We start from the raw sequence: 55,362 nt of genomic DNA on the forward strand, positions 1-55,362 counted from the left end.
AAGGACTAGGCCTTGGCGTCTGCCGTGGCGTCCTCGGCGTCGACAACCTCCGCCTCGGCGGCTTCGGTCGCGTCAGCGTCGGCTGCCTCTGCAGCGGGGGCTTCCTCGCCGCCGGGGCGGACGAAGTCGCTGAGGTCAACGGTGTTGCCCTCGGTGTCGGTCACGGTGGCCTGGCCAAGGACGACAGCCAGTGCCTTGCGGCGGCGGACCTCGGAAACCATCATGGGGACCTGGCCGCTCTGGTCGATGATCTGGGCGAACTGGTTGGGATCCATGCCGTACTGGCTGGCGGTGGTGACGATGTAGTCGATCAGCTCGTTCTGGCTGACGTTGACTTCTTCCTTTTCCGCGATGGCGTCGAGGATGATCTCGTTCTGGAAGGCGCGGGCCGTGTTGGCGCGGACCTCTTCGCGGTGCTCCTCGGTGTCGTGCTCGCCTTCGCCGTGGCCGTTGCCCTCCTGGAAGTGGGCTTCGAGCTGCTCCTCGACCACCGAGTCAGGAACAGGAACCTCGACCATTTCGACGAGCTTGTCCAGGACCTTGTCGCGGGCTTCGACGCCCTGCTCAACGATCTTGGAGTCGGCAGCCTGCTTGGCCAGGTCTTCGCGGAGTTCGGCAAGGGTGTCGAATTCGGAGGCGAGCTGGGCGAAGTCGTCGTTCGCTTCCGGCAGTTCGCGTTCCTTGACGGCCTTCACCACAACCTTGACCTGGGCGGCTTCGCCGGCGTGGTCGCCGCCCACCAGGGTGGTGTCGAAGATGGCGTCCTCGTCAGCGCTGAGGCCGGTCACGGCCTCGTCCATGCCCTCAAGCATGGTGCCGGCGCCCACCTGGTAGGACAGGCCGGCGGCGGAGTCGACTTCCTCGCCGTCGATCGTGGCGGTGATGTCGATGGTGAGGAAGTCACCGTCGGCAGCCGGGCGGTCCACGGACTTCAGGGTGCCGAAGCGGCCGCGCAGTTCGTCCAGCGCCTTGTCCACATCAGCTTCGGAGGATTCCGCAGCCGCAACCTGGACCTCGATGCCGGAGTAGTCCGGGAGTTCGATCTCGGGGCGGACGTCAACCTCAGCGGCGAACTTCAGGCCGCCGTCGGTCGCGGAGGGATCGGGCACCTCGGTGATTTCCACCTCGGGACGGCTCAGGGGGCGGATGCCGGACTCCTGCACGGCAGCCTGGTACCAGCCGTTGAGGCCGTCGTTGATGGCCGTCTCCAGGACGTAGCCGCGGCCGACGCGCTGGTCGATGAGCTTGGCAGGAACCTTGCCCTTGCGGAACCCGGGAACCTGGATCTGGGACGCAACGGTCTTGTAGGCCGAGTCGATGCTGGGCTTCAGTTCCTCAAAGGGGACCTCAACATTGAGCTTGACCCGCGTGGGGGTGAGGTTCTCGACAGCGCTCTTCACGGTCTAAGTACTCCTGGGTTGTGGGATGGGTTTCTGCAAACGCAATGGATGTCCAGGCCTGACGGTCCTGGCCGCAGAGTCGGGGTGACAGGATTTGAACCTGCGACTTCCTGCTCCCAAAGCAGGCGCTCTAGCCAAGCTGAGCTACACCCCGTAAGTGCACAGGCAAGTCTACGGTGATACGCGTCGCGATTGCACATTTGACACGTAGGCCATGGATTAGGTTTAGTTGTATCCGGCTTGAACAGCCAGCCCGGAGTTTCCGCGAAAAACGGATCTTCCTTCGGGGACGTAGCTTAATGGTAAAGCCTCAGTCTTCCAAACTGATTACGCGGGTTCGATTCCCGTCGTCCCCTCCACAACACGAAGAAGGCCCCTCTCCGGAGGGGCCTTCTTCGTGTTTCGCCTTCCTACTCCCCCGGTTGCTGGCAGTAAGGGCACCAGTAGAGGTTCCGCCCGGCCAGGTCGGCGATGAGCACGATGGTGCGGCAGACGCGGCAGGGCAGGCCGTGCCGCTTGTAGACGAAGTGGGCATCGTCGCGGCCGGGAAAGTGGGCGCTCCTGGGCGGCACCGGCGCGCCGGCCGCGGCGGCTTTGGCGGCGGTGGTGCCGTCAAGCGCCCAGTACTTCGGCGGCGTGGTGATGATCCGCCCGTCCGTCACGCCGTCGCCCATGACGGCCACGATGTCGCGCCACAGCTTGCGGGCGTCGTTGTCCGGCAGGGCAGTGCCGGGCAGCCAGGGGTCCAGGCGGCGGCGGAACAGGACTTCCGCCCGGTAGACGTTCCCGACGCCGGCAATCACCTTCTGGTCCATGAGCAGGGCAGCCAGGGGCGTCTTCCGCGCCTGGACGTTGGCAGCAAAGCGCCCGGCATCGCCGCGGAGGTTCCGCAGTGGGTCAGGTCCCAGCCGTGCCAGCACGGCGCGGACTTCCGCCCCGGTGATGGTTTCGCAGGTGGTGGCACCCCGAAGGTCCGCCCAGCCATGGCTCCCGGCGAGCCGCACCCGCACGGCCCCGACGGGCGCCGGCGGACCGGCGTAAGGCGCGCCGCCGTCGTCGTCCCCGTCACCGAAGGCCTCCCGCTCCCCGACGCGCCGGGGGGCACCAATGCTGGAGGCGCCGGCGAAGGTGCGGTCCCCGCCGAAGCTCCAGGCCCCGTACAGTCCAAGGTGGACGTGCAGGACCAGGGCGTTGTCGAAGTGCAGGAACAGGTGTTTGCCGTGCGCCTCGGCGGCAAGCAGGGTATGCCCGTCCAGCAGCGCCGCACCTCCGCTGAACCTGCCCTGGGGACTGGAAACAGCCAGTGCCTCACCGGCGAAGACATCGCCGAACTGCCGGGCGAGCCTGCGGACGGAATGGCCCTCGGGCACTACTCGATGACCTCGCCTGTTGCCTCGTAGACCGCGATTTTTTCGATCCTGCGGACGTGGCGCTCATCATTGCTGAACGGCTCGGACAGGAACGCCTCGACCAGCGCGGTGGCTTCTTCGAACGTATGCTGCCGCCCGCCCAGGGCAACCACGTTGGCGTTGTTGTGCTCGCGGGCCAGGGTGGCGGTGGAGAGGTTCCATGCGAGGGCCGCGCGGATGCCCTTGACCTTGTTGGCGGCGATCTGCTCGCCGTTGCCGGAGCCGCCCAGCACGATGCCAAGGGCGTGGACGCCTGCCTGCTGGTCGGCAACGACGGCAAGGGCAGCGTTGATGCAGAAGGACGGGTAGTCGTCCTGGGCGTCGTAGACCTGGGGCCCGTGGTCCACCACCTCGTATCCCTTGCCGGTCAGGTGGGACACCAGGTGGGCGCTGAGCTCCATGCCTGCGTGGTCGGTGGCGATGTGGACCCGCGGGTAGGCAGGGGAAGTGGTCACGTGCAAAGTCCGTTCGGTTGTGGGGCTGGCGGGTCGCCGGTGGAGGCCGGAATGTCACCGATAAGGATACTAGGACTGCCCGCCCTCCGGGTGCTGGCCCCCGGCCGGCGGCCCTCCGCCGCGCCGGGCCCTCGCGGCCACGCGGGTGAGGACTTCGGCCAGCCGCGCCGCGGAGGCCTGGCTTCCGCCGCTGACGGCCAGGCGCTGGCCGTCAGTCTTGCTCACGACGACGGCGGGCCCGCTGCTGACCAGCATGGCTGCGGTTCCGCCGTGGTGCCGGTAGCCCCACCCGCCATAGTCGGCGGCTTTGACGTCCTCGGCGCTGGCATCGGAGATGGCGCCGGCCGGCACATTCATGACCGGCACCACCCCGGCCAGCAGGACCTTCAGCCCGCGCCGGTCCGCCCGGATGCGGGCAAAGAGGAACGCGGCGCCCACGAGGGCCAGGACAACGAGCAGGATGCCCAGCCACGGCACCACCACGGCGATAAGGGCTGCCGGGAACAGGGAGGCGATGGCGATCATGACAAAGACCGAACTCCTGGCGTGGACCCATAGCCGGACGGTGTCCAGGGCAAGGTCGGGGTCCAGTTCCCTGGTGATGGCGGCCTGCAGCGCACGGTCGTCATCGGGCGACCATTGCCGGTCGGCTTTGTACACCATGGCCATGGCGACGCCGAGCGACACTGCCGCACCGCTGCCGAGGGCAAGGACGGTCATGTCCACCCGCGACTGCCGGGCGTCGGCCAGCCCGGTTTGGCCGATGAGCCCCGCGGCCAGGGCGGAGGTGATGAAGAGGCTGAGGAACAGCCCGGCCCCCATCATGATCCTGCGCATCATCACCGGCCTGCTGAGGGGCACCGCCTGCAGCAGGACCAGCCATCCGGCGATGACGATGATCGCCGCGCCCACGCCCACGTAGGCGGCGAAAGGCGCAAAGGCGGCACCGCCGTCGTCCGTCCACCGGACGGCGACCGGCTCCGGAAGGTCCGGGCGCAGCAGCGACGCGCAGTAGGCGAAGGCAGCGGCCAGGACGACCGGGAACCCCACGGCGAACCTGAGTGCCTTGGTATCCACCGAATCCAGCAGCTTTCCCATGCAATTAACGCTACCCCTGCGGCCGCCCGGCCAACCGCCCAGGCGGCAACGGCCGGCCGCTGTGAGCTGCGCAACTTGCCAAGGATCCCAAGGATGGAAGAATGCAACACAGTGCCGGACCCGGGACCACCGGCCGGCAGCCGAAAACTTCTCTGGAGGACCTCCTTTGCCAGGCATGAACCTGACGCGCGCCGAAGCCCGTGAGCGCGCCGAACTGATCACCGTCGAGTCCTACGATGTCAGCCTGGACCTGACGCGCGGCGGAGAGGTCTTTGGCAGCACTACCACCGTGAAGTTCACGGCGTCGCCGGGATCGTCCAGCTTCATTGATGCGGTCACCCGCACCGTGCACAGCGTGACCCTGAACGGCCGCAGCCTTGACCCCGCCACCGTGTCCGACGGCGTCCGGATCCAGCTGCCGGACCTGCAGGAGCACAACGAACTGACCGTCGTGGCCGACCTGCCGTACATGAACACGGGTGAGGGCCTGCACCGGTTCGTGGACCCGGTGGACAGCGAGGTCTACCTGTACACGCAGTTCGAGGTTCCGGACTCGCGCAGGATGTTCGCCGTCTTCGAACAGCCGGACCTGAAGGCAACCTTCGCCTTCACCGTCACGGCGCCGTCCCACTGGGACGTTGTCTCCAACTCCCCCACCCCCCACCCCGTGGAGGCGCCTCCCGCGGAAGACGGCACGGCCAGGTCCGTATGGGCGTTCGCGCCCACGCCGCGCCTGTCCTCCTACGTCACGGCCCTGATCGCGGGCCCTTACCAGTCCGTCCGCAGCGAGGTCACCAGCTCGGACGGCCGCATCATCCCCCTTGGTGTCTTCGCCCGGAAGTCGCTGATGCAGTACCTGGATGCGGACAACATCTTCGAACTGACGCGGCAGGGCTTCGGGTTCTTTGAGGCGCAGTTCGGCTGCCCGTACCCGTTCGAGAAATACGACCAGCTGTTCGTTCCGGAGTTCAACGCCGGTGCCATGGAGAATGCCGGTGCCGTGACCATCCTGGAAGGCTACGTCTTCCGCAGCAAGGTCACCGGGGCCCAGATCGAGCGGCGCGCCATCACGGTCCTCCATGAACTCGCCCACATGTGGTTCGGTGACCTGGTGACCATGCGCTGGTGGAACGACCTGTGGCTCAACGAGTCCTTCGCGGAGTACATGTCGCACCTGGCGGCGGTGGAGGCCACGTCCTTCACCAGCGCCTGGACCACGTTCGCGTCCGTGGAGAAATCGTGGGCGTACCGGCAGGACCAGCTGCCCACCACGCACCCGATCTTCGCCGAGATCAACGACCTCCAGGACGTGGAGGTCAACTTCGACGGCATCACCTATGCCAAGGGCGCCTCGGTGCTGCGGCAGCTGGTGGCCTGGGTTGGCCCCGACCAGTTCATGGCCGGTGTCCGGGAGTATTTCGCCAAGCACTCCTGGCAGAACACTGAACTCCGCGACCTGCTGGTGGAGCTCGAAAAGGCCAGCGGCCGCGACCTGGATGACTGGGGCCGGCAGTGGCTGGAGACCGCAGGCGTCAACACACTGAGCCCGGAGCTGGACGTGGATGCCGACGGGAAGCTGCGTTCCTTCGCCATCCTGCAGTCCGCGGTCCCGGAATGGCCCACTATCCGCCCGCACCGCCTGGCCGTGGGCTTCTACAACCTGGACAGCGCCGGAAAGCTCGAGCGGGTGCACCGCGAAGAGCTGGATGTGGACGGTGACCGCACAGAGGTGCCGGGAGTGGCCGGCATGGACCAGCCGGACCTGATCCTTATCAATGACGACGACCTGGCGTATGCCAAGGTACGGCTGGATCCCAAGTCGCTGGCCACCGCCACCGCCCACCTCAAGGATTTTGGCGGCAGCCTGCCCCGGACCCTGGTCTGGAATTCTGCATGGGACGCTGCCCGTGACGGCGAAACGCCGGCCCGGAAGTACGTGGAGCTGATCCTGTCCAACGTCGCGGCGGAAACGGACTCCTCCGTGATCCTGGTCCAGCTCCGCCAGCTGGCCATCACCCTCAATTTCTATGTGGCCGAGGAACACCGCGAAGCCACAGCGGTTGCGGCGGTGGACCGGCTGTGGGACCTGGCCTCGGACGTCCCGGGCGGCTCCGATGCGCAGCTGCAGTTCATCAAGTCCTTTGCCCTCCTGGCCCGCAGTGCGTCCCAGCTGGACCGGGTGGCCGGCCTCCTGGACGGGTCGGTTGTCCTGGACGGGCTGGCGGTGGACCAGGACCTGCGCTGGGAGCTCGTGGAGTCCCTGGTGGCCGGAGGCCGGATGGGACAGGAAGGCATCGACGCCGAGCTGGAGCGGGACAACACCTCCAGCGGACAGAATGCTGCGGCCCTGGCCAAGGCCGCCATCCCCACCCCGGAGGCGAAGGCCGCGGCCTGGGAATCGATCGTGGTCAAGGGGGAGCTGTCCAATGCGCTGCAGGGATCGGCCGTAACGGGCTTCATGCGCGTGCTGGACCGTTCGCTGCTGGAACCGTACGCCGAAAAGTACTTCGCGGCTGTGCCGGGCATCGTGGCCACCCGGACCCACGCACTCGCCCAGCAGATCGTCGTCGGCCTCTACCCGGCGCTGCTGACCACGCAGGCCACCATTGACCGGACGGACGCATTCCTGGCGTCGCTGCCGGCGGAAAGCGCCGCGCTGCGGCGGATGATGCTGGAGAACCGCGACGGCGTTGCCCGCGCCCTGCGTGCCCGCGCCGCCGACGTGCTTCCGGACGGCAGTCCCCAGTGAGTCTTGATGAACACCGGTATTCACTGGCAGTCCAGTGGACCGGCAACCGGGGGGACGGCACCTCGTCCTACCGGGGCTACTCACGGGACCACGACGTGCTCATCCCCGGCCTGCCGGTCCTCAAAGGCTCGGCGGATCCGACGTTCCATGGGGACCGCGGGCGCTACAACCCCGAGCAGCTCCTGCTGGCCGCGCTGGCGCAGTGCCACATGCTGTCCTACCTGCACGTGGCGGTGAAGAACGGGGTGGTGGTCACGGACTACCGGGACGAGGCCACCGGGCTGATGCGGCTCAACAGGGACGGCAGCGGGCAGTTCGAGCGGGTGGTCCTGCACCCGCGCGTGACGGTGGCCGACGCCGGACAGGCCGAACTGGCGGCCGGCCTCCACCACGAGGCGAACCGGCTCTGCTTCATTGCCCGCAGCGTGAATTTTCCGGTGGAGCACCAGCCGGTGACGGTGGCGGGTTAGGCCCTGCCGGATCCGCGTCAGGCCCGGCTTTCGCCCTGGAGCATCGCCACCAGGCGCTGTTCCGTTGCCGGTGAGAGGCCTGCTTTCCGCTGCCGGTCCAGTCCGCGGAGGCGTTCATCTGCCAACGTGGCGGCCAGCGTTTCCTGCCAGGGCCGCAGGACCATTCCCGCGGCCCTGGCAGCCTGGTTGCTGCGGGCCATGAAGCCGTCGTGGCCGGGCGGAAGCCAGAGCGGAAGGGAGTCCGGCCCGGACCAGTAGTTCACGCCCTGGTCCACCAGCCACTCCCCGCCGGCGGTAATCGTGGTGCTGCTGGAGGCGGACGCTTCGTGGCAGGCGCTGATGAGTTCCGCAAACGGCACCTGGTCACCAAGGGCGTTCAAGGTTCCGCTGATCCCCTTCCCCGCGGCGAGCAGGATCCAGGCCGCAAGGTCCCGGACATCCATGACCTGCGTGGGGTTCTCCCCGATGTCCGGAACCAGCACAGGTCCGGAGTTCCTGGCAATGCGGGCGGGCCAATAGCCGTAGCGGTCGGTGGGGTCGCCGGGGCCGCTGAGCAGGCCTGCCCGGCACAGGTGGGCCTTGCCGGCAGCGGCCTCCAGGGTCGCTTCTTCGATGGCCACCTTTGACTCGCCGTAGGTTTCCGGCGTGGACTGCACCCCCGGCGGCAGCGCCGGCAGCAGCGCCGCGTCTTCCGCCGCTCCCGGGACGGAATGGCCGGCGTAGGCCGAGCAGCTGGAAACAAAGGTCCAGTGCCCGGCCCTGCCGGCAAGGCCGGCGAGAGCCTGCCGGGCGGGCCCGGGGTCCCGGGCCACCTCGATCACGGCATCCCAGTCGCCCACCAGGCCCGAATATGCAGCCGGTCCCGTCGCGCGGTCCGCCCTGACCCAGTGGGCGCCCGGCGGCGGCTCACCCGATATTCCCCGCGCCAGGCACGTCACGTCATGCCCCGCGGCAACCGCCTGCCCGGCGATTTCCCTGGAGAGGAAGGCGGTTCCGCCGAGGATGAGAATGCGCATGGCCCCACGCTACGGGGGCTAGTGTTGAAAGAGAACCAAGCAATATCCCAAGGAGCTACTTCCACCCATGGTCAGCATGTTGTCCATCCTTCCCAACGCCACAACACAGCCCGATGGCGTGAGCGTCCCGGGCATCGTCATCAGCCTGGGCATCGGCGTCGCCGTCTGGCTCGTGGCCACGTTCGTCATTTCGCGCATCACCAAACGGGTGGCGGCGGGAAGCAACTTTTTCAAGAAGCCCACGTTTAGGTGGGCGGCCCCGGCCTTCCGGGCCCTGGACCACGAACGGCGCGTGCAGCGCGCGGAAACCATCGGCTCGCTGCTGAACAGCATTGTGGGCGTGCTGGTGGTGGTCATCACCGGCATGTACGTCCTGCAGAACCTGGACATCAACATCGCCCCGCTGCTCACCAGCGTGGGTATCCTGGGTGTGGCCATCGGCTTCGGCGCCCAGCAGCTGATCCGCGACTTCCTGGCCGGGATTTTCATTACCATTGAAGACCAGTACGGAATCGGTGACGTCATCGAAACCAGCGAAGTGGTGGGCGTAGTGGAGTCCATGGGTCTGCGGATCACCCGCGTCCGCTCCGACGACGGCGCCATTTGGTACCTGCGCAACGGTGAGATCCTCCGCGTGGGCAACCGCTCGCAGGGACGGTACGTTCCGCTGCACGAGTCCGACGACGGGACCACCGACCAGGGGTCGGCCCATGTTGAGACGAAGAAGACTGACCAGAAAGCCGGGGAATAGCATGTCGCTTCCGATTGAACCGCGCCCTGTTGAGCCCCAACCTGCCAAAGCAGGACCCGACCGGCAGCAGCGGCCCCAGTTGATGCAGAACGATCCCTTCAGCAAGCCGGCCTACACAGACAGCTTTTACGATGCGGTGGGCGGCCACGAGACCTTCGTTAAGCTCATCGATGTCTTTTACGACGGCGTTGCCACCGATCCGCTGCTGCGGCCCATGTACCCCGAGGAGGACCTTGCCCCGGCAAAACGCCGGTTCCTGATGTTCCTTGAGCAGTACTGGGGCGGGCCCACAACGTATGGCGAGGAGCGCGGCCACCCGCGCCTGCGCATGCGGCACATGCCGTTCAAGGTGACCCACGAGGCGAAGGACCGGTGGTTGTTCCACATGCGCACCGCCGTAGACGCCCTGGAACTGCCGCCGCTCTACGAAGGCACGCTGTGGGAGTACATGGAGCGGGCGGCGCTGTCCATGGTGAACAGCGCTTCCGAGGCCTGACGCCTGCCGACCGGAACCTGGAAGGGGCCCGGGCCGCCTTCAGCTACAGCAGGCCGCTGCCGGTCCGCGCCAGCACATGGCCGCGCGGACCGGTCAGCCGGAACCAGCGGCCGGCGCGGTAGAGCTTCTGGTCGCCGTCGGCGAGGAAGCCCAGGGCGAACGCTGCGAAGGCCGCTCCGGCGGGCAGGCCTGACGCGTCCAGTTCCCGTCCCCAGACAGCCGCCCGGGCGTTGTTGACAATCAGGGCACCCGGTTTGTCCGGCACGATGCCCGCCACCTCCGCCATGCCTGCTTCGGCCGCCGCCTTCAGGCCGGCGTCGCTGACAGCGCCCAGCAGCTCCCATCCGCCCCTTGGGGCGCCCACTCCTGTCCAGGATTCGGTGACGGTGCTGGGCGGAACCGGCAATTCGACGTCGTCCTCCCCTGCGCGTGCCAGCCGGTCCAGGACGGCGGACAGGGCAACAGTGACATCTGTTCCGGACGGTTCGGCGAGCGCCATGGTCCGCAGGCCCAGGATGGTGGGGGTGGCTTCGCCCAGGAGCCTGGGCCGCAGGACGCACACGTACGCGGCCAGGACGGAACCGGCTGCCTGCAGCCGGATGGCGCCGTCATCGATGGCTTTGGCCCTGGTGGCAAACGTCTTCAGGTCGGCGAGATCCCGGGGATCGGCGAAACGGAAGGACGAGGTGAGAAGTTCAGACACACCTAAACACTACCGGCTGCGCTCCGGTTGAGTGGCTCCCCGGGCGCCGTCTAGAGTCGGACCATGACTGAAGCCGAAGCCGGACTCCTGGCCCCGCCAAGCGGAGACCCCACCTCATCACTGATCGAACTGCTGGACCTCGGTGAACTTGAGGGCGCCCGGACGGACGAGGACATCTTCCTGGGGCCCTCACAGCGGCAGCCACACCACAGGGTGTTCGGCGGACAGGTGCTGGCGCAGTCACTCGTGGCGTCCATTCGAACGGTGGATCCTGAACGGTTTGTGCATTCCATGCACGGCTACTTCCTGCGGCCCGGTGACGCCAACAAGCCCATTACCTTTGGTGTGCAGCGGCTGCGTGACGGCCGGTCGTTTTCCGCCCGGCGCGTCCACGCCTACCAGGACGGTGTTCCCATCCTGTCCATGATTGCCTCTTTCCAGGGTGAGGACGAAGGGATCGAGCACGCGTCGGCGATGCCGGCGGGCATCCCGGACCCCGAATCGCTGCCCAGCACGGCGGACCTGCTGGGCAAGTTCGACCATCCTGTGGCCCGGCACTGGGCGTATGAGCGGCCTTTCGACATCCGGCACGTCGATCCGCCGCTGTACGTTACCGCGACCGGCCCGCGGGAGGCCCGCAACGCGGTCTGGATGAAGACGTTCGGGCCGATGCCCGACAACTCCAACCTGCACCGCGCCGCCCTGGCCTACGCCAGCGACTACACCCTGCTCGAATCCATCCTTCGGCGGCACGGCCTCAGCTGGATCACCCCGGGCATGAATGTTGCCAGCCTTGACCACGCGATGTGGTGGCACCGCCCGGCGCGCGTGGATGAATGGCTGCTCTACGTCCAGGAGTCCCCCAGCGCGCAGGGCGCACGCGGCCTGGCCACCGGCAAAATCTTCAACCGGGACGGCCAGCACGTGGCTTCCGTGGCGCAGGAGGGCATGGTGCGCGTTCCCGCCGAGGCGTCGCACACGTAGGATCCGCACACGTCTGCGATCCGGCGCTGGTGCGCCGGGCATGGGAAAGGCCGGCATCCGGGGAGCAATTCAGCCCGGGTGCCGGCCTTCCGTTTTCCTGCAAACGGGCCCGCAGGCGTCCTGTTGACGAGCCCTTGGGCCCGGCAGGTCAGTCGCGGGTCAGGCGCCGGTGGGTGACGCGGTGCGGCTTGGCCGCGTCGGGGCCCAGCCGCTGGACCTTGTTCTCCTCGTAGGATTCGAAGTTGCCCTCGAACCAGTACCACTTGGAGGGGTTCTCGTCGTCACCTTCGTAGGCAAGGATGTGCGTGGCCACGCGGTCCAGGAACCAGCGGTCGTGCGAGACCACCACGGCGCAGCCGGGGAACTCGAGCAGCGCGTTTTCCAGGCTGCTGAGGGTTTCGACATCGAGGTCGTTGGTGGGCTCGTCGAGGAGCAGCAGGTTTCCACCCTGCTTCAGGGTCAGTGCCAGGTTCAGGCGGTTCCGCTCACCACCTGACAGGACACCTGCCTTCTTCTGCTGGTCCGGGCCCTTGAAACCGAAAGCGGCCACATAGGCACGGGACGGCATCTCAACATTGCCCACCTGGATGAAGTCGAGTCCGTCGGAGACAACCTCCCACAGGGTCTTGTTGGGGTCGATGCCGCCGCGGCTCTGGTCAGCGTAGGAAATCTTGACCGAGTCACCGATCTTGAGCTCGCCGCCGTCCAGCGGTTCCAGGCCGACGATGGTCTTGAAGAGGGTGGACTTGCCCACACCGTTGGGGCCGATGACCCCCACGATGCCGTTGCGGGGCAGGGTGAAGGACAGCCCATCGATCAGGACACGCTCATCGAAGCCCTTCTGGAGGTTCCTGGCCTCCAGGACCAGGCCACCCAGGCGGGGTCCCGGCGGGATCTGGATTTCCTCGAAGTCAAGCTTGCGGGTGCGGTCGGCCTCGGCGGCCATTTCCTCGTAACGGGCCAGGCGGGCTTTGGACTTGGTCTGGCGGCCCTTGGCGTTGGACCGGACCCACTCGAGTTCCTCGGAGAGGCGCTTGGCCTGCTTGGCGTCCTTCTTGCCCTGGATCTCGAGGCGGGCGCGCTTCTTCTCCAGGTAGGTGGAGTAGTTGCCTTCGTACGGGTAGAGGTGGCCGCGGTCCACTTCCGCGATCCATTCCGCCACGTGGTCCAGGAAGTACCGGTCGTGGGTGACGGCGAGGACGGCGCCGGGGTAGCTGGAGAGGTGCTGCTCGAGCCAAAGCACGCTTTCGGCGTCCAGGTGGTTGGTGGGTTCGTCGAGGAGCAGCAGGTCGGGCTTCTGCAGGAGGAGCTTGCAGAGTGCCACGCGGCGCCGCTCACCGCCGGAAAGGTTGGTGACATCGGCATCGGCCGGCGGGCACCGGAGGGCGTCCATGGCCTGTTCCAGCTGGGAATCGAGGTCCCAGGCGTCGGCGGCGTCGATGGCCTCCTGCAGCTTGCCCATCTCTTCGAGGAGGGTGTCATAGTCAGCATCGGGGCTGGCCATTTCCTCGGAGATTTCGTTGAAGCGCTGGATCTTGCCGTAGATCTCGCCAACGCCTTCCTGGACGTTGCCCAGGACAGTCTTTTCTTCGTTAAGCGGCGGTTCCTGGAGCAGGATGCCCACGCTGTAGCCGGGGCTGAGCCTGGCCTCGCCGTTGGAGGGCGTGTCCAGCCCGGCCATGATTTTGAGGATGGTGGACTTACCGGCACCGTTTGGGCCCACAACACCAATCTTGGCGCCCGGGAAGAAGGACATGCTTACGTCATCAAGAATGAGTTTTTCGCCAACGGCCTTGCGGGCCTTGGTCATTGTGTAGATAAATTCCGCCATGGTCTCAAATCTAGTGGGTTGGCGGGCAGATCTCACATTTGCGGCGGACAGCTCAGCCGGATCAGGAGCCCACGAAGCATTTGCCGCTGGCAAGTACCGGAAGGACTGTGACGGTCACCGCACCTTCGCGAACCTGCCCGATGACGCAGTCCTTGCCCTGCAGCACGGCGGCTTCGATGGCGTCCGCCTCCAGCCCGGTGGGTGTGCGGCTTTGCGAGACCTGAAGCGCGGCCGGCGCGATGCCGGCCCCGGTCAGGGCGTCGCTGACCTGGGCAGTGGCAGGTTTCGGCGTTCCCGTGGCCAGTTTGGTCAGGGTATCCGTAACCGTCCGTTTCACCGTTTCGGTGGCGGCGGCGGCTGCGGCCGAAACCGCACCGCCGGACGTGTTGGCCAGCGGTTCCCCGCCGGCATTACTGCCCGGCGTCGCGGAGTCCGTGGCCTGGACCGGTTGTCCGTCCGCACCGGGACCGGCAGCCGGGGCCGCCGGTGAGGGCTGGTTGCCGCTGCCCCCGGCTGCGGATCCGGTTCCGGACGGAGCAACGGTGCACCCGGACAGGAGGCAGGCCAGCACTGCACATGCCAGGGCTGCGCCGGCGCGGTTGTTCTGCCGTTTACGGGGGGTGGGACGCATGGTGTCATTCTGCCATGGGCGACGGGACGGCCCGGCCCGGAAAACGGGCAGTGCACCAGAGCGCGCCTGGGACGCAGTGTCCGTCAAGGGCCTGCGGATGTGGGATGTTGGCGGGCGGACGGGTGTTGGCGGGCGGACGGAGGGCGGCCGGGGGTGCCGCCATTCCGTCCGCCCGGGACTGGATGGGCAACGCTGATACCTGATACGTGGTTCCTAGACTTCGGCGAGTTCCCCCGTTTCCAGGTCAAGGGAGGCGAGACCGCCGTCGCTGTCCTCAATGACGACGGCGGGGTGGCCGGGATCCCCGGGGTGTTCATCTTCGCGGTCCTCCGGCTCGTCCGGGTCCTGGTCCAGCCCGGGGACGTCATCGGGGGCCGGCGGCTGCTCCACGAGGGAGAGCGCCGGCCTGGAAGCGGTGCGGATAAAGTTTGCCGACCCAAAGGAGAGGTCGTGCCCCACGGCATCGGCGTCAATGATGGCGGAGTGGTACACCCGCCCGTCCTTTTCCCACGTGCGGATCTTCAGTTTGCCCACCACGATGACCGGCTGGCCCTTCCTGATGCTGCACCCCAGGGTTCCCGCCAGCTGGCGGTAGCCCTGCACGGTGAACCAGTTGGTGTGCCCGTCGCCCCAGGTCCTGGATTCGCGGTCGAAGCGGCGGGTGGTGGAACCGATGCGGAAGGAAGCTGTTGCCACTCCCCCTGGCGTGGTGGAACTGGTTATCTCGGTGGCCACGAAGCCCCGGATGGTGATGGTTTCGCTCATGTCTACGTCCTGTCTGGATGGTGGCGCCTTTAGCAGGCATGACCAGCATCGCGCCGGACCACGTCGGGCAGGAGGGACGGGTTTGCCTATGTGGACAACGTCCGGGGGAAAGGCCGGTGTGGAGGATGAGTGGCGGCTGGATGACACCGCCGGCAGCCGGGCAATGTAAACTTTTTGAGGCGCCGGCCTGCAGGCCGGAAGCCAACGCCTCAGTAGCTCAGGGGATAGAGCAGCGGCCTTCTAATCCGCCGGTCGGGGGTTCGATTCCCTCCTGGGGCACCGCAGTGGATGGCGCCCCGGTCTTCGGACCGGGGCGTTGTGCGTGGCGCTACGCGTGCAGCCGGTGCGGCGCTTCCATCAGGGAGCGGATCACGCTTCCGGCTGCCCCCAAAAGGGCGCCCGACTCGCCAACGGCGGACATCGTCACCTGGCTGGATGCATATTTCCCTGGCGCATATTTGTCCAGGCTCGCCAGCAACGGGGCACGCAGCCATGGTTCGAGGACCGCGAAGTGGCCCCCAAGGACCACGGATTCGATGTTGACCACCCGTGCCGTCGAGGCGAGTGCTATCCCCAGGCAGCGTGCCGCACGTTCGACGGCGGAAACAGCCCGGGGCTCCCCGGCCCGCAGCGCCTGCAGCAGGGCGGACATGTCCGCGGAGCGGGAACCCCGGTCCAGGGCCAGGCCGGCCGCGGCGAAAATGGCGTCCTGGCCGGCAACGGTCTCCAGGCAGCCTGTCCCGCCGCATGAACAGTGCCCGCCGTCGGGGTCAACCACAATGTGCCCCACCTCGCCCGCGTGGCCGTGCGGACCGGTGAATAGCTCTGATCCGATGACTATCCCGCCACCGACGCCCACCTCGCCGGAGACGAAGAGGAAGTCCGACGCCCCGTCCGGCCGGTGCCGCAGTTCGGCGAGGGCTGCGGCGTTGGCTTCATTGAACAGCGCCACTCCAAGGGGAGCTTCGGGCAGCAGCGCCTCCAGGTCCAGGTCCGCATTGACCCAGCCCAGGTTCGGAGCGGTGAGCACCCGCGCCAGGGCCGGGTCAACGAGCCCGGGCACGGCAAGTCCGCCACCCAGGACCTCGACGCCGTGCTCCCCCGCCGTGCTCCTGACCCGGGCGGCCAGGGCTGCGAGCGCGGACAGCACCGGCCCGTCCGGGCTGTTGCGGTTGTCGCGTTCCTCTTCCTCCCGGACGAGGACGGTTCCGGCGAGGTCCACCACTGCCGCGGAGATGTAGTCGACGTTGATTTCCATCCCCATGACCGCCCGGCTGGGGCTGAGTTCCAGACCCACGCCGGGACGGCCCCGCTCCTGCGGGTTGAGGCCGATTTCGCGGACGATCCCTGCGTCAAGGAGGTCCAGCACCAGGCTGGACACTGATGCCTTGGTCAGTCCGGTGGCTCCGGCCAGCTGGGCGCGGCTGGGATGGACGCCTGGCGGAAACTCGGCGATTGCGCCAAGGACCAGTGCCAGGTTGCTGCGCCGGACATCCGCCACGCTTCCGGGGGCTGCGCCTCCGGGTCCCGCCACTGCAGGCGCCGGCATCACCATCACAAACCTCCCCGTTCAAGTTCCGACAGATTTTCCGGCTGTTTTCCAGCCGGGACTCTTGACCCAACCCTACGACGGCTCATATAGTTCAGGCAATAAACTAAAGCTTCGCACCTCCGCGGAGCCCGATCGCAAGGACGCATCATGACTCTTACGCCCACCCCCGCCGACAAATTCACTTTTGGTCTCTGGACCGTCGGCTGGACCGGCGCCGATCCGTTCGGCGTCGCCACCCGTGCCGCGCTGGACCCGGTGGAGGCCGTGCACCGCCTGGCAGAACTGGGCGCGTACGGCATCACGTTCCACGACAACGACCTTGTCCCGTTTGATGCCTCCGCCTCGGAGCGGGACCTGATCCTGAAGAACTTCCGCGCGGCCCTGTCCGAGACCGGGCTGAAAGTTCCCATGGTGACCACCAACCTGTTCAGCCACCCGGTCTTCAAGGACGGCGGCTTCACCTCCAATGACCGCTCGATCCGCCGCTTCGCCCTCTCCAAGGTCCTGCGCAACATCGACCTCGCCGCCGAACTCGGCGCCGAAACCTTTGTCATGTGGGGCGGCCGGGAAGGCAGCGAATACGACGGCTCCAAGGACCTGGCCGCCGCCCTGGACCGGATGAAGGAAGGCGTGGACACCGCCGCCGGCTACATCAAGGACAAGGGCTACAACCTGCGGATCGCGCTTGAGCCCAAGCCCAACGAACCCCGCGGCGACATCTTCTTGCCCACCGTGGGCCACGGCCTGGCCTTCATCGCCCAGCTCGAGCACGGCGACATCGTGGGCTTGAACCCCGAAACCGGCCACGAGCAAATGGCCGGGCTGAACTTCACCCACGGCATCGCCCAGGCCCTGTGGGCCGGCAAGCTCTTCCACATCGACCTCAACGGCCAGCGCGGCATCAAGTACGACCAGGACCTCGTCTTCGGACACGGGGACCTGACCAGCGCCTTCTTCACCGTGGACCTGCTCGAGAACGGCTTCCCCGGCGGCGGCCCTACCTATGACGGCCCCCGGCACTTCGACTACAAGCCCTCCCGCACCGATGGCTACGACGGCGTGTGGGAGTCGGCCAAGGCCAACATGTCCATGTACCTGCTGCTGAAGGAACGCGCCCTGGCCTTCCGCGCCGACCCGCAGGTACAGGAAGCCCTCAAGACCTCCGGCGTCTTCGAACTCGGCGAACCCACCCTCAACGCCGGCGAAACCACCGCCGACCTGCTGGCCGACGCCGCAGCATTCCAGGACTTCGACGCCGACAAGGCAGCCGAACGCTCCTTTGCCTTCGTCCGCCTCAACCAGCTCGCCATCGAACACCTCCTCGGCGCCCACTAGGCCATGGTGCTCGTCGCAGGCATCGACAGCTCCACCCAGTCCTGCAAGGTGGTGATCCGCGACGCGGATTCCGGAGCACTCGTCCGCCAGGGCCGGGCCACGCACCCTGCCGGCAGCGAGGTTCATCCGGACCATTGGTGGACTGCCCTTCAAAAGGCGGCGGCCGACGCCGGCGGGCTGGATGACGTCAGCGCCGTCTCGGTGGGCGGGCAGCAGCACGGCATGGTCTGCCTGGACAGCGACGGTGCCGTCATCCGCCCGGCGCTGCTGTGGAACGACACCCGCAGCGCCGGCGCGGCCGTGGAGCTCATCAAGGATGCCGGCGGCGGCGATCCCGCCGCCGGCGCCGAGTATTGGGCCCGCACCACCGGAACTGTCCCCGTTGCTTCCCTCACGGTGACCAAGCTGCACTGGCTGGCGGAAAACGAACCGGAGAATGCGGCAAAGGTGGCCGCTGTCTGCCTTCCGCACGACTGGCTGACGTGGCGGCTCGCCGGCTTCGGCCCGGGCAGCGGCGCCGAAGGGCTTGCCGCCTTGGCCACAGACCGCTCCGACGCATCAGGCACGGGGTACTACTCGACGGCGGAGGACAACTACCTTCCGGACGTCCTGTCCGCGGCGCTCGGCCACGTTCCTGCCGTCCCCAGGGTTCTTGGCCCGTTGGAGGCGGCCGGGCGGACTCCCGCAGGAAGCGTCCTGGCAGCGGGTGCCGGGGACAACGCGGCCGCCGCGCTTGGCGCAGGGGCGGGGTTGGGCGACGTCGTGATGTCCCTGGGCACATCCGGCACCGTTTTCGCCGTCTCGGAAACACCGGCGGCAGATCCGTCCGGACTGGTGGCGGGGTTTGCCGACGCTGCCGGGCACTACCTGCCGCTGGTCTGCACCTTGAACGCCACCCGGGTCTTTGATGCCACGGCGGCGCTGCTGGGCGTGGACCTGCCGGAGTTCAACCGGCTGGCCCTGTCTGCCGGTTCCGGCGCCGGAGGGCTCACCCTGGTGCCCTACCTTGACGGGGAACGGACACCCAACCTGCCGGACGCCACGGGTACCCTGCACGGCATCACCCGTGCCAACTACACCCCGGCCAACCTGGCGCGCGCCGCCGTCGAAGGCGTGGTCTGCTCCCTGGCCGACGGCCTGGCGGCGCTGCACGCCCAGGGCGTGTCTGCCCGCCGGATCCTCCTGGTGGGCGGGGGCGCCCAATCCACCGCCGTGCAGGAAGTCGCAGCGGCCCTGCTGGGAACACCCGTCACAGTGCCGGAGCCGGGTGAGTATGTTGCCGACGGCGCGGCACGCCAGGCAGCGGCGGCCCTCACCGGACGTTTCCCTGCATGGGCTGCTGTCGCCGTCAACCTTCCACTGGGGAAGGACGACGGCGGCGTGCTGGCCCGGTACCGGCGGTTCGCCTCGCTGTATACCCAGGGCAGCAACAGGTAACAAAGAAACAAAGGGACCCGGACCCGCGGTGGGCATCCACCGCCGGTCCGGGTCCTTTCCATGTGGGGCGCAGGCTCCTGCCAGTCATGTTGGGAACGTGGCAGGAGCCCGCGGTCTTGGGTCAGGTCAGGCGTACGGGAGGACGAGCTCCGCGTAGCGCTCCTTTACCGTGGCCAGGACGGTATTGCCGTCCGTGTCCCAGATCTCCTGATTGAAGATTTCCACTTCGATGTCGCCGGTGTACCCGGCATCCCGCACCCAGGTGCCGATGGTGGCAAAGTCCACCACGCCGTCGCCCATGTAGCCTCGGGACAGCAGCGGATCGGCCGCGATGGGCATGTTGAAGTCGCACACCTGGTAGGAGGCGATGCGGCCCTCCCGGCCGGCCCGCTCGATCTGCGCCTTCAGTTCCGGGTCCCACCAGACGTGGAAGGTATCGACGGCGACCCCCACCGTTGAGGCGTCGAAGGGCGCTGCGAGGTCCAGCGCCTGGCCCAGGGTGGAGATGAGCGCGCGGTCAGCCGCATACATCGGGTGCAGCGGTTCCAGGACCAGGCGTACGCCGTTTTCCTGCGCAAACGGAACCAGGTCGGCGAGCCGGTCGGCGACGCGCTGGCGGGCTGCCACCACGTCCTTCTCCCCCGGGGCCAGGCCGCCGACCACCAGGAAGAGCTCCCTGGTGTCCAGTGCCACGGCTTCCAGGATGGCTGCCTTGTTGTCCGCGAGCGCGGCCGCCTGGCCCTCTGGATCGGGGGCGGTGAGGAATCCGCCGCGGCACAGCGAGGAGACACGCAGCCCGGCGTCCTTGATCAGTCGGGCGGCCTTGTCCAGGCCGGCCTCCTCCACCCGGTCCCGCCACGGTCCGATGGCGGGGATCCCGGCGTTGACGCAGCCCTCGACGACCTGGGCGAGCGTCCACTTCTTGGTGGTGGCACTGTTGATGGAGAGGCGGGAGAGGTCGCTCATACTCCCACCCCGTTGATCCGGAGGTAGTCCGACATCCGGAAGGCTGCCAGCGCCGGGTCCCTGAGCAGGCCGGCCTGGTCGGCGAGTTCGAAGGTCCTGGCCAGGTGGCATACCGAGCGGCCGGAGTGCAGGCCGCCCACCATCTGGAAGCCGGGCTGCTTGCCGTTGAGCCAGGACATGAACGCGATGCCGGTCTTGTAGTAGAACGTGGGGGCGCTGAAGATGTGCTTGCCCAGTTCGCGGGTGGAGTCCAGGATCTCCCGCGCCTTCGCCGGGTTGCCGGCGTCATAGTTCTGCAGGGCCACCGAGGCGGCGGGATAGATCGCCGCGAAGATGCCCAGCAGGGCGTCCGAGTGGTGGCTGCCGTCGCCGTCGATCAGTTCGGGGTAGTTGAAGTCGTCCCCGGTGTAGAGGCGGACGCCCTCGGGCAGTGCCGCCCGCAGGGCAACTTCGTGGCCGGCATCCAGCAGCGAGACCTTGACGCCGTCCACCTTGTCCGCGTGGTCCCTGATGAGGCCCAGGAAGGTTTCGGTGGCGGTTGCGACGTCGTCCGAGCCCCAGTAGCCGGCGAGCGCGGGATCGAACATGGTGCCCAGCCAGTGCAGGATGACCGGCTGGTCCACTTCCTGCAGCAGGGTGGAGTACACCCGCAGGTAGTCCTCCGGGCCGCCGGCGACCCTGGCCAGGGCCCGGGAGGCCATCAGGATGACCTTGGGTCCGGCCTCGGCAACCATGGCAATCTGCTCGCGGTAGGCCTCGAGCACCGCCTGGATGCCTGCTTCGCCGGTGGGCAGTGCAGCGGTGTCCAGCTGGTCGGTTCCGGCGCCGCAGGAGACGAGGTCACGGACGGACTTGCCGGCGGTGGCCGGGTTGTTGGCGGAAACCACGGATGCGGCTTCCACTCCCGTGCGCTTGATGAGCTGCTGCGTCGCTGCCCAGTCCAGGCCCATGCCGCGCTGGGCTGTGTCCATGGCATCGGCGACGCCCAGCCCGTAGGACCACAGTTCGTGGCGGTACGCCATGGTGGCGTCCCAGTCCAGGCGGGCCGGGGCACCGGGCGTATTGTCCGCCAGCACCTCGGGGATGACATGGGCGGCCGCATAGACGCGCCGTGCAGTCAGGGGCGCAGTGGGCCGGGCCCAGGCGGTGCCGCCCTGAAGGCGGTACTCCCTGGTTCCGCCGTCTTCGGAGGGAAGGATGAGGGACGTCATTAGAGGGTGATCTCCGGGATATCGATGGTGCGGCGTTCGCCGCTGGACTGCAGGCCAAGTTCGGCGAGCTGGACGCCGCGGGCGGCGGACAGCAGGCCGAAGCGGTGCTCGCGGCCGGCCACGACGTCGCGGAGGAACTCTTCCCACTGCAGTTTGAAGCCGTTGTCCAGGTCGGCGTTGGCGGGAACTTCCTGCCACTGGTCCCGGAAGGATTCGGTGACGGGCAGGTCCGGGTTCCATACGGGCTTGGGGGTGTGTGCGCGCTGCTGGGCGACACACTTATTCAGGCCGGCGACGGCGGAACCGTGCGTGCCGTCCACCTGGAATTCCACCAGTTCGTCGCGGTACACGCGCACTGCCCAGGAGGAGTTGATCTGGCCGATGACTTCGTCTCCGGCCGGAGTCTCGAGTTCGAAGATGCCGTAGGAGGCGTCGTCGGCGGTGGCCTTGTATTCCTTGCCGGCCTCGTCCCAGCGGGTGGGGATGTGGGTGGCCGTCTTGGCGTTGACGCTCTTGACCTTGCCGATGATGCCCTCGAGGACGTAGTTCCAGTGGCAGAACATGTCCGTGGTCATGCCACCGCCGTCCTCCTTGCGGTAGTTCCAGGACGGACGCTGGGCTGACTGGATGTCGCCTTCGAAGACCCAGTAACCGAATTCGCCGCGGATGGAAAGGATGCGGCCGAAGAAGCCTTCATCCACCAGGCGGCGGAGCTTGACCAGGCCGGGCAGGTACAGCTTGTCGTGGACAACACCGGCAGTGACGCCGGCTTCCTTGCCGACGCGCGCCAGTTCAATGGCCTCCTCCAGCGTTTCCGCCGTGGGCTTCTCCGTGAAGATGTGCTTGCCGGCCAGCATGGCCTTCTTCAGGGTGGCGGCGCGGAGGCTGGTCATCGAGGCGTCGAACACGACGTCGACAGTGGGGTCGCTGATCACGGCGTCCAGGTCGGTGGACCATTCGGAGACCTTGTGCTTTTCCGCCAGCTCGCGGATCTTGGCCTCGTTGCGGCCCACCAGGATGGGTTCAACCTGGACCCTGGTTCCGTCCTCGAGGGTGAAGCCGCCGGCATCGCGGATGGGCAGGATGGAGCGCAGCAGGTGCTGGCGGTAGCCCATCCGGCCGGTAATGCCGTTCATGGCGATGCGGATCGTTTTGGTTTCGTAGCCCATGTGTCCTCCACGGTGAGTGAGCAATGTACTGAAGGTGTCTGGGAAAGCGCGTTCCCGCTGCTTCAATAATGCACGGCGCGCTTTCCGTTGGCAAGCGCTTTCCGGAAGTAGTTTGAACTGTCATAATGTGCTTAGCCTTTGAGCCCGTACCGACCACCAGGAGATGCAGTGGCTGCAAGTACCCTTACCGAGGTGGCCCGCCTGGCCGGCGTCTCGCCCGCCACCGCTTCCCGCGTGCTGAATGGCTCGGCCCGTAAACCGGGCAAGGACATTGCCGACCGCGTCCGGCAGGCAGCTGAATCGCTGGGCTATATCCCCAACGCCCAGGCGCAGGGCCTGGCGAAATCCAGCTCCGGCCTGATCGGCCTGATTGTGCATGACATTGCCGACCCCTATTTCGCGGCCATCGCCAGGGGCGTGCAGGAAGCCGCCCGGGAACAACGCAAAATGGTGCTGCTCGCCACCACCGGAGGCGGCCCGGCCGAAGAGAAGGAAGCAGTGGCCGCCTTCGCGGCGCGGCGCGCGGACTCCATTGTGATCGCCGGTTCCCGTTCCTGCCGGGAAGAGGACCGGGAGGGCAACGCCGAACTGGCTGCCGAACTTGACCGCTACTGCCGCAACGGCGGCCGGGTTGCCGTGGTGGGACATCCCGTCGTGGGTGCAACCGCTCCGGAGGGGTACCACGTGGTGAAAGTCCCCAACCAGGAGCTGGCCGGGCAGCTCGCCGCCGGGCTTGCGGAAGGCTGGGACGGCGACTTCGTGATCATCGGCGGCCCTGAGGGCCTCCTGACGTCCGATGACCGTGTCCGCGGCTTCCAGGAAGGGTTGGAGCGCGCCGGGCGGCGGCCGGCAGAGGTGCTCCGCACGGCCTTCAACCGGTCCGGTGGATATGAGGCAGGACTTCAACTGGCCGCCAGGATCAAAGCAGCCCAGTCCGGGGACGGGGCCGCACCCAGGCTGTGTATTTTTGCGGTCAATGACGTCATGGCCATCGGCGCCGCAGCAGCCCTGCGGTCCGAGGGGCTGCGGATCCCCCGCGACGCAGCCATCGCCGGCTTTGACGACATTGAAACCCTCCGCGACTTCCGCCCCGCCCTGTCCACTGTCCGGCTGCCCCTGGAAGACATCGGGCGCCTTGCCACCAGGGCCACTGGCCGGAATCCGGCCGACGGCGACGGCGGCGAGGTGGAGGCCGCCGCTCCCGGCGGCATCACCGGAGAGGTAACCCTGCGGCGCAGCACGGAAGCGGCAGCCTGATGGCACCGCGGGGACTTACCGCGGTGGCCGCCCGTTCCGGCGCCGCGGGCCCGCGTCCTGCCATCCTGGTCCTGCCGGGCGGGGGCTATGCCCGCCAGGCAGACCACGAAGCCGAGCCGGTGGCAGAATGGCTTGCCGCACTGGGGATCCACGCCTTCGTCCTCCGCTACCGGGTGGCCCCGGAGCGGCACCCGGCCCCGCTGGAAGACGCCAAGGAAGCCATGCTCCACATCCGGAACGGGGAGCACGGGCTCCCCGTGGACGCGGAGCGCGTCGGCGTCCTGGGATTCTCCGCGGGCGGGCACCTGGCCGCCACCTTGTGCACGGCGGCTGCCACGGGGAAGCCGGACCTCGACAATCCCGCGGCGGTGCCGGATCTTTCGGTGCTGTGCTACCCCGTGGCGTCCCTGACCCACGAAGCCCACCAGGGCTCGGTGGCCAACCTCCTTGGCGACGCACCGCCGTCGGCCCTCCTCACGGCACTCTCGGCGGAGCTGAACGTCACGCCCCGCACACCGCCGGCATTCATTTGGCACACCGCCGACGACGAGGCCGTCCCGGTCAGCAACAGCCTGAACTATGCCAGGGCACTGATTGCTGCCGGCGTTCCGGCGGAACTGCATGTTTTCCCGGAAGGACGGCACGGGCTGGGACTCGCGGCCGGCGAACCAGGGCCCGGGCAATGGACGTCCCTGTGCGCGGCGTGGCTGCAGCGCGCCGGATGGGCCGGCTCCCCGGCCGGCACGGCAGCAGGAAACTGAGACCGGCCCTGCCGGTGGCCGGAAGGGCGGCCTGCTAGGGCAGCGCCCGGATGGTCCAGTCCGCGGAATGTGATGCGCCGGGCTGCAGGTGCACCAGGTCCATGCCGGAATGCAGTGCATCCGGAGGGCACGTCATGGGCTCAACGGCCAGGCCGAGCCGGTCCGGGCCGGCAGGCTTGTCCCCCGTATGCACCTGGACCCAGGGCCACTCCGCCCCCCATTCCAGTTCCACGCCGGTCCCCGACGGATCCAGCACCCGGACGCGTGCCAGGCCGGCGGCGTCCCGGGAGATGTCCGTGAAGGCGTGGTCGATCTTCACCTCTCCCAGCCGGCGGGGCGAGCGGAAGTCAAAGGCACCTGCGCCCACCTCCCGCATCCCCACGGGAAGCAGCCGGTCCGGCGTGACCTCCAGGTAGGCAGCGGCCGGAAGTTCCAGCGACCAGTCATCCAGCGGGGACGGCCCGGCCACCAGGTAGGGATGCGGGCACACCCCGTAGGGCGCGGCAACGGGGCCGGCATTGACGGCCAGGACGGTGCTGTGGAGCCCGTCAGCGGAAAGCGAGTAGGTGACGCTGAGGTCCAGGTCGGCCGGGTACTCCGGGCCTGACGGGATGCGGCAGCCCAGGACCGCCCGGTCCGCGGCCGCCTCCAGCACCTTCCACGCCTGATGGATGGCCAGGCCGTGCAGCGCGGCGCCGCGTTCGGGTTCGTTGACGGCGGCCGTGTACGGTTTCCCGGCATAGGTGTAGGTGCCGTCGGCCAGCCGGTTGGGCCAGGGCGCGCAGATGACGCCGCGGTAATCAGGCACGGGGCCTTCGGGCCCGAAGCCCACCACCAGGTCCCGGTTCCCGTGGCGCAGTTCGCGGAGCGCCCCGCCGCGCCGGGTGACGACGGCGGAGTAGGGTCCGTGGGCGAGGTGGATCTCGGTGCCGGGCATGGATTCCCCCAGGTTCTGATTGTGTTAGCGCTCACCAGCGTACCCCACCCCGGCCCTTGGCGGGTGGCTAAAGTTGGCCCCATGGACACCGCCGCCGACCAGGAGCTCATCGCCGCCGTCGAAGGCGCGCTCCGGGAACTCGCCAACCCGGAGCGTGCCACCGGCGCCCAGGCCTACATGAGGTCAGCGATTCCCTCGCTGGGCGTCCGGGTTCCGGACGTGCGGCGGATCGCGGCCCGGGCTGCGGCTGACTTTCCGCCCGCCTCTGCCGGGCAACTGCGCGCCACCGTACTGGAGCTCTGGCGCACCTCCACCTTCCGGGAGGAACGGTATGCGGCCATAGACCTGACCGGGCACCGGCTGGTGGCCCGGGACCTGGACATGCTGCCCGTCTACGAGGAGATCATCCGCACCGGCGCCTGGTGGGATTTCGCGGATGGCGTGTCCGGCCGGATCTGCGGGCTGCTGCAGGCGCACCGGGCCCCGGTGTCGGCAACCCTGAGGCTGTGGAGCCACGACCCCGACCGTTGGATCCGCAGGGCCTCCATCACGTCGCAACTGCGTGCGAAGAAGGACACTGACACCGCGTTGCTGGCGGCCGTCATTGAGTCGAACCTGGCGGACCGGGAGTTCTTCATCCGGAAGGCGATCGGCTGGGCCCTGCGCGAATATGGCAAGACGGCGCCAGAGTGGGTGGAAGCCTTCGTCGCCCGGCAGGGACCCGCCATGAGCGCGTTGTCACGCAGGGAGGCCCTGCGCGGGATCGCCGCCGTACCGGCGCCGCAGTAGTGCGCCTGGCAGATGGGCGTACGGCTAGATCACGGGACGTTCGACGACGGGCTCGTGCGTTTTGCGGAACAGCCTGCGGGTGCCGGGGTCCCAGAAGATCAGGTACAGGGCGAACAGGAGAGCCGTCAGCGCCGCGGCGATCCGTGCCAGGGCAAGGGCGAAGCCCAGATCCTGGGTCTGCAGGTAGGGGAAGACGTCCAGCTGGTCCGAAATGGCGTAGATCATGAAGAACGACACCACGAAGTACAGGGCCTTGACCTGCCAGTCATTGCGGATCCCGGTCACGGCGAAGAGCGGGATCAGCCAGACGACATACCAGGACTGGATGATGGGGGCCAGCAGCACCACGGCGGCGAAACCGAGGGCCAGCCGGCGCATCAGCCGGTCGTAGTCCCCCTTGAGGATCTGCCAGGCGACGATGCCCACGGCAAGCAGCTTCCCGGCGTCGAACACCCAGCCCGCCGGCACCGACCCGTCCAGGCCGAACGCGTTGGCCAGCGATCCCACCACCATGCCGATCAGCCCCACCGGGGCATACCAGATGGAGATGCTGCCGGGAGCGGACAGCCCGTTGATCCAGCCGAAGCCGAATCCGTTGACCAGGCTCATCGCGGCCAGGAGCGCGAGGCTGATGCCGGCCGTCAACGCCCAGAAGGCAGCCTTCCGCAGCCAGCCAGCATTCTTCCCTGCCCAGAGGAGGCCGATGAACGGCAGGAAGACGATGGTGATGGGCTTGACGGCGATGGACAGGGTCACGATCACAATGCCGAGGATTTCCCGGCGGGTGGCGGAGTAGTACAGCCCCGCCAGGGCCAGCCCGATCATCAGGGAGTCGTTGTGCACGCTGGCGATGAAGTTGGTCAGGAAAAGCGGGTTCGCCACGGTCAGCCAGAGGGCACGGTGCGGGTTGACGCCGTGAAGTTCCGCGAGCCGGGGCACGTAGATGACGCACAGGACCACGCCGGCCACCGCCACCAGCCGGAACAGCATGACGCAGGCCTCCGGCTGGACGTTGGTGGCCCAGACGACGAATTGTTCAATCCACAGGAACAGCTGGCCGTAGGGAACCGGGGCTTCGGTCCACATCTTGTCCGCGCCGAGCTGGAAGTAGTTGGACAGGGCGGAGATGCCGTTTTCGTAGGGGTTGAAGCCCTCCACCATCAGCCGCCCCTGCCCGATATAGGCATAGACGTCACGGCTGAAGAGCGGCACGCTGAACATCATGGGAAGCCCCCACGCCGCAAGCGCGGCCAGGGTGGCCCGCCGCGCGTGAGGTCCCCACACCCGGACCTTCTGGCCAAGGCGCAGCCAGGCGCGCACCAGCAGCATGCCCCCCACCGCCACCAGGACGATGGACAGGGCCACGCCGGGGGCTTCAGTGCGCATCCAGATAAACAGGGGCATGCGGCGCAGTTCCGATACCGGGGCCAGCCAGCCCACGCCGAAGGATCCGAACAGCATGAACACGGACCCCAGGAAACCGACAAGCAGTGGCGAGCGCGGATTGTCCACCTCGGCACTGCCCGTTCCAGCACTGCCGGCCGCCGCCATCTCCCCCGTTGCGGGCACAGGCGCCGTCATCTCAGGATTGTCCAATCTTCTTGCGTTTCCGCGGTTTGCCCGGCGCGCCGCACGGGCCGGCCAGGACATGGTTCAGGGCGGAAGGGCGACCCGCCGCGTACCCGAAATCCTAGCATCGGCAGGGGGTCCGGGAGTGTAACGGTAGGCTGGTCCGGTGCCTATATCTAACGAACGAATCGTCTGGATCGACTGCGAAATGACCGGTCTGGACATCAAGAACGACGCCCTCATCGAGGTGGCAGCCCTGGTCACCGATTCGGAACTGAACATCCTGGGTGACGGCGTTGACGTGGTCATCAAACCCGACGACGCCGCGGTTGCACAGATGTCCGACTTCGTCCGGGACATGCACACCAAGTCGGGGCTGCTGGCGGAACTTCCGCACGGCAAGCCGATGGCAGAAGCCGAGGCCGCGGTAATGGAGTACATCTCCGCCTGGGTTCCGGATCCACGCAAGGCGCCGCTGGGCGGCAACTCGGTGGGCACGGACCGCGTGTTCCTGTCGCGGGACATGCCCGCCGTGGTGGAACATCTCCACTACCGGGTCATCGACGTCAGCACCATCAAGGAGTTGTCGCGCCGCTGGTACGCGCGTGCCTACTTCCAGTCACCGGCCAAAAAGGGTGGACACCGCGCACTCGGGGACATCAAGGATTCGATCGATGAACTGCGGTACTACCGCGAAGCCGTCTTCGTCCCCGCGCCCGGACCTGACAGCGCCACCGCCCAGAAGATCGCCCAGGGGATCACCACCGGCGGGTCCGCCGGGCAGTCCGGGGAGTAATCTGCGCCACGTTTCGGTGAAATTTGGCGAAAATCGCTAAAAGTGGACAAAGCACCCCTTCCGAACAGGTAAGCTATTTGAGTTGCGTTTCCAGGGAGCCGCTAAGGCGGATTTCACTTGAAGCACATGGTGGGCGTAGCTCAGTTGGCAGAGCGCCTGGTTGTGGTCCAGGAGGTCGCGGGTTCAACCCCCGTCGCTCACCCTCACGGGGCGGCACATGCAGCCGTCAACATGGGAGGCCGCACCGGATATCCGGTGCGGCCTCCTTTGTTGTGCCCCACCGGGGGTACGCGCAGGAAAACCGGGGACACCGCGAAAGCCGAGGGACAACTGATATGACCGTTCTGCCAATCACCATCTGGGGCGAGCCTGTCCTGCACCGGCGCGCGGCCGAGGTGGAGGTTTTCGACGACGAACTGCGCACCCTCATTGCCGACATGTTCGAAACCAACGAAGCCGCGCATGGCGTGGGCCTCGCCGCCCCGCAGATCGGCGTGGGCAAGAGAATCTTCGTTTACAAGTACGCCAACGACGATGGCGCTCCCCCAAGCGGTGTGCTGGTGAATCCCGTGCTGACACTGTCCAAGGTCTCCGGCGCGGCGCCCGACCCCGACGAGGAGGAGGAGGGCTGCCTTTCCTTCCCCGGTGAGCAGTATCCGCTCAAGCGGGCCGAATGGGCGCGGGTGGAGGGGTTCGACGGCTTTGGAAACCCGGTGAAGTTTGAGGCAACGGGCTGGTTCGCCCGGGTAATCCAGCACGAATACGACCACCTGGACGGAAAGCTGTATGTCAACCGGCTGATTGACCGCTATTCCCGCAAAGCCAGGAAGCAGGCGAAGAAAAACGGGTGGGGCGTGCCGGGGTTGACGTGGATGCCCGGCGTGGACCCGGATCCGTTCGGCCACTGACAAGTTCGGCCACTCATCCCTTCCGGGCAGGTCCCCGTCAGCGGGCAGTGATGGTTTCCTGCCGGGGGCAGGAGCCGAGGACACGCTTCATGGCGTCCTTCTCGGCAGCCGTCACCCACAGGCCGTAGGCGGCCTTCACAGAGATCTGGCGGGCCACGTAATGGCAGCGCAGCGCGGTGTTCTTCGGCAGCCACGTGGCGGCGTCCGCTGCGCTCTTCTGCTGGTTGGCAGCGCCGTCCGCGGCAATCAGGTTCAGGGGGTCGTTGGCCAGGCTCTGGCGTTCCTTGGGCGCCAGGCCCTGGGCCCCCTTCTGCCAGGCATCCCCGAGCGCCACCACATGGTCGATCTGGACAGCCCGGCTGCTGTCTGAACCGCGCTGGAAGTCCACGTCCTGGCCTGTATAGGGTTCCCGGAAGTGACCGGCCGTTACCTTGCAGGTGGAGCCTTCGGCGAACACCACGCCGGCAAGGTCCCGTCGCAGGATGTCATTGCGGGTATCGCAGCCGTTCCTGTCGACATCCAGCCACGCCGGGCCGAAGGCCTCGCGGCTGTAGCCGGTTTTCGGTGCCCGGCCCTTCACGGCGAGGCCGTCGAGTGCAGAGAGGGCACTGCCCGCCGGTACGGGGTTTGGTTCCTGCACCGCTTTCATCCACTGGGCATCGAAGACCGGCGCCTCGGTCGGGCCCTCCGGCGCCGGCCCTGCGGCTGCAAACTGTCCTGCGGTGAAGAACCACGACAGGGCAGCGACGATGCATACTGCGGCCGTTGCCAGCAGCGCCCAGGCCTGCCGGGAACGGCGGCGTGCGCGGCGGTAGGCAGCCCAGTGGACGGTCAAGGCGTCGACGCCGGAAGGGGAAAGTCAGGCACCCCAAGAGCCTAGGACAAAGGGCACCCCAAGCCGGTGATATCCACACTGTTGAGGACGAGTGATGGCTCACACGGCCGGCGCGGCCGCCTTTGGGCTACTGCTCCCTGGTGACCCTTCGAAGGTCTTCCTCGGCAATGGCCAGCAGTCCCTCGAGCTGGCGCACGCGGTCCTGGCTGACATCCCCGGCCGCGTGTGCGGCGCGGGCGCGTTCAAGCAGCCGTACTGCTTCCTTGTGGTTCGCCTTGGCCACGTCCAGGGCGTGTTCGAGGGTGGTGTCGTGCTGAAGAGTCGATTCGTTGTCCATGCCACCAGTGTGGTCCCCTTTCCCGGCTGATTCCAGAGAACCAGCCGGGAATTCGCAGGACGTGGCGGACAGGGTCAGACCGCGATGGCGGCCAGGGCGGCGGCGCTTTCCTTGGCGGGGAACGACGGCGGGTTCACGCCGGCCATTTCCTCCATAACGCGCACCACCTGGCAGCTGTAGCCAAATTCGTTGTCGTACCAGACGTAGAGGACCAGGTTCTTGTCCGTGGAGACCGTAGCGAGTCCATCAACAATGCCGGCGCGACGGGAGCCGACAAAGTCGGTGGAGACAACCTCGGGTGAGTCGATGTAGTCGATCTGCTTGCGGAGGTCCGAGTGCAGCGACATTTCACGGAGGTAGTTGTTGACCTCGTCCTTGGTGGTGCCGTTTTCCAGGCTGAGGTTCAGGATGGCCAGCGATACGTCCGGGGTGGGGACGCGGATGGAGCTGCCGGTCAGCTTTCCGAGCAGTTCGGGCAGGGCTTTGGCCACTGCCTTGGCGGCGCCGGTTTCGGTGATGACCATGTTCAGGGCTGCAGAGCGGCCGCGGCGGTCGCCCTTGTGGAAGTTGTCGATCAGGTTCTGGTCGTTGGTGAAGGAGTGGACGGTTTCCACGTGCCCGTGCACCACGCCGAACTTGTCGTTGATGGCCTTCAGCACGGGGGTGATGGCGTTGGTGGTGCAGGACGCCGCGGAGACGATCCGGTCCGAGTCGGTGATGTCCCGGTGGTTGATGCCGTGGACGATGTTCTTCAGCTCGCCCTTGCCCGGTGCGGTCAGGAGGACCCGCGCCACGCCCTTGCTCTGCAGGTGCTGGGAAAGTCCCTCGGCGTCGCGCCAGCGGCCGGTGTTATCCACCACCAGGGCATCCTTGATGCCGTAGGCGGTGTAATCGATGGTGGCGGGGTCGTTGGAGTAGATGACCTGGATCTGCACGCCGTTGGCGGTGATGGTGTTGGCGTCCTCGTCGATCCGGATGGTGCCCTCGAAGGACCCGTGGACGGAGTCGCGGCGCAGCAGGCTGGCGCGCTTGGAGAGGTCGTTGTCGGAGCCGCGGCGCACCACAATGGCGCGCAGGCGCAGTCCGTGGCCGCCACCGGCCTTTTCGATGAGGAGGCGGGCCAGGAGCCGGCCGATGCGGCCAAAGCCGTAGAGCACGACGTCGGTGCTGGTGCGGTCATCGCCGCCCCGCTTGCCAACGATTTCGGCGAGCTCAGCGCGGAGGAACTCCTCCAGGGTGGCGCCGTTGCCTTCTTCCTTGAACTTCTGGTTCAGGCGGGCGATGTCGATCGCGGCAGCGCCCAGCTCCAGTCCGGCCAGCGTGTTCAGCAGGGGCGCGGTGTCCTCGAGGAGCAGTTCGTCCTTGCTCATCCGGCGTGCAAAGCGGTGCGCCTTGAGGATGTTCATGGTGGACTTGTTGATCAGGCTCCGGCCGTGGATGCTGGTGACCACGTTGTTTTCGCGGTACAGCCTGCCGATCACCGGGATCATGGCCTCGGCGAGGGCCTCCCGGCCCATCCACGTATCAAGACAAGAATCAGACGTCTGGCTCACAGAAATACCTTCCTCGGTTCAGCCGTGTACGTCCTCGTACACAGATGTAGGCCACCTGATGATGTCCAGGGGCACCCGCGCCTGCAGGGATGGCCCCCAGGCGCCTGGATCGCGTGCAAAGAAAAACCGCCGGTTGCGAACGCAACTTTCGGCGGTAGAACTCCTGCGTCCGGGATCCATTCTAATTTGGCCCGCCGCCGGGAACACGCTTGCGCTGCGTGAAATCACTCACATGGCCGGGATGCCCCGCAGCCGTGGTGTTGCCGGACTCAGTTGTGGACGGCTGAGTAGAGGTTCAGGCTGGCGGAAAAGACAAGCCAGGAAAAGTACGGCAGCACCAGGAGGCCGGCGGCGGCGTCCACCGGCCCGAAGCGCAGGATCAGGAATACCAAGGTTCCGGCGAGTGCGCAGATAACCCCGAACGCAGCCCAGAGGGCGGCAGCTCCGAGCATTGGGTACAGGGCGAAAAAGGCCGCCGGCCACGCCGCGTTGAGCAGCAGCTGGACAATGTAGCCTGCACGGGTGCTCCCGGTCAGGCCGCCCTTGCGCCAGACCAGCCACGCGGCTGCCGCCACGCCGGTGTACAGCGCCATCCAGGTGCTCCGGAACATCCACGGCGGCGGCATCCACGGCGCCTTCACCGAACCGGCGTACCACCCGTTGGAATTCAGGATGATGGGAACCGAAGCGATGACCCACGCCGCGGCGGACAGCGCCAGGAACCCGCCAAGCGCAATGACCTGGGAACGGATGCCGGGGACGCCGGCCCGGGCGGCGGGACGGGGATCAGGAATAACGGGCACGGTCCAGCATCCCCAACGCATCGCCCTAGGTCAAACGCGGAATGTGGATGGGACAGCCGGTACGCCGGGTTCTGTTCTCCCCTGCCGTTACCGGAAAGGGAGCGACGGCCATCCATCTACGAGTACCGTTGCCGGCACCCTCCAGCGGCCTACCCGGACACTCGGGCGGGCAGCCCTCGAACGTGTCCTGTCTGGCCTTGCTCCGGGTGGGGTTTACCTAGCCTTCCCGGTCACCCGGGAAGCTGGTGGTCTCTTACACCACCGTTTCACCCTTACCTGCCCTTCCCGGCCAAAGCCGGCAATGCAGGCGGTCTGTTTTCTGTGGCACTGGCCTGCGGGTTACCCCGAGTGGGCGTTACCCACCACCCTGCCCTGCGGAGCCCGGACGTTCCTCGAGCCACTTGCGTGACGCGCGGCCGCCTGGCTGTCCCATCCGCCGTCCAGTCTACCGGCGCCGCCACCCGCTTTTGCGCCGGTAGGATCGGACGGTGCTGATTCTGCTTCCCCCTTCCGAAGGCAAGACACCCGCGCTCCGGGGACCCGCCGTCGACTGGTCCACGCTCGGCTTTCCGGAATTGAACCCCTACCGCGCCAAGGTCCTCGAAGCGCTGGGAACCGTCAGTGCCCACCAGGACGCCCTCGCCCTGCTGGGCGTGGGCGCATCACTGCGTGAGGACGTGGAACGCAATACGCGCCTGGGCGCCGAGCCGGCAGCGCCCGCACACAGCATCTATTCCGGCGTCCTGTACGACGCCCTTGGCTATCGGAGCCTGACACCGGCCCAGCGGCGCAAGGCGGACGCGTCCGTCCTGGTGGTCTCGGCCCTGTGGGGTGCCCTTCGCTTCGGCGACAGCGTCCCCGCCTACCGGCTCTCCATGGGCACGGCACTGCCCGACGTCGGCAGGCTGGCCCCGTTCTGGAAGACGCAGCTTGGCGAAACCCTGGGCAGCGCCGCCCGGGGGCACCTGGTGGTGGACTGCCGGTCCAGCACCTATGCAGCCGCCTGGGCACCGCCGCCGGAACAGACCGTGGCGGTCAACGTCTTCACCGAAACAGGTGGAGTCCGCAAAGTGGTGAGCCACTTCGCCAAGCACACCCGGGGGGAACTGGCGCGGCACCTCCTGGTACGGCGCGGTAAAGCCCCGGCGGCGCCGTCGGACCTTTTGAAGGCTGCCCGCGAGAAGTGGGACGCAGAACTGGTGCCGGGCACGGCCCGCAGGCCGCACGCCCTGAACATCATCCTGCCGGGCTGATCCGGCCGGTCAGGACCACTCGTCCGAGCGGACCAGGATGGCGCCGGAGTCCGGGCAGAACACGATGTCGTCCGCGGCCGAAGCCTTGATCTCCGCGAGGTCGCCGGGGCTGAGCTTCATGCCGGAGGCTTCGGAGGTGCCGTGGAACAGCCGGGCCGCCCCCACTCCGCGCTTGGCAAGCGTCTTTTCATAAACCGCCAGCATGCCCGCCTCCAGGCCTGCAGCGAATGCGGCGCGCTGGGCGCGAAGCCCTGCCGCTTCCGTTTCCACCTCGGCGAGGGCCGCGTCAAGCTCGGCCCGGATGGTGGCAAAGGAGCCCTGGATGTCGTCGACAATCTGCTGCTGCGCCGCCTGCCGTCCCCGCAGGCTGTCCAGCCGCTCCATGACCTCCAGCTCCACGTCCTCAAGGTCGGAGCGCCGCTTGTTGAGCGAGGCGATGTCCTTTTGCAGTGCAACCAGGTCCTTGGAAAGGCCGGTGCCGCTGTTGAGCCTGGCCTCGTCGCGTTCGATCCGTGAAGCAACTTGTTCGACGTCGGCTTCCGCCCGCTTAAGCGCGGCCTCGGCATCGTGCACGGCCACCTTGGCTGCTCCCAGTTCACCGTTGGCGACAGAGAGCGCGGCTTCGAGGTCCTTGATGCGGGGATCGTTTTCCAGCGTGCGGCGGCGGTTGGTGAGGCCCTTCAGCCGGGCGTCCAGCCCCTGCAGTTCAAGCAACTTCAACTGTTCCGCCGGTGCTGCCTTGGCCACTGTTACCTCCGATAAATCCCTTCCGGCCGTGGCCGGGCACCGAACCGGCGCTTCCTAGACTCTAGCGCGTGGCCCCGCTTCCCTGCCTCGCCGCATCCCGGGCTGCTGCCTAGCCCGGCGTGAGGATGAAGTCCCAGGGGTCGCTGTTGGTGGTGCTGACCTGGATCTCCACCTCATGTCCCTGGTCAGCCAGGACGTTGCCCAGGGCGGCCGCGGCCGCAGGCAGCCAAAGCCATTCACTGGCGAAGTGCGACACGTCCACCAGGTACGGCCGTCCGTTGAGGGCGGCTTCGCGCGCCTCGGAGGCCGGGTGGTGGCGAAGGTCCGAGGTGACGTAGACGTCGGCGTTGCTGGCGCGCACCTCATTGAACAGCGAATCGCCGGCACCGCCGCACACCGCGATGCGCCGCACCAGTCCGTCCTTGTCGCCGGAGACCCGCACTCCCCCGGCCACTGACGGAAGAATTCCAAACACCCGGGCCGCGAAGTCGCCCAGGCTCATGGCATCCGCCAGGTCGCCCACGCGGCCGATGCCTTCCTCCGGGAGCCCGTTGGCTGCCACCGTGAGCGGGGCGACGTCCTGGAGCCCCAGGGCGTCGGCCAGGACATCGGAAACGCCTCCGACGGCGGAGTCGCCGTTGGTGTGCACGGTCAGCAGTGCCGTTCCCGACTCGATGAGCCGGTGGACTGCCCGGCCCTTCGCCGACGTGGCGGCGACCGACGTGACGCCCTTCAGCAGGAGGGGGTGGTGGGTGATGAGCAGTTCGGCTCCCCACTCAACGGCTTCCTCGATGACCTCCAGCGTGGGATCAACCGCAAACATCACCTTGGTGACGGCGGCGGACGGGTGGCCTGCCACGAGCCCTACCTCGTCCCAGTTTTCCGCCAGGGACTCCGGCCACAGTTCCTCAACTGCCAGGAGCAGTTCGGCCAAAGTGGGAGCGTCCGCGGAACCGGCCGGAGCCGGCGTGTCGGAGGAGGCTTCGCCGTCGTGATCTGCCTGGCCGGTAACGTCGGTGTCCACAGGTTCCATAGTCTTAGTTTTACCCCATCGGCTTGCGGCCGCCGCAGTTTGCGGCATGGCGCGGGGCCGGCAGGGAATGATCCCGGGCCGTCAACCATTGAAGAGGTCATGAAAACTTTTGTTCTTGGCGGAGGTTGCTTCTGGTGCCTTGACGCCGTCTACCAGAAGACACGGGGTGTCACCTCGGTGGTGTCCGGCTACACGGGCGGCCACGATCCCCATCCGGACTACTACTCGGTCTGCAGTGGAACCACTGGCCACGCGGAGGTGGTGGCGGTGACCTTCGACGAGGAGGTTATCCCCGCGGAAGTTGTCCTTGACATGTTCTTCGCCCTTCATGACCCCACCACGCTGAACCGGCAGGGATACGACGTGGGCACCCAGTACCGTTCCTCGATGTTCTACGAGACCACGGAGGAGAAGATCCTGTTCGAGGAAGCCATCGAACGCAACCAAGCGCTGTGGCCGCATCCCATTGTCACCGAGGTCAGCCGCCTGCCGCGGTTCCACGTGGCGGAGGAATTCCATCAGGATTACTACGCCAAACACCCGGAGCAGGGGTATTGCCAGGTGATCATCAACCCCAAGCTGGCCAAGGCCCGGAAATATTACTCTGCATGGCTTAACGCTTAGCCTCCGTTACGCGGCCTCGTTAGGCTGACCTCAGTATTCACCCCTTAGAGATAGGCGTATGTACATGGCACGGATCTATGACGATGTGACGCAACTGGTGGGCGGGACCCCACTGGTCCGGCTGAACCGGCTCAGCGAGGGGCTGGACGCCACCGTTGCCGTGAAGCTGGAGTTCTACAACCCGGCCAACAGCGTCAAGGACCGCATCGGCGTTGCCATCATCGACGCCGCGGAAAAATCGGGCGCCCTCAAGCCCGGCGGCACCATCGTCGAAGGCACCTCCGGCAACACGGGCATCGCCCTCGCCATGGTGGGTGCCGCCCGCGGGTACAAGGTCATCCTCACCATGCCTGAGACCATGTCCACCGAGCGCCGGGTCATGCTGCGCGCATTCGGTGCCGAGATCGTCCTGACCCCGGGATCCGAGGGCATGCGCGGAGCCGTGGAAAAGGCCCAGGAAATCGTGGCCAACACCGAGAACTCCATTTGGGCCCAGCAGTTCGCCAACGAAGCCAACCCGGAGATCCACCGCAGGACCACCGCCGAGGAAGTATGGGAAGACACCGACGGAGGCGTGGACATCTTCGTGGCCGGCGTTGGCACCGGCGGAACCATCACCGGCGTCGGGCAGGTCCTGAAGGAACGCAAACCCGGCGTACAGATCGTGGCGGTGGAACCCAAGGACTCCCCCATCCTGAACGGCGGCGCCCCCGGCCCGCACAAGATCCAGGGACTGGGCGCCAACTTCATCCCGGAGCTGCTGGACACCAACGTCTACGACGAGGTTATTGACGCAAACCTGGAGGACTCGGTCCGCGTTGCGCGCGAACTGGGCATCAAGGAAGGCATCCTGGGCGGCATCTCCTCCGGCGCCATCGTCTGGGCCGCACTGGAACTGGCCAAGCGTCCGGAAAATGCCGGCAAGCTGATCGTGGCGGTCGTTTGCGACTTCGGTGAGCGTTACATCTCCACCGTGCTCTATGACGACATCCGCGGCTGATCAGCCCGCCGTCCGCCCGTTTCCTGTAGAAAGAACTTTGTGGGCTTTTTCGCAAGACTGAAGGAAGACCTCGACGCCGCCCGGTCCCACGACCCGGCGGCTCGAGGTTCTTTTGAGAACTTTTTCGCCTATTCCGGCCTGCATGCCATCTGGATCCACCGGCTGACGCACCGCATGTGGCAGAACCCGTCGCTTCGCTTTCCGGCGCGCCTGCTGTCCCAGCTGGGCCGGTCCTGGACCGGTATTGAGATCCATCCGGGTGCCACGATCGGACGTCGTTTCTTCATTGACCATGGCATGGGTGTGGTCATTGGCGAGACAGCCGAGATCGGCGAGGACGTGATGATCTATCACGGCGTCACGCTCGGTGGGCGCTCACTTGCCCGGATCAAACGCCACCCCACCATCGGTGACCGGGTCACCATCGGTGCCGGAGCCAAAATCCTGGGGCCCATCACCATCGGCCGGGACAGTGCCGTCGGCGCCAACGCCGTGGTGGTGAAGGATGCGCCGCCGGAATCGATCGTTACCGGTGTTCCGGCCAAATGGAGGCACCGGGACGCGCAGCGGGAAACCAAGCCCGCCGTCGATCCGGCCGAATACGACATCGAGTACCGGATCTAGAAGTACCAGGCACAGCAAGAGGCGGGCAGTTTCCCGGAGAACCGGGAAACTGCCCGCCTTTGTCATGCGGCGGCAGCTGCTAGTGGGTGTCCACCGCTTCAACTTCGGACTTGTCCTCGCCCCAGAGGGTGTGGAAGGTTCCCTCGGTGTCGACGCGGCCGTAGGTGTGTGCACCGAAGAGGTCGCGCTGGCCCTGGATCAGGGCGGCGGCCACGCGCTTGCGGCGCAGGCCGTCGTAGTACGCCAGCGATGAGGAGAACACCGGCACCGGGATGCCGAGCTGGACGGCGGTGGCAACAACGCGGCGCCACGCCGGCAGGGCGTCTGCAATGGCCTTGGTGAATGCCGGGGCGAACAGCAGGTTGGCCGGCTTCTGGTCCGCTGCGTAGGCCTTGGTGATGTCCTTGAGGAGCTCGGCGCGGATGATGCAGCCGGCGCGCCACAGGGAGGCGATCTCGTCCAGCTTCAGTTCCCAGCCGTATTCCTTGGCGGCCGAGGTCAGCATGTCCAGGCCCTGGGCGTAGGAGACCAGCTTGGACGCGTAGAGCGCCTGGCGGACGTCCTCAACGAAGGTTTCCGGGATTTCGACGTCGGCCTCGTTGCCTGCCAGCAGTTCCTGGCCCAGCCTGCGCTGCCCGGCCTGGGAGGAGAGGGCGCGGGCGAAGACGGATTCGGCGATGCCGGACACCGGCGAGCCAAGTTCCAGGGCGGAAATGACGGTCCAGCGGCCCGTACCCTTCTGGCCGGCGGCGTCGACGACGACGTCAACGAACGGCTTGCCGGTCTTGGCGTCCACGTGGCCCAGGACCTCGGCGGAAATCTCGATCAGGAAGGATGAAAGCTCCCCCTTGTTCCATTCGGTGAAGATCTTGGCCTGTTCGGCGGGCTCGATGCCGGCACCGGAGCGGAGCAGGTCGAAGGCCTCGCCGATAACCTGCATGTCGGCATATTCGATGCCGTTGTGGACCATCTTGACGAAGTGGCCGGCGCCGTCGGTGCCGATCCAGGCGCAGCAGGGCTCGCCGTCGACCTTCGCGGAAATCTTCTCCAGCAGCGGGCCGAGGGCCTTGTAGGACTCCTTGGAACCGCCGGGCATGATGGACGGGCCGTTCAGTGCACCCTCTTCGCCGCCGGACACACCGACGCCCACGAAGTGCAGGTCCTTCTTCGCCAGTGCGGCTTCCCGGCGGCGGGTGTCCTCGTAGTGGGAGTTGCCGGCGTCGATGATGATGTCGCCCGGCTCCAGGAGCGGCTCCAGCTGCTCAATGACGGAATCGACCGGCTTGCCGGCCTTGACCATGATGAGCACCCGGCGGGGCTTTTCCAGGGAATCAACAAGTTCCTGGAGGGTCTCGGTCCGGACGAAGTCGCCTTCGGAGCCGTGCTTCTCCAGCAGCGCGTCGGTCTTCTCCACCGACCTGTTGTGCAGGGCAACCGTGAACCCGTTGCGGGCCAGGTTGCGGGCCAGGTTGGCGCCCATGACGGCGAGGCCGGTGACACCGATGTGTGCTGCAGACATCAATAACTCCAATTCATTGTTTACCCCGGTTGCCGGCTTCCGCAGGCGGGAAGACACCGGGGCAGATCAGGGGGTCGGAATAAAGCATATATATTCTCGCTGTGACGCGAAAGTAACAGCTGCGTAATGGAACCATTGTTTCGGTGCCGGTTCAGGTTGGCCACCCTGCGAACCACCGCGGCAGCGGGCGCACGCACAACCGGGCGTCGGCCAGCAACTAGGCTTAGAAGCATGACCAGCAGCCTCCACCACCGTGCCATCGACAACCTGGGCACCCGGATTATCTCGGGGGATCTCCCGGCGGGCCACGTCATGCTGGCGGAGCAGTTGGAGGATGAACTGAAAGTGTCCCGCTCGGTGATCCGGGAAGCGGTGCGGGTCCTGCAGTCGCTGGGGCTGGTGGAAACCACCAAGCGGGTGGGCATCCGTGTGCTGCCGGCAAGCCGTTGGAATCCTTTCGATCCCCAGGTGATCCGGTGGCGGCTGGCAAGCGACGCACGCGGCGCGCAGCTCCGCTCCCTCGCCGAACTGCGCGCCGCGGTGGAACCCGCGGCCGCCGAACTGGCGGCACAGAATGCCCCTGCACCGCTGCGGATGGAGCTCGTGGACGTTGCCCGTGCAATGCGGGAGGCCGGCAACAACGGCGAAGTTGCACGCTTCCTGGAACTGGACATCCGGTTCCACTCCCTGCTGCTCTCCGGCTCGGGCAACGAGATGTTCGCCAACCTCATGGGCCAGGTGGCCGAGACCCTGACAGGCCGCACCGTTCATGGCCTGATGCCCGACCACCCGCACCAGGCCGCCCTCCAGTGGCACGAGGATGTGGCGCAAGCGATTGCCAGGGGCGATGCCGCGTCCGCGCGCGAAGCCTCTGACCGGATCATGCGGCGCACCATGTCCCAGATGGCCGACACCTGGACGGAACAGCCACGGGTGTTTATCCCCGTTCGACAGTAGCTTCGCTCCGGGGGCCGAAGCTGAGGAGGACTTTTCCGGATTCGGCGGAGTTGCGGGCCATGGTGAAGGCTTCCAGTGCGTTGTCCACGGGGTATTCGTGGGTGATGACGGGCTCGATGTGCAGGGTCCTGTCGGTGAGGGCGGCGATGACGTTATCGATCTCGTCGTTGAACCGGAAGGAGCCTTTGAGGTCGAGTTCGCGGGTGATGGCCAGGGAGATCAGTACCGGCTGCGGCCCGGTGGGCAGCAGGCCCACCATCACCACGGTGCCGCCGCGGGCCGCGCCCTGGATGGCGGAGGCCAGGCCGTGGTGGTTGCCGGAGGATTCAATCACGACGTCGGCCTCCACGGCGGCGATCGCCTCCGCATCGCCGGCGGTGATCACCTGGTCCGCTCCCACGGCTTGGGCGATTTCCAGTGGTGTGGGGTGCACGTCGACGGCGGTGATCCGGGCCGCGCCGGCGCGTTTCAGGACGGCGACGGCGAGGGCCCCAATGGGCCCGGACCCGATCACGAGCGCCGATTTGCCGGCCACGTCCCCGGCCCGGGAGACGGCGTGCCAGGCCACGGCGGCCGGCTCGATCAACGCGGCGGTCCGCAGGCCAACACCGTTGGGCAGGGGCCGGAGCACCCGGGTGGGGAGGTTCACGTACCGGCTGAACGCCCCGTCCGTGTGCGGGAACCGCGCGGCACTGCCCAGGTAGGTGCAGCCCGGGGACAGGTTGGGCCGGTCCGCCGGGTAACGTGCGGCACCCGGGCCCGGGGTGGCCGGATGGACCGCCACCGCAGTGCCCGCGGCCGGGCCGGTCCCGTCAGCCGCGCCCGGACCACCGTCCCGGAAATCTCATGGCCCAGCACCAGCGGCGCCCTCAGGATCGACTCCCCGGCCGCGCCGTGCAGCCAGTAGTGCAGGTCCGACCCGCAAATCCCGCCGAACGCCACCTCGACCACCGCCTCATCCGCGGCCGGAGCGGTATGGGCCAGTTCGTCGATCCGCAGATCGTTGGCGGCGTGCGCCACCACGGCCGGGCCGGACACGGGGAGTGCTGTATCCAGTGCCATCAGACCACCACCGTCATTCCGCCATCGATAAAAATAGTCTGCCCGTTCACGAAATCAGACCCGTCCGAGGCCAGCCACACGGCCGGCCCGGCCAGGTCCTGCACGGTCCCCCACCGGTTGGCCGGGGTCCGGCCCAGGATCCAGGAGTTGAACTGCTCATCATCCACCAGGTTCTGCGTCATCTCCGTATGGATATAGCCCGGCGCGATCCCGTTGATCTGCAACCCGGACCCGGCCCACTCCGCCGTCATCGCCCGGGTCAGGTTCCGCAGCCCGCCCTTCGCCGCAATGTACGGCGCGATCGTGGGGCGGGCCAGGTCCGTCTGCACCGAGCAGATGTTGACGATCTTCCCCCGCCCCCGCGGGATCATGTACCGCGCTGCTTCCCGGCCCACCAGGAACGCGCTGGTCAGGTCCGTGGAAATCACCCGTTCCCAATCCTTCACGTCCAAATCCAGCATCGGCACCCGGTGCTGGATCCCTGCATTGTTCACCAGGATCTCCAACGGCCCCACATGCTCCTCCACCCATGCCACCCCGCGCGCCGCCCCGGCGTCGCTCGTCACGTCAAAAGCGACACTGTGAACCCGGCCCGGAGCGTAGTCGGCGGCCATCGCCGCCGCGGCATCCTTGAGCCGCTCCCCGTTGATACCGTTCAACACCACCGTTGCCCCGGCGTCGGCCAGTGCCCGCGCCAACGCGTTGCCAATCCCCCGGCTGGACCCCGTCACCAAGGCAACCCGGCCGGTCAAATCAAACAAAGAACTCATGGTGCAACTGTTCCTTCCGCCGCTCCCGCGGCTCCTTGACTGAGGTTGGAGACCACCTGCCGCACGACGGCAAGGTCCTGGTCGCCGAGGCCCTGGCGCCTTAGCTCCGCGTAGAGCTCGATGCCGGCCGCTGCCATTGGGGTTGCCACGCCCGCCGCCTCGGCGGCATCCAGCACAAACCCAAGGTCCTTGTGCATGAATTTGGCCGGGCCGGTGGGGGTGTAATCCTTGCTGACCAGGCGCGGGCCCACGATCTCCAGGACCCTGCTCGCGGCCAAGCCGCCGGACAGGACCTCGAACAGTGCCGCCGGATCCAGCCCGGAGCGTTCGGCAAGTTCGGCAGCCTCGGCAAGCGCCGCCGTCGTGGTCCCCACCACCAACTGGTTGCAGGCCTTGGCAAGTGAGCCCGCGCCCAGTGGGCCAAGGTGGCGCACTGTGGTACCCATGGTCCGCAGCAGGGGCTCAACGCGGCGGAAGGACTGTTCGTCGTCCGCGCCTGCCATGATGGCGAGGGTGCCGTCCGCCGCACCCTTGGTGCCTCCGCTCACGGGTGCATCCACGACCCGTGCGTTGCCGGAACTGAACTCCCGGACGCGCCGCCCGAATTCCTGTACGCCGGTGGGCGAAACGCTGCTCATGACCAGCAGGACGGTATTCGGTGCCGGCGGGTTCTGCTTCCAGCTCTCCAGCAGGTCATGTGCTGTTTCCTCTATGTGTGGCAGGTCAGGCAGCATGAACACGATGGCGGGGAGGTTCCGCATCTCCACGACCCGCTCAACGGCACACCCGCCGAGGTCCTGCAGCCGGGTGAGCGCTTCAGGCGACCGGTTCCAGCCGCTGACCTGCCAGCCCCCTGCGATGGCATTGGAAGCCATCAAATTACCCATATGCCCCAGGCCCACGAAGCCTGCCCGCTTGTCCTCCATGATCTGCCTCACATCGTCGTGCTGGAAAGAGTTGTTCAATATCCTAGTCACAATTCAGCATAATGAACTCCATAGTGCTTGGAATTACGTTTCCGCTGCTGTCCGGGTTGAGGCAGGTTTTATGGACCTCACTGGTGGGCGACTGATCCTCAAGGACCTTCCCGTGAACCTAGGGATCCCACGAATCCTCCACGTCCAACCCGCCGCCCGGCGGTGCCATAGTGTCCATTCATGTGAACAACAACCACCATGACGGCCTGTGAACGGCGGTTTTCGTGGCCCTGATCCAACGTGAAGCAGCCGAACGGCGCATGACTTTTTGTTTCCAGCAGTTCACGGTATATTCATCCCAAGCCCTCCACCGCGGCATCCCCCAATAGCCGCGGTGGAGGGTTTTCCAATGCCGGAAAGTCAACGCCGGCGTGATGCCTGCGTATCCAGGCATTGATCGTCAAGCTGCGTCCGCTGCCGTGTCCCGTAACCTCCAGCCTCCGCCGATCCCATCGCGCTGGAGGTACATGGTGGTCAGCGCTGACTTGCTGTTGTTGCCCAGCCGCACCTGCAGCTGCAGGACTTCGACGTCCACACCACTGTTGCCCTTCGGCATCCGCCGGCTGGTTTCCCACCAGTTGATGCGCTCGAACCACCTGACCGGCTCGGCACCAACCGCCCATTCCCTGCCCCGGCTCAGCACCGTCGTCGGTATTCCGTTGCTGTCTGTGTGCACCATGACATGTTCCATTCCTGCAACGTATGGCAAGGGTCCGACAATGACGGCAGGAGGGCGGGCAGCAAAAAACCCGCCGCCCGCCGGTAAGGCGGGGACAGCGGGTTTGTAGTTTGGTGGGTCCTACCGGGATCGAACCGATGACATCCACGGTGTAAACGTGGCGCTCTACCAGCTGAGCTAAAGACCCAAATCACGCGGTTTCCGGCCGGACTGCCGCAACCAACGAACATAAACTCTACCCGACAGGGGACCGGAAACGCGAATCCGCGCACCGAACCGCCTGAGGTGTCCCTACAGGGCGGGGAGTTCGGCCGCGAGGTAGCCCAGCGCCTGGCTGACGCCGGCTTCAAGCTTGACGGTCGCCTTGTCATCACCACGGGTGGCGCCCCGGTTGATGATCACCACCGGCTTGGATTCCTTGGCCGCATGCCGCACAAACCGAAGACCGCTCATGACCGTCAGGGAAGAACCGGCAACCACCAGCGCGGCTGCCCCGTCCACCATGGCGTACGAACGTTCCACCCGGTCCTTGGGCACATTTTCCCCAAAGTAGACGAAGTCCGGCTTCAGGGTACCGCCACAGGCAGGACAGACCGGCACCACGAAGCTGCTGATGAGGGCCTGGTCCTCCACGGTGGCGTCAGCATCCGGCGCCATCTCCACCAACCCGGACGCCGCTGCCCGTTCCAGGAATCCGGGGTTGAGTTCCTCGAAAACACCGGCCAGGAGGCGCCGGGTGTAGGTCCGCCCGCAGTCGAGGCATATCACCTGGTCATACCGGCCGTGCAGATCGACGACGTTGGAGCTGCCGGCGTCCTGGTGCAGGCGGTCAACGTTCTGGGTAATGAGGCCCGTGAGGTAACCGCGGCGTTCCAGCTCTGCTGCTGAATAGTGGCCCACGTTCGGGTCCGCGTGCCGCATATGGGACCACCCGATGTGGTTCCGGGCCCAGTAGCGGCGCCGGTTGGCCGCGTCCCGGACAAACTCCTGGTAGGTCATGGGCTGCCGCGGCGGCGAGTCCGGGCCACGGTAGTCCGGAATGCCGGAGTCGGTGCTCAGGCCCGCGCCCGTCAGCAGGGCGAACGGGGCACCGGCAAGCAGGTCGCGGATCCTGGCCAGCACCTCGAGGTCATCGCCTGACAGCGGAGCAGGGGCTACCGGCGGCATGCTGGCAAAGCCGGTAAGGCCCGTCCCCCGCCGATGTTCCGCCATGGTCGATCAGGCCTGATTCAGATCCGCCAGGGCCGCGCGGTATTCGGCGAAGTCCCGGGCCTGTCCGCGGGGATTCACAACGCTGTAACGGATCCTGCCGTCGGCGTCGATGATGAAGGTGGCGCGCTTGGCCATGCCACTGACGTCGTCGAACACACCGTAAGCACTGGCCACGGCCCCATGCGGCCAGAAGTCGGCAAGGAGGTCGAAGCTGTAGCCTTCCTGCGCCGCATAGGCCCGGAGGCTGAACTTGCTGTCCACGGACACTGCAAGGACCACCGCGTTCGAATCCTCGAATGTGGCCAGGTTGTCCCGTATCTCGCACAGTTCACCCGTGCAGATCCCCGAGAATGCAAACGGGTAGAAGACCAGGGCCACGTTCTGCCCCCGGAAGGATGACAGCGTCACGGGCTCGCCGTACTGGTTGGCAAGCTCGAAGTCGGGCGCTTCCGCGCCCAGTGCAGGAACAGCTGCGGAAGCGGCCTCAACCGCTGACGTCATTTGTTCTTCCTGCTGACAAGGCGGGTTGCACTCCAGTCCTTCGAGACTCCCGCTGAGGTGGTGACGTGCAGGCCGGCGGTGGGTGCGGCTTCCTGGATGTCTGCTGGCGAGACGTAGCCGTCCCTGCCTGACTTGGGGGTGAGGACCCAGACAACACCGTTTTCGCTCAGGGTAGTGAGGGAATCCATCAGGCTGTCCACCAGGTCCCCGTCGCCGTCGCGCCACCACAGGATGACGGCGTCCGCCACCTCGTGATCGTCCTCGTCCAGCAACTCGGAACCTGTGAGGTCCTCAATATCGTCACGCAAGTCGAAATCGACATCGTCGTCGTAACCGAACTCCTGAATCAGATCCCCGTTCTTGAAACCCAATTTTTCCGCCACATTTACCGAAGTGGCGGCGTCGGCCTCGCTCACGTGTTCCTCCAATACCTCATATATGCAGTGTGCATAGTGATTTCCATTACTCCCAAGCCAACACCCTTTGTGCCTGCGCTTCAAGCTGCCGCCCCCGGGACTGCGCATATTCTGCGTCACATCCGGCTTCAGCATCCCCGTCACAAGGGCTTTTTGTCACACAACCAGTATGACGAACGAAATACAACCGCAGCACCTGACCCGCGGCTACGCATCGCGTTGCGGTCAGGGCTAGAGTGGCTGGTGACAACTATGGCTGCGGGACGACAACCTTGTGACTCCGTGCAGACATAGGAGCGCTAGGAAGCTGCCCGGCACACATGCCCGGGCTGTTGTAACCGATACGTCGCACACGGCGTATGTACGCCGGGCAGTCACCCTGCCTGGCCTGAGTGCGCCGATTCATGCGCGCAAAGAGAGGTTGGACGTGGCTGCAGGAGAAGATACCTCCCATATCCTCAGCGGGTTGACTAACCAGCTGCCTGATCGTGATCCGGAAGAGACTGCCGAGTGGGTTGAGTCCCTGGATGCGTTGATCAGGGAACAGGGCACCGAGCGTGCCCAATACATCATGCGGAGCCTGCTGCAGCGCGCCGGCGCGCAGAGCGTCGGGGTGCCGATGGTGACCACCACCGATTACGTGAACACGATCCCGGTGGACCAGGAAGCCCAGTTCCCGGGCAACGAGGAGTACGAGCGCCGGTACCGGGCCTACATGCGGTGGAACGCTGCGGTCATGGTCCACCGGGCGCAGCGGCCCGATATCGGCGTCGGCGGGCACATCTCCACCTACGCCGGTGCCGCGACCCTGTACGAGGTCGGGTTCAACCACTTCTTCCGCGGCAAGGACCACCCCGGCGGCGGGGACCAGGTCTTCTTCCAGGGCCACGCCTCCCCCGGCATGTACGCCCGGGCGTTCATGGAAGGACGCCTCTCCGAGGAGGACCTGGACGGGTTCCGGCAGGAAAAGTCCCGCGAGGGCCACGCCCTGTCCTCCTACCCGCACCCGCGCCTGATGCCGCACTTCTGGGAATTCCCCACCGTGTCCATGGGCATCGGCCCGATGAACGCGATCTACCAGGCCCAGAACAACCGGTACCTGCACAACCGGGGCCTGAAAGACACCTCCGACCAGCAGGTCTGGGCGTTCCTGGGCGACGGCGAAATGGACGAACCCGAATCCCGCGGCCTGCTGCAGCTGGCGGCGAACGAAAACCTGGACAACCTGAACTTCGTCATCAACTGCAACCTCCAGCGCCTGGACGGGCCGGTGCGCGGCAACGGCAAGATCATGCAGGAACTCGAAGCGTTCTTCCGCGGCGCGGGCTGGAACGTGATCAAGGTCGTCTGGGGCCGGGAATGGGATGACCTGCTCACCCGCGACACCGACGGGTCCCTGGTGAAAATCATGAACGAAACCGTCGACGGGGACTACCAGACCTACAAAGCCGAATCCGGCGGGTTCGTCCGCGAACACTTCTTCGGCAAAACCCCGCAGACCAAAGACCTCGTCGCGGACCTCACCGACGACCAAATCTGGAACCTCAAACGCGGCGGCCACGACTACCGCAAGGTCTACGCAGCCTACAAAGCCGCCACCGAATTCAAGGGCAAACCCACCGTCATCCTCGCCCACACCGTCAAGGGCTACGGCCTGGGACCGCACTTCGAGGGCCGCAACGCGACCCACCAGATGAAGAAGCTGACCCTGGATGACCTGAAGAAGTTCCGCGACCACCTGCGGATCCCCGTCAGTGACGAACAGCTCGAGAAGGACTCGTACCGGCCGCCGTACTACCACCCCGGTAACGACGCCCCGGAAATCAAGTACATGATGGAGCGCCGCGCTGCCCTGGGCGGAGCCGTCCCGGAACGCCGGAACACCCACGCCGAGATTGTGCTGCCCGACGCGAAGTCCTACGAGGTGGCAAAGCGCGGTTCGGGCAAGCAGCAGGCCGCCACCACCATGGCCTTCGTCCGGCTCCTCAAGGACCTGATGCGGGATAAGAACTTCGGCAAGCACATCGCCCCGATCATCCCCGACGAAGCACGCACGTTCGGCATGGATGCGTTCTTCCCCACCGCGAAGATCTACAACCCCAAGGGCCAGAACTACCTCTCCGTGGACCGCGACCTGGTCCTGGCCTACAAGGAATCCCCCGCCGGGCAACTGATCCACCCCGGCATCAACGAAGCCGGCGCCGTGGCAGCCTTCACCGCCGCCGGGACCTCCTACGCCACCCACGGCGTGCCCCTGGTCCCGGTCTACGTGTTCTACTCCATGTTCGGCTTCCAGCGCACCGGCGACGCCTTCTGGGCCGCAGCAGACCAAATGACCCGCGGCTTCATCATCGGCGCCACCGCAGGCCGGACCACCCTCACCGGCGAAGGCCTCCAGCACGCCGACGGCCACTCCCCCCTGCTGGCCTCCACCAACCCCGCCGTGCTCACCTACGACCCCGCCTACGGCTACGAAATCGGCCACATCATCCGCTCCGGCCTCGAACGCATGTACGGGCCGGACTCAACGGACAAGAACGTCATGTACTACCTCACCGTGTACAACGAACCCATCGTCCAGCCCGCCGAACCCGAAAACCTCGACATCGAAGGCGTCATCAAGGGCATCTACCTGCTCGCCCCGGCAAAGATCGACGGCCCCCGCACCCAGATCCTCGCCTCCGGCGTCTCCGTGCCCTGGGCCATCGAAGCCCAGCGCGTCCTGGCCGACGACTGGAACGTCTCCGCCGACGTCTGGTCCGTCACCTCCTGGAACGAACTGCGCCGCGACGGCCTCGCCGCCGAAGAAGAAGCCTTCCTCAACCCCGGCCAACCCGCCCGCACCCCGTTCGTCACCCAGCAACTCGAAGGCGCCACCGGCCCCATCGTCGCCGTCTCCGACTACATGAAAGCCGTCCCCGACCAGATCCGGCAGTTCGTCCCCAACGAATTCGCCACCCTCGGCGCCGACGGCTTCGGCTTCTCCGACACCCGCGCAGCAGCCCGCCGCTACTTCAAGAACGACACCCACTCCATCGTGGTGCGTGCCCTTGAAATGCTGGCGCGCCGTGGCGAGGTGGATGTTGACGCCCCGATCAAGGCCATCGAGAAGTACAAGCTGCTCAACGTCAATGCCGGCACCACCGGCAATGCCGGGGGCGAAGCCTAGCCTTCCGGCTGGACAGCGTATCAAGCAGCATCACGACGACGGCGGCCCCCACCTACCAAGGTGGGGGCCGCCGTCGTCGTGTCTGTAGTGTGCGGCACCGGACGGGGCCGGACGTCTTGTGATCCGTGACAAGGCGGATTGTAGCCTTCGCACAAATGGAGCTTGCGCGACGGTGGCCGTATGCTCAAAGAATGCCAGCACCAGCCAGCCCGTCCTCCAAGCGGAAACCGACCCCGCCGAAGGTCACGCCGGAGAAGTCCGAAACCCTCAAGCAGCTCCGCGCCAACGTCGGCCAGCTCTCCACCAGCACCATGCGCAAGCTGGAGCAGTCGCTCCCCTGGTACAGCCGGCTCAGTGCGGATGAGCGGTCGGCACTGGGAATGGTGGCACAGAACGGCATCGCCGCTTTCGTGACCTGGTACGAGCGGCCGAGCTCGCCGTCGTGGATCCTCACGGATGTCTTTGGGACAGCCCCCACGGAACTCACGCGGTCGATCAGCCTGCAGAAGGCGTTGCAGCTGATCAGGATCGTGGTGGAGGTGGTGGAGGACCAGGTTCCGGTCATCGCGCCGGAAGCCGACCAGCCGTCCCTGCGCGAAGCAGTCCTGCGCTATTCGCGGGAGGTGGCCTTCGCCGCCGCCGACGTGTACGCCCGCGCTGCCGAATCCCGCGGCTCCTGGGATACCCGGTTGGAAGCCCTGATCGTGGATGCGATCCTGCGTGGCGAAAACACGGACGCCCTGCGCTCACGCATCGCAGCGCTTGGCTGGAAGGCGCAGGAGAGGTTCACCGTGATGGTGGGCAATTCGCCCTCCGAACCCAGCGCCAGCTACGTCAGCGAGTTGCGGCGGATGGCCGGGCGCTATGCCGAGGACGCGCTGGTGGGCATCCAGGGCGACCGGCTGATCCTCATCCTTGGCGGCGTGCAGGACCGCGAAACAGCCTATGTGAAGCTCAGCGACATGTTCGCCCCCGGACCCGTGGTTTACGGGCCCGAGGCCAGCTCGCTGCTGGAAGCCAGCGGTTCCGCGCAGTCGGCCTTTGCGGGGCTGACCGCCGCGCGCGCCTGGCCCTCCGCTCCGCGGCCGGTAGCCGCGGACGACCTTCTGCCCGAACGCGTTATTTCCGGCGATGATGCGGCGCGCCGCTCGCTGGTGAAGAACATTTACCGGCCCCTCCTGGCGGCGTCCAACGGCCTGGTGGAAACGCTGGGAACGTACCTGGAACTGGGCCACTCGCTGGAGGCGACAGCCCGGGAACTCTTCGTCCACGCCAATACTGTTCGGTACCGGCTGAAGCGCGTCTGCGACGTCACAGGCTGGGATCCGTTGCTGCCGCGGGAGGCGTTCGTCCTGCAGGCCGCGCTGGTGGTGGGCCGGCTGTCGGCCCCGCCCAAGGCCGCCACGGAGCGGCAACCGTCCCGTAACCAGTCGTGAGGCATTGTAGACTTCCTACAACCTGACCCCGTGAGCTTGGTGCGGTGAAACACCGCTGGATCACGCAGTAATTTGGAAAGCTGGTTACGTGCTTGCAATAGTCTGCCCTGGACAGGGCTCACAGACCCCGGGTTTTCTGGCCCCCTGGCTGGAACTTCCCTCGGTGGCAGGCCAGCTGGCCTCCCTGAGTGACATCGCAGGCATTGACCTGATAGCCCACGGGACCACCTCCGACGAGGAAACCATCAAGGACACTGCGGTTGCGCAGCCCCTGATCGTTGCCGCGGGGCTGGTCACCGCCGCCTCCCTCTTCGACGTCGAACTCAACTCCCTTCCGGTGATCCTCGCGGGCCACTCCGTGGGTGAAATCACCGCCTCCGCCCTGGCTGGAGTGCTGACGGAGCAGGAAGCCATGACCTTCGTCCGCGAACGCGCCAACAGCATGGCCGCCGCGGCAGCCGTCACCCCCACAGGCATGAGCGCCGTCGTAGGCGGTGACCCGGCCGAGGTGCTGGCAGCCATCGAGGCGGCCGGCGCCGCCCCCGCCAACGTCAACGGGGCAGGCCAGACAGTGGCGGCCGGAACCTTTGAACAGCTGAAGGCCCTGGCCGAGAACCCGCCCGCCAAGGCCCGCGTCATCCCGCTCAAGGTGGCCGGCGCCTTCCACACCAGCCATATGTCGCCCGCTGTCAGCGCGCTTGAGAAACTGAAGCCGCAGCTGAACCCGGTGGCGCCCAAGGTGCCGCTGCTGTCGAATTTCGACGGCGGTGAAGTCACGGACGGTGATGCCGCCGTCGAAAGCCTGATTGCCCAGGTGTCCCGCCCGGTCCGGTGGGACCTCTGCATGGAGAGCATGGTCAAGCGCGGTGTGACCGGCGTGATCGAACTCGCCCCTGCCGGCACGCTGGCCGGACTGGCCAAGCGCGGCATGCCCGGCGTCAAGACCGTTGCGGTGAAGACTCCTGATGACCTCTCCGCGGCCCTGGCGCTCTTTGCAGAACTGGAGGGCAACGCATGAGCGTTCCCACACTGAAACAGGTTCCCATCCACGAGCACAGCCGCATCCTTGGCCTGGGGGCCTACCGGCCGGACGTCATCGTCACCAACGAGGACGTGTGCCAGTGGATTGATTCCTCGGACGAGTGGATCCGCCAGCGCACCGGCATCGTCACCCGCCACCGCGCGGCTGCCGACGTCAGCGTGATCGACATGGCAGAGGGCGCTGCCCGCGAAGCCATGGAGAAGGCCGGTATTGACGCCTCGGAGCTCGGGGCCGTCATTGTTTCCACCGTGACACACCCCTACGCGACGCCTTCCGCCGCAGCCAGCCTGGCCGACAGGATCGGCGCCACGCCCGCACCTGCCTTTGATATTTCCGCCGCTTGCGCCGGCTACTGCTACGGGATTGCCCAGGCTGACGCCCTGGTCCGCTCCGGTACCGCAAAGTATGTCCTGGTGGTGGGGGCCGAAAAGCTTTCCGACGTCATCGACAACCGGGAACGCACCATCTCCTTCCTGCTCGGTGATGGTGCCGGCGCCGTCGTGATCGGCCCCTCCGACACCCCGGGCATCGCCCCCTCGGTATGGGGCTCAGACGGCAGCAAGTGGGACGCCATTGGCATGACCCGCTCCCTGCTTGACGTCCGCGACCTCGGCCTCGCCGCCCGGCAGTCCGACTCCACGGGCGACCTCGCCCTCCTGGAGGAAGCCCAGGAGCTCTATCCCACCCTCCGCCAGGACGGCCAGACGGTGTTCCGCTGGGCAGTGTGGGAAATGGCCAAGGTGGCCCAGCAGGCACTCGATGCTGCCGGCATCCAGGCTGAAGACCTGGTTGCCTTCATCCCCCACCAGGCCAACATGCGCATCATCGACGAGATGGTGAAGAAGCTGAAGCTGCCCGAGACGGTTACAGTGGCACGGGACATTGCCGAGGCCGGCAACACGTCCGCTGCCTCGATCCCGCTGGCAACGCACCGGCTCCTGCAGGAGAACCCCGGACTGAGCGGCGGGCTGGCCCTGCAGATCGGTTTCGGTGCCGGGCTGGTCTTCGGCGCACAGGTAGTTGTCCTTCCCTAGATACGCCCAAGGGTCGCAACCGCGGCCCGGACCGTTTCCGGCAGTCCCTGCCGGCAATACAAGAAAAGGAGCCACCAATGGCTAGCAACGAAGAGATCCTGGCCGGCTTGGCTGAAATCGTCAACGAGGAAACCGGCCTGGCCCCGGAGGCCGTCGAGTTGGACAAGTCCTTCACCGAGGACCTGGACATCGACTCCATCTCCATGATGACCATCGTGGTCAACGCCGAGGAAAAGTTCGGCGTCCGCATCCCGGACGAAGAGGTCAAGAACCTCAAGACTGTTGGCGACGCCGTCAGCTTCATCGCCGGAGCACAGGCCTAGCCAAGGGCTTTCGCCGTCCTACGGCTTGGCGGGGCTGCCGGTCCGGACTGACCGGACCGGCAGCCCGCCGCATTTATCCGGCACAGTACCCCCCCCCCCGACCGGGACTGGCCGATCATCAAACTGTGCGGGACCCTGCGGCAGCCGCAGGCGGATACCCCCACCGACGAAAGAGTGATCCCATGACACGCAAAGTAGTCATTACCGGTCTGGGCGCCACTACGCCCATCGGCGGCGATGTGCCCACAATGTGGAGCAACGCCCTCAAGGGGGTCTCCGGTGCCCGCACCCTGGAGGACGACTGGGTAGCCAAGTACGAACTCCCTGTCCACTTCGCCGCACGGTGCAGCACGCCGGCCCTTGATGTCCTCAGCCGCGTCGAGGCCAAGCGGATGGACCCGTCCACCCAGTTCGGCGTCATCGCTGCACGGGAAGCCTGGGCCGATTCGGGCATCACGGAATTCGACCAGGACCGGCTGGCTGTTGCCTTTGCCACCGGCATCGGTGGCGTCTGGACGCTGCTGGACGCCTGGGACACCCTGAAGGAAAAGGGCCCGCGCCGCGTCCTGCCCATGACGGTGCCCATGCTCATGCCCAATGGTGTTGCCGCGGCCGTGAGCCTGGACCTCGGTGCCCGCGCCGGCGCCCACACCCCCGTCTCCGCCTGCGCCTCCGGCACGGAGGCCATGCACCTTGGCCTGGAGCTCATCCGCTCGGGCAAGGCCGACGTCGTCATGTGCGGCGGCGCCGAGGCAGCCATCCACCCCATGCCGCTGGCAGCATTTGCCTCGATGCAGGCGCTGTCCCGCCGGAACGATGATCCCCAGGGCGCCTCACGCCCGTACGACACCGGCCGCGACGGCTTCGTCATGGGCGAAGGTGCCGGCGCCCTGGTCCTCGAGGCCGAGGAACACGCCCTGGCCCGCGGAGCCCGCATCTATGCCGAGCTCGCCGGTACGTCCGTCACCGCTGACGCCTACCACATCACTGCCCCGGATCCCCAGGGGCTTGGTGCCACCCGCGCACTGAAGGCGGCCATGTTCGACGGCCGGATCCAGGCTGAGGACGTGGTTCACGTCAACGCCCACGCCACCTCCACCCCTGTCGGCGACAAGCCCGAGTACACGGCCCTGCGTGCTGCCCTGGGCAGCCACGTGGACGACGTGGCGGTCTCTGCCACCAAGTCGCAGATGGGCCACCTCCTGGGCGCTTCGGGGGCGGTTGAGGCTGTCCTCACCGTACTGGCCGTCCATGACCGCAAGGCGCCGGTGACCATCAACCTGGAAAACCAGGATCCGGAGATCCCGCTCGACGTGGTCACCTCCGCCCGCGACCTCCCTGCAGGGAACATCGTGGCACTGAGCAACTCCTTTGGCTTCGGCGGCCACAACGCCGTCGTGGCTATCCGCAGCATCTAGGCGCTGCCCGGGGAAGTCGCCCCGGACGGCAAAGGAGGCCCCGCCGCTTGGCGGGGCCTCCTTTGCGCTATGGAGGTGTTGTGGTGTCGTCGAGGTAAAAGTGGACGACGGCGGTCAGCCCACCTGGTGCAGCCAGCGGACGGGAGCGCCTTCGGCAGCGTGGCGGAACGGTTCAAGTTCTTCGTCCCACGCCTCGCCGAGGGCGAGGGACAGCTCGTGGTAGACGGCGGCGGGGTCGCCGGCTCCGGACTCGTAGGCGTACCGGATGCGGTCCTCGGACACCATGATGTTGCCGTGGACGTCCGTGACGGCATGGAAGATCCCCAGTTCGGGGGTGTGCGACCACCGGCCACCATCCACGCCCTGGCTGGGCTCCTCCGTCACCTCATAGCGGAGATGCGCCCAACCGCGCAGGCAGGACGCCAGTTTCGATCCCGTTCCGGGGGTTCCGGTCCAGGACAGTTCGGCCCGGAACATTCCGGGCGCAGCAGGCTGCGGGGTCCACTCAAGGTCCGTCCGCTTGTCCACCACGGCGCCGACTGCCCACTCAACGTGGGGGCACAGCGCCGTAGGGGCCGAGTGAACGAACAGCA

The 55,362-nt window shown here is 66.7% G+C and carries 52 protein-coding genes, 5 tRNA genes, 1 other RNA gene and 1 pseudogene (1 of these 59 running past the window's edge); 26 read left to right on the forward strand and 33 right to left on the reverse strand.

Annotated elements, in window-relative coordinates; translation table 11 throughout:
* Window positions 1-5: 5 nt before the first annotated feature.
* Window positions 6-1,400, reverse strand: a complete 1,395-nt coding sequence (gene tig, locus FB478_RS03740; RefSeq protein WP_056390690.1) for a trigger factor — start codon at window positions 1,398-1,400, stop codon at window positions 6-8.
* Window positions 1,401-1,479: 79 nt separating this feature from the next.
* Window positions 1,480-1,554 (reverse strand) — tRNA-Pro (locus FB478_RS03745).
* Window positions 1,555-1,685: 131 nt separating this feature from the next.
* Between FB478_RS03745 and FB478_RS03750 the strand changes: the two genes are divergently transcribed.
* Window positions 1,686-1,759 (forward strand) — tRNA-Gly (locus FB478_RS03750).
* Window positions 1,760-1,810: 51 nt separating this feature from the next.
* On the opposite strand, the gene FB478_RS03755 is transcribed toward FB478_RS03750, so the two are convergent.
* The 3 genes from FB478_RS03755 to FB478_RS03765 form a co-directional block, all read right to left on the reverse strand.
* Window positions 1,811-2,770, reverse strand: coding sequence for an Fpg/Nei family DNA glycosylase (locus FB478_RS03755; protein ID WP_056390692.1), 960 nt, complete (start codon window positions 2,768-2,770; stop codon window positions 1,811-1,813).
* Entirely contained in the window at window positions 2,770-3,264 is a 495-nt protein-coding gene (locus tag FB478_RS03760) for a ribose-5-phosphate isomerase (protein WP_018769480.1), read from the reverse strand. The genes FB478_RS03755 and FB478_RS03760 overlap by 1 nt, the downstream gene beginning before the upstream one ends.
* A 69-nt stretch (window positions 3,265-3,333) precedes the next feature.
* Window positions 3,334-4,362 (reverse strand): hypothetical protein, encoded by a 1,029-nt coding sequence (locus FB478_RS03765; protein WP_056390695.1) that lies wholly within the window; start codon window positions 4,360-4,362, stop codon window positions 3,334-3,336.
* A 175-nt stretch (window positions 4,363-4,537) separates the two neighbouring features.
* Here FB478_RS03765 and pepN point away from each other — a divergent pair, with 175 nt between their 5' ends.
* Together pepN and FB478_RS03775 are read left to right on the forward strand one after the other, a co-directional pair.
* Complete coding sequence (gene pepN / locus FB478_RS03770; protein WP_144599804.1) at window positions 4,538-7,111, forward strand: aminopeptidase N; 2,574 nt, start codon at window positions 4,538-4,540, stop codon at window positions 7,109-7,111.
* Window positions 7,108-7,581 carry an OsmC family protein gene (locus FB478_RS03775; RefSeq protein WP_134164652.1) on the forward strand — a complete coding sequence of 158 codons (474 nt, stop codon included), beginning with the start codon at window positions 7,108-7,110 and terminating at the stop codon, window positions 7,579-7,581. The genes pepN and FB478_RS03775 overlap by 4 nt, the downstream gene beginning before the upstream one ends.
* A 17-nt stretch (window positions 7,582-7,598) precedes the next feature.
* Here the strand turns inward: FB478_RS03775 and FB478_RS03780 are convergent, their stop codons facing one another.
* Window positions 7,599-8,597, reverse strand: coding sequence for an NAD-dependent epimerase/dehydratase family protein (locus FB478_RS03780; RefSeq protein WP_018769484.1), 999 nt, complete (start codon window positions 8,595-8,597; stop codon window positions 7,599-7,601).
* 67 nt (window positions 8,598-8,664) lie between these two features.
* Between FB478_RS03780 and FB478_RS03785 the strand changes: the two genes are divergently transcribed.
* Window positions 8,665-9,348, forward strand: a complete 684-nt coding sequence (locus FB478_RS03785) for a mechanosensitive ion channel family protein (protein WP_018769485.1) — start codon at window positions 8,665-8,667, stop codon at window positions 9,346-9,348.
* 1 nt (window position 9,349) lies between these two features.
* Window positions 9,350-9,844, forward strand: a complete 495-nt coding sequence (locus FB478_RS03790) for a globin (protein ID WP_056390703.1) — start codon at window positions 9,350-9,352, stop codon at window positions 9,842-9,844.
* Window positions 9,845-9,887: 43 nt separating this feature from the next.
* Here FB478_RS03790 and FB478_RS03795 read toward each other — a convergent pair whose 3' ends face one another.
* Entirely contained in the window at window positions 9,888-10,547 is a 660-nt protein-coding gene (locus tag FB478_RS03795) for a hypothetical protein (RefSeq protein ID WP_018769487.1), read from the reverse strand.
* 63 nt (window positions 10,548-10,610) lie between these two features.
* On the opposite strand from FB478_RS03795, the gene FB478_RS03800 reads away from it, so the two are divergent.
* Window positions 10,611-11,531 carry an acyl-CoA thioesterase II gene (locus tag FB478_RS03800; protein WP_056390708.1) on the forward strand — a complete coding sequence of 307 codons (921 nt, stop codon included), beginning with the start codon at window positions 10,611-10,613 and terminating at the stop codon, window positions 11,529-11,531.
* A 148-nt stretch (window positions 11,532-11,679) separates the two neighbouring features.
* On the opposite strand, the gene ettA is transcribed toward FB478_RS03800, so the two are convergent.
* The 3 genes from ettA to FB478_RS03815 form a co-directional block, all read right to left on the reverse strand.
* The gene (gene ettA, locus FB478_RS03805; RefSeq protein WP_018769489.1) at window positions 11,680-13,362 is read right to left on the reverse strand and encodes an energy-dependent translational throttle protein EttA; all 1,683 of its coding nucleotides are present in this window, start codon (window positions 13,360-13,362) and stop codon (window positions 11,680-11,682) included.
* Window positions 13,363-13,423: 61 nt separating this feature from the next.
* Window positions 13,424-13,993 (reverse strand): DUF6993 domain-containing protein, encoded by a 570-nt coding sequence (locus tag FB478_RS03810; protein WP_134164648.1) that lies wholly within the window; start codon window positions 13,991-13,993, stop codon window positions 13,424-13,426.
* Window positions 13,994-14,206: 213 nt separating this feature from the next.
* Window positions 14,207-14,758 carry a single-stranded DNA-binding protein gene (locus FB478_RS03815; RefSeq protein WP_056390711.1) on the reverse strand — a complete coding sequence of 184 codons (552 nt, stop codon included), beginning with the start codon at window positions 14,756-14,758 and terminating at the stop codon, window positions 14,207-14,209.
* A 206-nt stretch (window positions 14,759-14,964) separates the two neighbouring features.
* Between FB478_RS03815 and FB478_RS03820 the strand changes: the two genes are divergently transcribed.
* Window positions 14,965-15,037: transfer RNA gene (locus FB478_RS03820), tRNA-Arg, on the forward strand.
* Between the two features lie 49 nt (window positions 15,038-15,086).
* On the opposite strand, the gene FB478_RS03825 is transcribed toward FB478_RS03820, so the two are convergent.
* The gene (locus tag FB478_RS03825) at window positions 15,087-16,313 is read right to left on the reverse strand and encodes an ROK family protein (protein ID WP_144599805.1); all 1,227 of its coding nucleotides are present in this window, start codon (window positions 16,311-16,313) and stop codon (window positions 15,087-15,089) included.
* A gap of 144 nt (window positions 16,314-16,457) precedes the next feature.
* Between FB478_RS03825 and xylA the strand changes: the two genes are divergently transcribed.
* Both xylA and xylB read left to right on the forward strand, forming a co-directional pair.
* Window positions 16,458-17,645: a xylose isomerase gene (xylA, locus tag FB478_RS03830; protein ID WP_144599806.1), complete on the forward strand. Its 1,188-nt coding sequence runs from the start codon at window positions 16,458-16,460 to the stop codon at window positions 17,643-17,645.
* Window positions 17,646-17,648: 3 nt separating this feature from the next.
* On the forward strand, window positions 17,649-19,082 hold the full coding sequence (xylB, locus tag FB478_RS03835) for a xylulokinase (protein ID WP_144599807.1): 1,434 nt from the start codon (window positions 17,649-17,651) through the stop codon (window positions 19,080-19,082).
* A gap of 126 nt (window positions 19,083-19,208) precedes the next feature.
* Here the strand turns inward: xylB and FB478_RS03840 are convergent, their stop codons facing one another.
* Genes FB478_RS03840 through FB478_RS03850 form a run of 3 tightly spaced genes read right to left on the reverse strand, consistent with a single transcriptional unit; the run spans window position 19,209 to window position 22,428 of the window.
* Window positions 19,209-20,048, reverse strand: coding sequence for a sugar phosphate isomerase/epimerase (locus FB478_RS03840; RefSeq protein WP_056390723.1), 840 nt, complete (start codon window positions 20,046-20,048; stop codon window positions 19,209-19,211).
* Window positions 20,045-21,259, reverse strand: a complete 1,215-nt coding sequence (locus FB478_RS03845; protein ID WP_144599808.1) for a dihydrodipicolinate synthase family protein — start codon at window positions 21,257-21,259, stop codon at window positions 20,045-20,047. Before FB478_RS03845 ends, FB478_RS03840 begins: the two co-directional genes overlap by 4 nt.
* Window positions 21,259-22,428, reverse strand: a complete 1,170-nt coding sequence (locus FB478_RS03850) for a Gfo/Idh/MocA family protein (RefSeq protein WP_018769497.1) — start codon at window positions 22,426-22,428, stop codon at window positions 21,259-21,261. Before FB478_RS03850 ends, FB478_RS03845 begins: the two co-directional genes overlap by 1 nt.
* A 168-nt stretch (window positions 22,429-22,596) precedes the next feature.
* Between FB478_RS03850 and FB478_RS03855 the strand changes: the two genes are divergently transcribed.
* Together FB478_RS03855 and FB478_RS03860 are read left to right on the forward strand one after the other, a co-directional pair.
* Window positions 22,597-23,685 carry a LacI family DNA-binding transcriptional regulator gene (locus tag FB478_RS03855; RefSeq protein ID WP_134164642.1) on the forward strand — a complete coding sequence of 363 codons (1,089 nt, stop codon included), beginning with the start codon at window positions 22,597-22,599 and terminating at the stop codon, window positions 23,683-23,685.
* Window positions 23,685-24,446 (forward strand): alpha/beta hydrolase, encoded by a 762-nt coding sequence (locus tag FB478_RS03860; protein ID WP_144599809.1) that lies wholly within the window; start codon window positions 23,685-23,687, stop codon window positions 24,444-24,446. Before FB478_RS03855 ends, FB478_RS03860 begins: the two co-directional genes overlap by 1 nt.
* A 34-nt stretch (window positions 24,447-24,480) precedes the next feature.
* Here FB478_RS03860 and FB478_RS03865 read toward each other — a convergent pair whose 3' ends face one another.
* Complete coding sequence (locus FB478_RS03865; RefSeq protein WP_018769500.1) at window positions 24,481-25,383, reverse strand: aldose 1-epimerase family protein; 903 nt, start codon at window positions 25,381-25,383, stop codon at window positions 24,481-24,483.
* An 81-nt stretch (window positions 25,384-25,464) separates the two neighbouring features.
* On the opposite strand from FB478_RS03865, the gene FB478_RS03870 reads away from it, so the two are divergent.
* The gene (locus FB478_RS03870) at window positions 25,465-26,172 is read left to right on the forward strand and encodes a DNA alkylation repair protein (RefSeq protein WP_144599810.1); all 708 of its coding nucleotides are present in this window, start codon (window positions 25,465-25,467) and stop codon (window positions 26,170-26,172) included.
* 24 nt (window positions 26,173-26,196) lie between these two features.
* Here the strand turns inward: FB478_RS03870 and mptB are convergent, their stop codons facing one another.
* Window positions 26,197-27,753, reverse strand: a complete 1,557-nt coding sequence (mptB, locus tag FB478_RS03875; protein WP_186447723.1) for a polyprenol phosphomannose-dependent alpha 1,6 mannosyltransferase MptB — start codon at window positions 27,751-27,753, stop codon at window positions 26,197-26,199.
* 154 nt (window positions 27,754-27,907) lie between these two features.
* Between mptB and orn the strand changes: the two genes are divergently transcribed.
* The 3 genes from orn (at window position 27,908) to def (ending at window position 29,445) form a co-directional block, all read left to right on the forward strand.
* Window positions 27,908-28,537 carry an oligoribonuclease gene (gene orn / locus FB478_RS03880; protein WP_144599811.1) on the forward strand — a complete coding sequence of 210 codons (630 nt, stop codon included), beginning with the start codon at window positions 27,908-27,910 and terminating at the stop codon, window positions 28,535-28,537.
* A 129-nt stretch (window positions 28,538-28,666) separates the two neighbouring features.
* A tRNA-His gene (locus tag FB478_RS03885) sits at window positions 28,667-28,739 on the forward strand.
* 133 nt (window positions 28,740-28,872) lie between these two features.
* A complete protein-coding gene (gene def / locus FB478_RS03890) occupies window positions 28,873-29,445 on the forward strand; it encodes a peptide deformylase (protein ID WP_018769504.1) in 573 nt (190 codons plus the stop codon).
* A gap of 37 nt (window positions 29,446-29,482) precedes the next feature.
* On the opposite strand, the gene FB478_RS03895 is transcribed toward def, so the two are convergent.
* From FB478_RS03895 to rnpB, 5 genes are all read right to left on the reverse strand, one after another.
* Window positions 29,483-30,280, reverse strand: a complete 798-nt coding sequence (locus FB478_RS03895; RefSeq protein WP_144599812.1) for an HNH endonuclease family protein — start codon at window positions 30,278-30,280, stop codon at window positions 29,483-29,485.
* A gap of 127 nt (window positions 30,281-30,407) precedes the next feature.
* A complete protein-coding gene (locus FB478_RS03900) occupies window positions 30,408-30,617 on the reverse strand; it encodes a hypothetical protein (protein WP_018769506.1) in 210 nt (69 codons plus the stop codon).
* 74 nt (window positions 30,618-30,691) lie between these two features.
* Window positions 30,692-32,170 carry a glyceraldehyde-3-phosphate dehydrogenase gene (locus tag FB478_RS03905; protein WP_081620199.1) on the reverse strand — a complete coding sequence of 493 codons (1,479 nt, stop codon included), beginning with the start codon at window positions 32,168-32,170 and terminating at the stop codon, window positions 30,692-30,694.
* 269 nt (window positions 32,171-32,439) lie between these two features.
* Window positions 32,440-32,973, reverse strand: a complete 534-nt coding sequence (locus FB478_RS03910; RefSeq protein WP_018769508.1) for a TspO/MBR family protein — start codon at window positions 32,971-32,973, stop codon at window positions 32,440-32,442.
* Between the two features lie 44 nt (window positions 32,974-33,017).
* An RNA gene (gene rnpB, locus FB478_RS03915) (RNase P RNA component class A) lies at window positions 33,018-33,405 on the reverse strand.
* Between the two features lie 56 nt (window positions 33,406-33,461).
* Between rnpB and FB478_RS03920 the strand changes: the two genes are divergently transcribed.
* The gene (locus tag FB478_RS03920; RefSeq protein WP_144599813.1) at window positions 33,462-34,226 is read left to right on the forward strand and encodes a YaaA family protein; all 765 of its coding nucleotides are present in this window, start codon (window positions 33,462-33,464) and stop codon (window positions 34,224-34,226) included.
* A 9-nt stretch (window positions 34,227-34,235) separates the two neighbouring features.
* Here FB478_RS03920 and FB478_RS03925 read toward each other — a convergent pair whose 3' ends face one another.
* Window positions 34,236-34,973 (reverse strand): zinc ribbon domain-containing protein, encoded by a 738-nt coding sequence (locus FB478_RS03925; protein WP_144599814.1) that lies wholly within the window; start codon window positions 34,971-34,973, stop codon window positions 34,236-34,238.
* Between the two features lie 109 nt (window positions 34,974-35,082).
* The gene (locus FB478_RS03930; RefSeq protein WP_186447724.1) at window positions 35,083-36,006 is read right to left on the reverse strand and encodes a Nif3-like dinuclear metal center hexameric protein; all 924 of its coding nucleotides are present in this window, start codon (window positions 36,004-36,006) and stop codon (window positions 35,083-35,085) included.
* A 99-nt stretch (window positions 36,007-36,105) separates the two neighbouring features.
* Here FB478_RS03930 and msrA point away from each other — a divergent pair, with 99 nt between their 5' ends.
* The 3 genes from msrA (at window position 36,106) to epsC (ending at window position 38,254) form a co-directional block, all read left to right on the forward strand.
* Window positions 36,106-36,630, forward strand: coding sequence for a peptide-methionine (S)-S-oxide reductase MsrA (gene msrA / locus FB478_RS03935; protein WP_018769512.1), 525 nt, complete (start codon window positions 36,106-36,108; stop codon window positions 36,628-36,630).
* A gap of 64 nt (window positions 36,631-36,694) precedes the next feature.
* On the forward strand, window positions 36,695-37,630 hold the full coding sequence (gene cysK, locus FB478_RS03940; protein ID WP_026265806.1) for a cysteine synthase A: 936 nt from the start codon (window positions 36,695-36,697) through the stop codon (window positions 37,628-37,630).
* 39 nt (window positions 37,631-37,669) lie between these two features.
* Complete coding sequence (gene epsC / locus FB478_RS03945; protein WP_018769514.1) at window positions 37,670-38,254, forward strand: serine O-acetyltransferase EpsC; 585 nt, start codon at window positions 37,670-37,672, stop codon at window positions 38,252-38,254.
* A 79-nt stretch (window positions 38,255-38,333) separates the two neighbouring features.
* Here the strand turns inward: epsC and gndA are convergent, their stop codons facing one another.
* Window positions 38,334-39,773 carry an NADP-dependent phosphogluconate dehydrogenase gene (gene gndA / locus FB478_RS03950; protein ID WP_144599815.1) on the reverse strand — a complete coding sequence of 480 codons (1,440 nt, stop codon included), beginning with the start codon at window positions 39,771-39,773 and terminating at the stop codon, window positions 38,334-38,336.
* Window positions 39,774-40,004: 231 nt separating this feature from the next.
* Between gndA and FB478_RS03955 the strand changes: the two genes are divergently transcribed.
* Window positions 40,005-40,730, forward strand: coding sequence for a FadR/GntR family transcriptional regulator (locus tag FB478_RS03955; RefSeq protein ID WP_018769516.1), 726 nt, complete (start codon window positions 40,005-40,007; stop codon window positions 40,728-40,730).
* Here FB478_RS03955 and FB478_RS03960 read toward each other — a convergent pair.
* The 8 genes and pseudogenes from FB478_RS03960 to FB478_RS03995 all read right to left on the reverse strand — a co-directional run bounded on the left by FB478_RS03960 (window position 40,711) and on the right by FB478_RS03995 (window position 46,347).
* A pseudogene (locus tag FB478_RS03960) lies at window positions 40,711-41,792 on the reverse strand (L-idonate 5-dehydrogenase). The gene FB478_RS03955 and the pseudogene FB478_RS03960 sit on opposite strands and share 20 nt — an antisense overlap.
* Window positions 41,792-42,562 carry an SDR family oxidoreductase gene (locus FB478_RS03965; protein WP_056390760.1) on the reverse strand — a complete coding sequence of 257 codons (771 nt, stop codon included), beginning with the start codon at window positions 42,560-42,562 and terminating at the stop codon, window positions 41,792-41,794. Before FB478_RS03965 ends, FB478_RS03960 begins: the two are co-directional and overlap by 1 nt.
* Window positions 42,559-43,488 (reverse strand): NAD(P)-dependent oxidoreductase, encoded by a 930-nt coding sequence (locus tag FB478_RS03970; protein ID WP_056390876.1) that lies wholly within the window; start codon window positions 43,486-43,488, stop codon window positions 42,559-42,561. The genes FB478_RS03965 and FB478_RS03970 overlap by 4 nt, the downstream gene beginning before the upstream one ends.
* A gap of 451 nt (window positions 43,489-43,939) precedes the next feature.
* A complete protein-coding gene (locus FB478_RS03975; protein WP_082581725.1) occupies window positions 43,940-44,218 on the reverse strand; it encodes a hypothetical protein in 279 nt (92 codons plus the stop codon).
* Window positions 44,219-44,329: 111 nt separating this feature from the next.
* Window positions 44,330-44,405: transfer RNA gene (locus FB478_RS03980), tRNA-Val, on the reverse strand.
* A gap of 104 nt (window positions 44,406-44,509) precedes the next feature.
* Window positions 44,510-45,430: an NAD-dependent protein deacetylase gene (locus FB478_RS03985; RefSeq protein WP_056390765.1), complete on the reverse strand. Its 921-nt coding sequence runs from the start codon at window positions 45,428-45,430 to the stop codon at window positions 44,510-44,512.
* A 6-nt stretch (window positions 45,431-45,436) separates the two neighbouring features.
* A complete protein-coding gene (locus FB478_RS03990) occupies window positions 45,437-45,931 on the reverse strand; it encodes a peroxiredoxin (protein ID WP_056390768.1) in 495 nt (164 codons plus the stop codon).
* A complete protein-coding gene (locus FB478_RS03995) occupies window positions 45,928-46,347 on the reverse strand; it encodes a DUF3052 domain-containing protein (protein WP_026265808.1) in 420 nt (139 codons plus the stop codon). The genes FB478_RS03990 and FB478_RS03995 overlap by 4 nt, the downstream gene beginning before the upstream one ends.
* A gap of 427 nt (window positions 46,348-46,774) precedes the next feature.
* Here FB478_RS03995 and aceE point away from each other — a divergent pair, with 427 nt between their 5' ends.
* The 6 genes from aceE to FB478_RS04025 all read left to right on the forward strand — a co-directional run bounded on the left by aceE (window position 46,775) and on the right by FB478_RS04025 (window position 54,769).
* On the forward strand, window positions 46,775-49,516 hold the full coding sequence (aceE, locus tag FB478_RS04000; protein WP_144599816.1) for a pyruvate dehydrogenase (acetyl-transferring), homodimeric type: 2,742 nt from the start codon (window positions 46,775-46,777) through the stop codon (window positions 49,514-49,516).
* Between the two features lie 191 nt (window positions 49,517-49,707).
* Window positions 49,708-50,952: a CdaR family transcriptional regulator gene (locus FB478_RS04005; protein ID WP_018768270.1), complete on the forward strand. Its 1,245-nt coding sequence runs from the start codon at window positions 49,708-49,710 to the stop codon at window positions 50,950-50,952.
* A gap of 88 nt (window positions 50,953-51,040) precedes the next feature.
* Entirely contained in the window at window positions 51,041-51,970 is a 930-nt protein-coding gene (locus FB478_RS04010; protein WP_186447725.1) for an ACP S-malonyltransferase, read from the forward strand.
* On the forward strand, window positions 51,967-53,028 hold the full coding sequence (locus tag FB478_RS04015) for a beta-ketoacyl-ACP synthase III (RefSeq protein WP_056387340.1): 1,062 nt from the start codon (window positions 51,967-51,969) through the stop codon (window positions 53,026-53,028). The genes FB478_RS04010 and FB478_RS04015 overlap by 4 nt, the downstream gene beginning before the upstream one ends.
* 77 nt (window positions 53,029-53,105) lie before the next feature.
* Entirely contained in the window at window positions 53,106-53,351 is a 246-nt protein-coding gene (locus FB478_RS04020; protein ID WP_009359314.1) for an acyl carrier protein, read from the forward strand.
* A gap of 182 nt (window positions 53,352-53,533) precedes the next feature.
* Window positions 53,534-54,769, forward strand: a complete 1,236-nt coding sequence (locus tag FB478_RS04025; RefSeq protein WP_018768273.1) for a beta-ketoacyl synthase — start codon at window positions 53,534-53,536, stop codon at window positions 54,767-54,769.
* Window positions 54,770-54,883: 114 nt separating this feature from the next.
* Here FB478_RS04025 and FB478_RS04030 read toward each other — a convergent pair whose 3' ends face one another.
* Window positions 54,884-55,362, reverse strand: the 3' portion of a protein-coding gene (locus FB478_RS04030; protein ID WP_026265612.1) for a DUF3145 domain-containing protein. Its footprint extends 25 nt past the window's final position; the window shows 479 of its 504 coding nt (coding positions 26-504); its start codon lies beyond the right edge, outside the window; the stop codon is at window positions 54,884-54,886.

It is taken from the genome of Arthrobacter sp. AG367, assembly GCF_007828995.1.
Lineage (GTDB): Bacteria > Actinomycetota > Actinomycetes > Actinomycetales > Micrococcaceae > Arthrobacter.

What these genes read in the sequence shown, in the direction of transcription:
- FB478_RS03870 (WP_144599810.1), top strand. Translation starts at nt 25,465, where the DNA reads ATGGACACCGCCGCCGACCAGGAGCTCATCGCCGCCGTCGAAGGCGCG.
- ettA (WP_018769489.1), bottom strand. Translation starts at nt 13,362, where the DNA reads ATGGCGGAATTTATCTACACAATGACCAAGGCCCGCAAGGCCGTTGGC.
- FB478_RS03790 (WP_056390703.1), top strand. Translation starts at nt 9,350, where the DNA reads ATGTCGCTTCCGATTGAACCGCGCCCTGTTGAGCCCCAACCTGCCAAA.
- cysK (WP_026265806.1), top strand. Translation starts at nt 36,695, where the DNA reads ATGGCACGGATCTATGACGATGTGACGCAACTGGTGGGCGGGACCCCA.
- FB478_RS03765 (WP_056390695.1), bottom strand. Translation starts at nt 4,362, where the DNA reads ATGGGAAAGCTGCTGGATTCGGTGGATACCAAGGCACTCAGGTTCGCC.
- xylA (WP_144599806.1), top strand. Translation starts at nt 16,458, where the DNA reads ATGACTCTTACGCCCACCCCCGCCGACAAATTCACTTTTGGTCTCTGG.
- FB478_RS03780 (WP_018769484.1), bottom strand. Translation starts at nt 8,597, where the DNA reads ATGCGCATTCTCATCCTCGGCGGAACCGCCTTCCTCTCCAGGGAAATC.
- FB478_RS03800 (WP_056390708.1), top strand. Translation starts at nt 10,611, where the DNA reads ATGACTGAAGCCGAAGCCGGACTCCTGGCCCCGCCAAGCGGAGACCCC.
- FB478_RS03975 (WP_082581725.1), bottom strand. Translation starts at nt 44,218, where the DNA reads ATGGTGCACACAGACAGCAACGGAATACCGACGACGGTGCTGAGCCGG.
- FB478_RS03825 (WP_144599805.1), bottom strand. Translation starts at nt 16,313, where the DNA reads ATGGTGATGCCGGCGCCTGCAGTGGCGGGACCCGGAGGCGCAGCCCCC.
- FB478_RS04020 (WP_009359314.1), top strand. Translation starts at nt 53,106, where the DNA reads ATGGCTAGCAACGAAGAGATCCTGGCCGGCTTGGCTGAAATCGTCAAC.
- FB478_RS03810 (WP_134164648.1), bottom strand. Translation starts at nt 13,993, where the DNA reads ATGCGTCCCACCCCCCGTAAACGGCAGAACAACCGCGCCGGCGCAGCC.
- FB478_RS04025 (WP_018768273.1), top strand. Translation starts at nt 53,534, where the DNA reads ATGACACGCAAAGTAGTCATTACCGGTCTGGGCGCCACTACGCCCATC.
- FB478_RS04015 (WP_056387340.1), top strand. Translation starts at nt 51,967, where the DNA reads ATGAGCGTTCCCACACTGAAACAGGTTCCCATCCACGAGCACAGCCGC.
- FB478_RS03970 (WP_056390876.1), bottom strand. Translation starts at nt 43,488, where the DNA reads ATGGAGGACAAGCGGGCAGGCTTCGTGGGCCTGGGGCATATGGGTAAT.
- msrA (WP_018769512.1), top strand. Translation starts at nt 36,106, where the DNA reads ATGAAAACTTTTGTTCTTGGCGGAGGTTGCTTCTGGTGCCTTGACGCC.
- FB478_RS03860 (WP_144599809.1), top strand. Translation starts at nt 23,685, where the DNA reads ATGGCACCGCGGGGACTTACCGCGGTGGCCGCCCGTTCCGGCGCCGCG.
- FB478_RS03840 (WP_056390723.1), bottom strand. Translation starts at nt 20,048, where the DNA reads ATGAGCGACCTCTCCCGCCTCTCCATCAACAGTGCCACCACCAAGAAG.
- FB478_RS03955 (WP_018769516.1), top strand. Translation starts at nt 40,005, where the DNA reads ATGACCAGCAGCCTCCACCACCGTGCCATCGACAACCTGGGCACCCGG.
- FB478_RS03865 (WP_018769500.1), bottom strand. Translation starts at nt 25,383, where the DNA reads ATGCCCGGCACCGAGATCCACCTCGCCCACGGACCCTACTCCGCCGTC.
- FB478_RS03900 (WP_018769506.1), bottom strand. Translation starts at nt 30,617, where the DNA reads ATGGACAACGAATCGACTCTTCAGCACGACACCACCCTCGAACACGCC.
- mptB (WP_186447723.1), bottom strand. Translation starts at nt 27,753, where the DNA reads ATGACGGCGCCTGTGCCCGCAACGGGGGAGATGGCGGCGGCCGGCAGT.
- FB478_RS03850 (WP_018769497.1), bottom strand. Translation starts at nt 22,428, where the DNA reads ATGGGCTACGAAACCAAAACGATCCGCATCGCCATGAACGGCATTACC.
- FB478_RS03845 (WP_144599808.1), bottom strand. Translation starts at nt 21,259, where the DNA reads ATGACGTCCCTCATCCTTCCCTCCGAAGACGGCGGAACCAGGGAGTAC.
- FB478_RS03990 (WP_056390768.1), bottom strand. Translation starts at nt 45,931, where the DNA reads ATGACGTCAGCGGTTGAGGCCGCTTCCGCAGCTGTTCCTGCACTGGGC.
- gndA (WP_144599815.1), bottom strand. Translation starts at nt 39,773, where the DNA reads ATGTCTGCAGCACACATCGGTGTCACCGGCCTCGCCGTCATGGGCGCC.
- xylB (WP_144599807.1), top strand. Translation starts at nt 17,649, where the DNA reads ATGGTGCTCGTCGCAGGCATCGACAGCTCCACCCAGTCCTGCAAGGTG.
- FB478_RS03985 (WP_056390765.1), bottom strand. Translation starts at nt 45,430, where the DNA reads ATGGCGGAACATCGGCGGGGGACGGGCCTTACCGGCTTTGCCAGCATG.
- FB478_RS03815 (WP_056390711.1), bottom strand. Translation starts at nt 14,758, where the DNA reads ATGAGCGAAACCATCACCATCCGGGGCTTCGTGGCCACCGAGATAACC.
- FB478_RS03965 (WP_056390760.1), bottom strand. Translation starts at nt 42,562, where the DNA reads ATGAGTTCTTTGTTTGATTTGACCGGCCGGGTTGCCTTGGTGACGGGG.
- pepN (WP_144599804.1), top strand. Translation starts at nt 4,538, where the DNA reads ATGAACCTGACGCGCGCCGAAGCCCGTGAGCGCGCCGAACTGATCACC.
- def (WP_018769504.1), top strand. Translation starts at nt 28,873, where the DNA reads ATGACCGTTCTGCCAATCACCATCTGGGGCGAGCCTGTCCTGCACCGG.
- FB478_RS03930 (WP_186447724.1), bottom strand. Translation starts at nt 36,006, where the DNA reads ATGGAACCTGTGGACACCGACGTTACCGGCCAGGCAGATCACGACGGC.
- FB478_RS04005 (WP_018768270.1), top strand. Translation starts at nt 49,708, where the DNA reads ATGCCAGCACCAGCCAGCCCGTCCTCCAAGCGGAAACCGACCCCGCCG.
- FB478_RS03785 (WP_018769485.1), top strand. Translation starts at nt 8,665, where the DNA reads ATGGTCAGCATGTTGTCCATCCTTCCCAACGCCACAACACAGCCCGAT.